The sequence below is a fragment of the Micromonospora rubida genome, assembly GCF_009908295.1.
Taxonomy (GTDB): Bacteria; Actinomycetota; Actinomycetes; order Mycobacteriales; family Micromonosporaceae; genus Micromonospora; species Micromonospora rubida.
In genome coordinates, this window is the sequence record NZ_JAAALO010000003.1 from 170,216 (window position 1) to 226,026 (window position 55,811).

Here is a 55,811-nt window from a genome sequence, read left to right on the forward strand (position 1 = left end):
ACACCGAGCTGGGCGCCGGCATGTACGTGGCGATGAAGGACCTGGAGATCCGGGGCGCGGGCAACCTGCTCGGCGGCGAGCAGTCCGGCCACATCGAGGGCGTCGGCTTCGACCTGTACGTCCGGATGGTCGGCGAGGCGGTGCAGACGTTCAAGGGCGAGCGCCCCGAGGAGGAGGCCGACGTCAAGATCGATCTCCCGGTCGACGCGCACCTGCCGCACGACTACATCTCGGTGGAACGGCTGCGCCTGGAGATGTACCGCAAGCTGGCCGAGACCCGCGACGACGAGCGGCTGCGCGAGGTGGTCGCCGAGATGACCGACCGGTACGGCGAGCCGCCCGCCCCGGTGCAGAACCTGGTCGCGGTGGCCCGGTTCCGGCTGCTGGCCCGCCGGTACGGCCTCACCGACGTCTCGATGCAGGGCAAGCACCTCCGGTTCGGCCCGCTGCCGCTGCCCGACTCGAAGCAGCTCCGGCTCAAGCGGTACCACCCCGACTCGGTCTACAAGTCCGCGCTCGACCAGGTCAGCGTGCCCCGGCCGAGCACCCGCCGGATGGGCGGCGAGCCGCTGCGGGACCAGGCGTTGCTGGAGTGGTGCGCGCAGCTCCTGTCCGACCTGCTGGGCGATCCTGCCCCCGCGTCCCGGCCGGCCGGGGCCGGCGCCCGGTGAGTCGGTGAGCCGGTGGGCGGCGTCATAGCCGGTGGGCACGCATGAGAGAGTGACGGCCATGCGTGCTCGCCGTCTCATCGCCGCCGCCAGCGTCGCGGCCCTCGGTGTCCTCTCCCTCGGTGCGTGCGGGAAGTCCGCGCCGGACGTCGCCGCGTACGTCGGCGACACGAGGTACTCCATCGACCGGGTGGACGAGATCTACGACAACGCCCAGTCGATGTATGCCGCCGCCATGAGCGCCGAGGTCGGGCAGACCGGGGCCAAGCCGTCGCCGGAGCAGCTGCGCTCCTCGGTGACCCGGCAGGACGTGCTGAACCTGCTGGTCAGCATCGATCTGGGCAAGCGGGTGGTGGCCAAGCAGGGCCTCCAGGTGCCCGACGAGGTCAAGCCGGAGGATTTGGAGCAGCAGCTCCGGATCCCGGCCGCCGCCGAGTACGCGAAGCTGTGGGGCGAGTGGGTGGACATCACCACCGTGCTGGGCGAGAAGCTGCCCGCGGTCGAGGTCAGCGACAAGTCGATCATGGCTGTCTATGGCGCCATCGAGAAGGCCGGGGCGATCCAGCCCGGGCTGAGCGTCGCCGAGGTCCGGAAGATGTTCGGTGAGACCGGCGAGGGCGGCGAGGGCGGCTTCGTGCGCGGCGCCACCGCGCTCAGCTCGGCCCTCCAGGAGGAGGCGGAGAAGGCCGGCACCTCGATCCACCCCCAGTACCGGCCGATCGGCGTGCCGTCGGTGGTCAGCACCGGTCAGTCGCTGGTCTTCTACTCGCTGCCGTACATCGGTCAGGACGGCCCGGTGACCGACATCTCCACCCCCGAGGCCCCGGCCACGGAGTCGGCTGCTCCGGCGACCCCCGGGGTATGACAGCCCGGATCGTCCTGCTGGTCACCTCGCCCCGGCTCCCGGTCGGGCTGCTGACCGCCGCCGCCTGGGACGTCGTACGCGGCAATCCGGTGCTGGCCGGGGCGGAGAGCGAGCTGACCGCCGCCGTGCGGGCGGCGGGCGGCGAGGTGACCGTGCCGGACGGCCCGGCGACGCCGGCGCTGCTGAACGCGGCGGCGGCGCACGGCGCGGTGGTCTGGCTGGCCGGCCCGGTGGGCGACGAGACGCTGGCCCGGGAGCTCGGGCTTCGGCTGGCCCGGGAGCCGGGCCTGGCCGAGCTGGAGCTGATGTACGGCTCGTGGGACCCGCCCGGGGCCCGGCTGCTCGACGCCGTCGAGGTGATGGACCGGCTGGCCTCGCCCGGCGGCGACCCGTGGAAGCGGGCGCAGACCCACCGCAGCCTCGCCGGTTTCCTGATCGAGGAGTGCTACGAGGCGTACGACGCCATCGGCGCCGACGACACCGACGCGCTCCGCGAGGAGCTGGGCGACGTGCTGCTCCAGGTGCTGCTGCACGCCCGGCTGGCCGAGGAGCTGCCCGAGGGCGAGCGGTGGAACGTCGACGACGTGGCCGGCGGCCTGGTGGACAAGATGGTCCGGCGCAACCCGCACGTCTTCGCCGACGACCAGGCCACCACCCTGGACGAGATCACCGCCAACTGGGAGCGGATCAAACGGGACGAGAAGGCCCGGGACTCGGTGCTGGAGGGCATCGCGCCGAGCCTGCCCGCGCTCGCCCTGGCCGGCAAGATCCTTGAGCGTGCCGCCCGCGCCGGCCTGGCCGTACCCCCGCCCCTGGCCGACTCCCAGGCCGACCCGGAGGCGCGACTCGGCGCGAGCCTGCTGGCCACGGTCGCGGCCGCTCGTGAGGCGGGCCTGGACCCGGAGGCGGCCCTGCGCCGCGCCGCCCTGGCGTACGCGGACGCGGTCCGCGCCGCCGAACGGGCCACCGGCACCGACTGACCCGCCGGCGCGGGACCGGCCGCGACAGGCCCCAACCGGCCAGGTCGCCGGCCTGCTGGGAGACAACCGGGCGGCGGACGGCGTGCGGCCCGGCGCGGAGGTTGGCTGGCGAAGTTCTGCGCCGCCGGAGACCCCGATCCGCCGTCTCGTGCCGGCCCGGCGGGAACCCGGGCGGGCGAGCGGACAGAACAGGGTGTGGACAGTTCATATCGCGCCCGGCTTCGTGCTGGCGACGCAGGAGCGTTCGGGCAGCTGTTCGAGGAACATGCACATGCCGTGCACCGGCACGCGTTCCGGTCGACGGGCTGCCGGAGCACCGCCGAGGACGTGGTCTCACTGACGTTCCTGGAGGCCTGGCGACTGCGCGGCAAGCTGCGGCCCGACGGCGACAGCGTGCTCCCGTGGCTGCTGGGCATCGCCACGAACGTGCTGCGCAACACGAGCCGGGCGGCCCGACGGCACCGGGCCGCGCTGGCCCGGATCCCGCGCGCCGACACCGTCCCGGACTTCGCCGAAGCGGTCACCGACCGGATGGACGACGTCGACCGGCTGGTGGCGGCCAGGGCGGCGCTGCGCGCCCTGCGGCCGGCCGAACGGGAGGTCTTCGCGCTCTGCGTCTGGTCGGGGCTGGACTACGCCACCGCGGCCGAGGCGCTCGGGGTGCCGGTCGGCACGGTCCGGTCCCGGCTGTCCCGGGCCCGGACGAAACTGCGCGCCCTGGCCGAGCGGGCACTCGACCCGGCCCCGGCGCTCTCCCCGCCCCCGGCTCGGGAACCCGCGCCGGTTCGCGGACAGGTACAGGGTGGCCGCGTATCCGTGGCCCGGTCGATCCAGGAGATGAACCGATGAACCCACGGCTTGATCCTGCGGAGCGCAGCGCCCTCGCCCGGTTGGTGCCACCACCGTCGGAGCGGGAGTTGTCCGCCGACCGTCATCGCGTCCTGAAGGAGGCCTTCATGCACGAGATCACCCAGTCTCCGGCGGCATCCCCGGCCCGGCCGTCGCCCCGGCCCCGACGTCTGCTGGCGTGGCTCGCCCCACCGGTGGCCGCCGCCGCTGTGGCCGCCGTGCTGGTCGCCACCGTTGCGCTGCCCTGGGGGGACTCCGAGCGGGGCAACCCGGCGAACCAGCCCGGCGAGGCCGCCCAGGTGGAGCTGCTGATGGAACAGGTCGCCGGGGCGGCCGCCGCGAAGCCGGCGGTGCCGGTGGCCGCCGGCCAGTTCGTCTACACCCGCAGCAAGGTCGCCTGGACGAGCACCCGGCTCGCCCGCGACGGCCGCCCGACGGTCAGCAGGCTCGACGAGGTGCACGACCGCGAGGCGTGGCGACCCCAGGTCGGCAGCGACATGCTCGTCCGCGAGCGGGGCGAGATGCAGCGGTGGAGGAATTCCACCCCGAACAGCAGGTACGCCGGCCTCCCGACCGACCCGGAGGCGCTGCTTCGACACATCTACGCCGAGGTCAAGTCGGAGGGCCCGTCCAGGGATGTCAGCGCCTTCGAATACATCGGCCGGGCGTTGCAGGAGAGCCTGCTGCCGCCACTCGTGACCGCCGCCCTCTACCGCGCGGCGGCCCGGATTCCGGGGGTGGTCCTGGTGCCGAAGTCCGTCGACGCCGCCGGGCGGACCGGGGTGGCCGTGGGCCGCGTCGACGACAGGTTCGGCACGCGCACGGAGTGGATCTTCGACCGGACCAGCCTCGAGTACCTCGGTGAGCGGTCCTACCTGGTCCGGGACACCAAGATCGGTAAGGCCGGGATGCTCACCGGCACCACCGCTGTGCTGAGCCGGGGGGTGGTGGACAAGGCGGGCAGCCGGCCCAACTGATGTCGAACGCCGGTGCCGGCTCCCCGCTAGGGTCGTCGCATGTCATCCTTCGCACCCCGTGCCGAACGGATCGTCGACGCCCTGTTGGAGAGCCGGCCCGGCCTTGCCATGTCCGCCGGCGACCACCGGTGCGACGAGCGGCTGCCGGACCTCTCCGCCGCTGCCGTCGCCGCCGACCGGGACATGCTCCGGGACGCCGCCGACGCGCTCGCCGAGCTGGACCCGGACGCCCTCGACGTCGACGAGCGGGTCGACCACGCCCTGCTCACCGCCCTGGTCGACCGGGAGCTGTTCGAGGCCGACGAGATCCGGGCACCCGAGTGGGACCCGCTGCGGCACAACCCGGGCCCGCTGCTGCACGCCCCGCTCGCCCGCCCGTACGCCCCGGCCGAGGTGCGGCTGACCAGCCTGGCCGGCCGGCTCGCGGCCGTACCGGATGCCCTGGCGACCGCGCGCGCGACGCTGCGGGACATGCCCCGGGTGCACGCCGAGACGGCGGTCGGGCAGTTCGCCGGCACGGCGGCGCTGGTCCGCGACGAGGTGCCCCGGCTGCTGGCCGAGGCGCCCGCGCTGCACGACCGGGTGGAGCCGGCGGCGACCGCGGCGATCGCGGCGCTGGAGGAGTTCGTGGCCTGGCTGCGCACCGGCCTGGCGGCCGACGCCGGCCCGGGGCGCGACCCCCGGCTCGGCCGGCGGCGGTGGGAGGCCCGGCTCTGGCACACCCTCGACACCGAGCTGGGCGCCGCTGAGGTGCAGCGCCGCGCCTGGGCCAACCTGGAGCGGGTCACCGCCGAGATCCGCGAGGCGGCCGTCGAGCTGGTCGGCGGCGCGGGCGACGACGAGACGGTACGCCGGGCGCTGGACCTGCTGGCCGCCGAGCACCCCGACGACCACACCATCGTCGACCTGGCCTCCGTCACCCTCGACGAGGCGACCGACTTCGTCCGCGCCCGCGACCTGGTCACCCTGGTCGACGACCCGTGCGTGATCCAGGAGATGCCCCAGTTCGCCCGGGGCGTGGCGGTGGCGTACTGCGACTCGCCCGGCCCGCTGGAGACGGCGGACGTGCCGACGTTCTACTGCATCGCGCCCACCCCGGCGGACTGGCCGGCGGCCCGGGTCGAGTCGTTCTACCGGGAGTACAACGACCACATGATCCGCAACCTGACCGTGCACGAGGCGATGCCGGGGCACTTCCTCCAACTCGCCCACGCCCGCCGGTACGCCGGCCCGACCCGGGTCCGGGCGCTCGCCGAGTCCGGGTCGTTCATCGAGGGCTGGGCGGTGTACGCCGAGGAGCTGATGGTCGGCCTCGGCTTCGGCGGCCTGCCGGTGCGGTTGCAGCAGCTCAAGATGCAGCTCCGGATGACCATCAACGCGCTGCTCGACCAGCTCGTGCACTGCGACGACCTGCCGGAGTCCGAGGCGATCGCGCTGATGACGGGCCGGGGCTTCCAGGAGGAGGGCGAGGCGGCCGGCAAGTGGCGGCGGGCGCTGCTCACCTCCACCCAGCTCTCCACCTACTTCGTCGGGTACAGCGAGATCGCCGAGATCGCCGCGCTGCGCCCCGCCGGGGTGTCGGCGCGCGAGTGGCACGACGCGATGCTCGCCCACGACTGCCCGCCCCCGCGCCACCTGCGCACCCTGCTCGGCGTGTGAGCAGAGGGCCGGGTCAGCCCGCCGGGCGGGCGGCGACGTGGTCGACCAGCCACCGGGAGATCGAGTACGCCGAGGGCAGCTCGGCCGGCAGCGCGTCGAGCGGGAACCAGCGGGCCTGCGTCAGCTCCTTCCCGTCGACGACCGGCTCGGCGGCCGGGTCGGCGGCGGTCGCGGTGAAGCCGGCCAGCAGCACCCCCGGCCCGGACACCGCCCAGGGTTGGCTGCCGAAGTAGGAGACCGCGCCGAGGGTCAGCCCGACCTCCTCGCCGACCTCCCGGCGGGCCGCCGCCTCCAGCGACTCGCCGGCTTCCACGTAGCCGGCGACCAACGCCCACAGCTCCGGCGGCCCGTCCGCGTGCCGCACCAGCAGCAGCTCGTCGGGGCCGCCGGCCGGCCCGGGCCGGGTGATCGCCACCAGCACGGCGGCGGAGAGCTGCATCGGCACGTACAGGTCGCAGTCGGGGCACCGCCGGGACTGCTCGCCCGGCACGTCGGCCAGCTCTGCCCGGCACGCCCCGCACCACCGGTGGGTACGCCGCCAGGTGAGCACGGCCAGCGCCCGGCCGGCCAGGTCGGCCAGGGGGGTGGGCAGCTCGGCGGCGAGCGCCCGCCAGCTCCGCCAGCGGCCCGGGAGGGCCTGCTCGTCGACGTCCTCGCCGGCCAGGTCGGCATCGACGTCCTCGCCGGCCAGGTCGGCGCCCCAGGCGGGCACCCCGGCCAGGGTGCCCAGCGGAACCCAGGCGGTGTCGGCCGGCAGCTCGGCCACCCGGGGGAAGCCCTCCGGGCCGGTCAGCAGCCTCCGCCCGGCCACCACCAGGGCGAGGTCCCCGGGCTGCGGCGGGCCGGACCGTTGCGCTCCCGGCACGAACCCGCCGCCGTCGGGGGTCGTCGGCGGGGTGGTCACGAGCCGGCGGAGCGGCGGTCGACGACGACGGCCCCGGCCGGCAGCTCGAAGCTCGCCCCGTCGACCGTGTCGCTGTAGCGGGTCAGGGCCAGCTCCGTCGGCCGGCCGTCGAGCTGGCCGGTGAAGCTGCCGAGCGCGCCCTCGGTGGTCACGCAGGCGGTGAAGTCGCCGGCCGACCGCTGCACGTCCACGCAGGTGGCGTGGTGCCCGGCGATGGTGGTGCCGCGCTGGGCGACGACCGCCTCCGAGTCCAGCGCGGCCTCGGTGAGCAGCCCCACCACCACCGGCGGGGTGACCAGGCCACGCTGCTCGGCCTCGGTGAACAGGGTCACCGAGGGCTTCGCGGTGGTCACGGGCGGGGCGAGCAGGGTGCACACGGTCCCGGCCGTGCCGGCCTCGCACCGGGTGATGGCCTCGGCGGTGACGGTCAGCCTCCCGCCCGGCCAGGCGTACGCCGAGCGGGCCGGGTCCTGGGTCTGGGCGATGGAGGCGGTCTGGCCGCCGGAGAGCTGGTAGTCGGCCGAGTAGGTCAGCTCCAGCGCCCGGTCCAGCCGGGCGACGATGTCGTTGACCAGGTCCGATCGCCCGAACGCCCGGCCGGCGTCGTCCAGGGCCTGACAGCCGGTCACGGAAAGTGACGCGATGACCGACAGGGTGAGCGCGCGGAGCGTGGTCGAGACGGCGGGCATGGCGACCAGCCTTGTCGATCGGGTCCACGTCACGCAAACCGGTTGCCGGGTTGAGGGCCGAGAATCCGGGAATGTCCGACGTCCGCCCCCGGGGCCGGCACGCCGGGCGACGCGGTGCGCTGAGCCGCCGCCCGATACGCTGCGTTCAACACCTGCCCCAGCCGCACCGTCGCGGCCCATAGCGGACCGGAACCACACATACGAGGAGCGACTCAGTGGCAACCATCGAGGGAATCGTCGCCCGGGAGATTCTCGACTCGCGGGGCAACCCGACGGTCGAGGTCGAGGTCGGGCTCGACGACGGCACGATCGCCCGCGCCGCGGTGCCGTCCGGCGCCTCCACCGGCGCCTTCGAGGCGATCGAGCTGCGCGACGGTGACGCCGGCCGCTACCAGGGCAAGGGCGTCGAGAAGGCGGTCTCGAACATCGAGGACAAGATCGTCGACCAGCTCATCGGGTACGAGGCCAGCGAGCAGCGGCTGATCGACCAGAAGATGCTGGACATCGACGGCACCGACAACAAGGGCGAGCTGGGCGCCAACGCCATCCTGGGCGTCTCCCTGGCCGTGGCCAAGGCGGCGGCCGGCAGCGCCGAGCTGAGCCTCTTCCGCTACCTGGGCGGCCCGAACGCGCACCTGCTCCCGGTGCCGATGATGAACATTCTCAACGGTGGGGCGCACGCCGACTCCAACGTCGACATCCAGGAGTTCATGATCGCGCCGATCGGCGCGCCCAGCTTCCGCGAGGCGGTGCGCTCCGGCGCGGAGGTCTACCACGCGCTGAAGTCCGTGCTGAAGAAGAAGGGCCTCTCCACCGGGCTCGGCGACGAGGGCGGCTTCGCCCCGAACCTGCCCACCAACGCCGCCGCGCTGGACCTGATCGCCGAGGCGGTCGAGAAGGCCGGGTACCGGCTGGGCACCGACATCGTCTTCGCCCTGGACGTCGCCGCCACCGAGTTCTTCGACAACGGCACGTACACCTTCGAGGGCGCGGCGAAGTCCGCCGAGGAGATGAGCAACTACTACACGAAGCTCGCGGGCGACTACCCGATCGTCTCCATCGAGGACCCGCTGGCCGAGGACGACTGGAGCGGCTGGGCCACCCTGACCGCCGCTCTGGGCGACCGGATCCAGATCGTCGGCGACGACCTGTTCGTCACCAACCCGCAGCGCATCGCCCGGGGCATCGCCGAGAAGTCCGCCAACGCCGTGCTGGTGAAGGTGAACCAGATCGGCTCGCTCACCGAGACCCTCGACGCGGTCGAGCTGGCCCACCGGGCCGGTTTCAAGTGCATGATGAGCCACCGTTCCGGCGAGACCGAGGACACCACGATCGCCGACCTGGCGGTGGCCACCGGCTGCGGCCAGATCAAGACCGGTGCCCCGGCCCGCTCCGACCGGGTGGCCAAGTACAACCAGCTCCTGCGGATCGAGGAGGAGCTGTCCGACGCGGCGCGGTACGCCGGGGCGGGCGCGTTCCCGCGTTACCGTTCCGCCTGAGACGCCCAGCTAGCCTCGGGGGAGGGGTGTGACGATGCAGCAGCGCCGCACACCGGGTGGTCAGCGTCCCGCCCGCCGGCCGGGTAGCACCGGTCGGCCGGGCGGGGCCCGCGCCCGCTCATCGGTCCGCGACGGCGTCCGCGCGGAGGCGCGTACCGCCGGCCGGGCGCCCGGCTCGGCCCGCGCCGCCGACCAGGTTCGCTCCGCGAGCCGTCCCGCCGCAGCCCGGCGCACGGCGGCCGGCGGCAGCGTGAAGCGGCTCTCCGCGCCCCACCCCCGGCGCTTCACCGGGCGGGCCACCGTGCTCTTCGCGGTGCTGATCGCCCTCGCCCTCGCCTACACCTATCCGGTCCGGGTCTACCTGGACCAGCAGGCGGACATCGAGCGGATGGAGGCGGCCCAGGCCGCCCAGCGGCAGCTCATCGCCGAGCGCTCCGTCGAGGCGGCCAAGTGGCAGGACCCCGAGTACATCCGCATCCGGGCCCGGGAGCGGTTCTACATGGTCTACCCCGGCGAGGTCCCGGTGATCGTGCTCAACGATCCGGCCGGCGCGGCCCGGGACGCGAGCGGCGGGAAGGCCCCCGCCCGGCCGCAGACCCCCGATCCCTGGTACGACACCCTGTGGTCGAGCGTGCGGGCCGCGAACGCCGACCGCCCCGGCCAGTGAACGCAGCGCCAACAGAGCACCGACGAAAGATGGGCACCGTGACTGTCGTACCCCCGCAGCACCCGGCGGCGGAATCCGTACCCCCGCCGGAGCGGGAACCGGCCACCGAGCGTGACCTGGCCGCGGTGGCCGCCCAGCTCGGACGCGCGCCGCGCGGCACCCGGGCGGTGGCCCACCGCTGCCCCTGCGGCCTGCCCGACGTGGTGGAGACGACCCCGCGCCTGACCGACGGGACGCCCTTCCCGACGCTGTTCTACCTGACCTGCCCCCGGGCGACCGCCGCGTGCAGCCGGCTGGAGTCGGCCGGGCTGATGAAGGAGATGGCCGAGCGGCTGGCCACCGACCCGGAGCTGGCCGCCCGGTACCGGGCTGCGCACGAGGACTACCTGGCCCGCCGGGCCGCGATCGGCGAGGTGCCGGAGATCGCCGGCATCTCGGCGGGCGGCATGCCCGGCCGGGTGAAGTGCCTGCACGTGCACCTCGGCCACGCCCTCGGCGCGGGTCCGGGGGTCAACCCGCTCGGCGACGAGACGCTGGAGCTGGTGGAGCAGTGGTGGGCCGCCGGCCCCTGCGTGGACGTGCCGGCGGGCGAGTGACGATGCCGGCGCCCGACGAGCTCGTGGTGCGTCGCGCCCGCACCTCCGACGTGCGCGGCATCCGGCAGCTGGTGGACACCTACACCGACGACCGGCGGCTGCTCAGCAAGGCCACCGTCACCTTGTACGAGCACGTGCAGGAGTTCCGGGTCGCGGTCGACGGCGACGGTGCGGTGCTCGGCTGCGGTGCGCTGCACGTGATGTGGGAGGACCTGGCCGAGATCCGCACGGTCGCCGTGGACCCCAGGTGCCGGGGCCGGCGGCTCGGGCACCGGATCGTCGGCGAGCTGATCGACGCCGCCCGGGAGATCGGGGTGGCCCGGATCTTCGTGCTCACCTTCGAGACCCGGTTCTTCGGCTCGTTCGGCTTCACCGAGATCGACGGCGCACCGGTGCCGCAGCCGGTCTACGAGCAGCTCCTGCGCTCGTACGACGAGGGCGTCGCCGAGTTCCTCGACCTCGAACGCGTCAAGCCCAACACCCTCGGCAACACCCGGATGCTGCTGCGCCTCTGACCGGCGCTCGGTTGCTACGAGATTCGCTCGGGTGCCGGGCTTCAGCGTGCCGAAATCCCGCCGCCGTCCCTGTAATCCGTGGCACCGATTCCGACAGGTACCCGCGCTCCAGGCGGTCGGCCCCTCGGCGCTCAGCTGTGGCGCGGGTGGGCGGTTTCGGGGCATGCTGCCCGGATGGCGATCCTGCGTCCGACGTTCCGAGTGCTCGCGGCGCTGCTGAGCGCCGTCGCACTGCTCGGTGCGGTACGCCTGCTCATGCCCGCGACCGCCGGCCCGGACGAGCAGCCACCGGGGGTGGCCCGGCAGTTGACGTTCCTCCGGTCGGCGCTGGACGACGGCGCGGGCACCGACGCACAGGCGATGTTCCCGGAGGGCTGGTTCTTCGCCCATGCTCTGTACGGGCTGGCCCGTGTGGAGCAGGGCCTGCGGTCCCCGGAGGCGGAGCGGGAGACGGCGCTGCGTGAGGCCCGGTGGGCGCTGGCCCGACTGGAATCCCCGTCCGGGCGGGAACCGTTCAGCCCCGAGTTGACCCCGGCGTACGGGGTCTTCTATCAGGGCTGGACGAACTGGCTGCGCGGCGGCGTGCTCGCCCTGCAACCGGCGGACCGGCGCGACCCGGCCGAGGCGGCCCGGTTCGCCGAGGCGTCGGCGGCCGTCGGGGCGGCGTTCGACGGGTCCGCCTCGCCGTACCTGGCCGCGTACCCGGGGCAGGCGTGGCCGGTGGATTCGACGGTGGCGATCGCCTCGCTGCGGCTGCACGACGCGCTGCTCCCGCCCCGCTTCGCCGGCACCGTGACGCGCTGGCTGGACGGGGTGCGACAGCGCCTCGACCCGGGGACCGGGCTGCTGCCGCACCGGGTGGACCTGGCCACGGGGGCCCCGGCCGAGGTGGCCCGGGCCACGTCGCAGAGCATGATCCAGCGCTTCCTGGTCGACGTCGATCCGGCGTTCGCCCGCGAGCAGTACCTGCGCTTCCGGGACCGGTTCGTGGCCACGCCGCTCGGGCTCGGCCCGGCCGTGCGGGAGTACCCGCACGGGATGGACGGGCCGGGCGACGTGGACTCCGGGCCGCTGCTGCTCGGGGTGAGCCTGTCGGCCACCGTGGTCACCCTCGGCGCGGCCCAGTCCCAGGGCGACGCCGCGCTCGCCGGGGCGCTGGCCAACTACGGCGACCTGGTGGGCCTGCCCGCCGACACCCCGTGGACCCGCCGGTACGCCCTCGGCGTCCTGCCGATCGGCGACGCGTTCCTCGCCTGGTCGAAGACCGCCCGCCCGTGGGTGGCCGACCCGCCGGATCCGCCCCCGGCCACGGTTCGCTGGTGGTGGCGGTTGCCGCTGCTGTCGGCGCTGCTGCTCGTCGGCGTCGCCCTGTGGCTGCCGGACCTGTTCCGCCTCGCGCGTCGCCGTCGATCATCGAGCGTCCGGCCGGCGGCGGGGCGGGCGGCTGAGCCGGCCGGGGTGGGACGGCTGCCGTAGGGTTGCTGCCGTGACGACGCGCGTGGCCTCCATCGACTGCGGGACCAACTCGATCCGACTGCTGGTCGCCGACCTGCCCGACCCGTCCGCCGGGCCGGAGGCGCCGCTGGTCGACCTGTCCCGCCGGATGGAGATCGTCCGGCTCGGTCAGGGCGTCGACAGGACCGGCCGGCTCGCGCCGGAGGCGATCGAGCGGACCCGGGTCGCGTTGGCCTCCTATGCCGCCGAGATCGAGAAGTTGGGCGCGGAGCGGGTCCGGATGTGCGCCACCTCGGCGTCCCGGGACGCCTCCAACGCCGGGGACTTCCGGGCCATGGTCGAGCAGACCCTCGGCGTGGCCCCCGAGGTGGTCAGCGGCGACGAGGAGGCCCGGCTCTCCTTCACCGGCGCGGTGCGCGGCCTGCCCGCCGACGCGAAGGCGCCGTACCTGGTCGTCGACATCGGCGGCGGGTCCACCGAGTTCGTGGTCGGCACCCGCTCCGGCGGCGTCGAGGCAGCGATCTCGGTGGACATCGGCTGCGTCCGGATGACCGAGCGGCACCTGCACGGCGACCCGCCCGGCGCGGCCGAGGTCGCCGCCGCGCAGGCCGACATCACGGCCGCCGTGGATCGCGCGCTGGAGGCGGTGCCGGGGCGGCAGGCCGCCACCCTGGTCGGGCTCGCCGGCTCGGTCACCACCGTCGTGGCCCTCGCCGAGGGCCTGACCGAGTACGAGCCGGAGCGCATCCACCACGCCCGGGTCTCGTACGACGAAGTGGCCCGGGTGACCGCCGACCTGCTCGGCAAGACCCGCGAGCAGCGGCTCGCCACCCCGGTCATGCACCCGGGCCGGGCCGACGTGATCGGCGCGGGCGCCCTGGTCCTCAGGGTGATCATGGAGCGCGCCGGGATGTCCTCGGTGGTCGCCTCGGAGCACGACATCCTCGACGGCATCGCCTGGAGCCTGCTGCCCGCCGCCGGCTAGCCGACCCCCGGCATCGCCGCTGCTCCGGCCCGGCGTCCGGCCGCCGTTGCCGGCGTGATCGGTCGGCCTGTTTCCGGCGTGATCGGCCGGCCCGCCGCCGGCGTGATCGGCCGGCCCGCCGCCGGCGTGATCGGCCGGCCCGCCGCCGGCGTGATCGGCCGGCCCGCCGCCGGCGTGATCGGTCGGCCCGCCGCCGGCGTGATCGGTCGGCCCGTCGCCCAAGATCATGCTCGAGCTGGGATCGAGTGGCCTCCCCGCGCGCCCGATGCCACTGCATCCGTGTTCGAGCATGATTTCGATCGGGTCAGGGTCCAGGGCTCTTCGGCTTGGCAGGTCCCCGTGGGATGCCCGCGCTGCCGACATCATCGGCGTTCGCCGGGTCGGCTCCTGCCGGGCGGCTCCTGCCGGGCCGGCCTACCTCCCGTTGGGCCCTATGGAGCTGCCCCGTTTGTGCTATCGACGCAGTGGGCGCGTGGACGGGGCAGCTTCACAGGGGCCGAAGGACAGGTCCCCGACCGGATGCGGGGCCGTATTTGTCAGTCTGTCGCCAGGTCTGGCCGGTGCTCTTTGATCCACTTCTCGACGTCGGTCTTCCGCCAGATCTGCCCCATCACCAACACCTGGTAGGGGGCGGGGAAGTCACGCCGGGAGGCAACCACGGATGCACGGGCACGCGACACGCCGCCGAGCATGCCTCGTATCTCAGCGATCCCCACGAACTCGCCCATGGGTTGACGGTAGGTATCGGCGATTGTCCGACGATCGGTAACGGCGACCGGGGTTGACGATCGCCTACATCGGTACCACGATCGGGGGATGACTACGCCGAACGCTGCCGCCGTTCATGGCCGCCAACCTCAGGCCGTCCGCCCGCACGCCCCCAAGATCGGCCACGGGGGCGTCGGCGAGGGCCGGCCGTGATGGAGGACCACCCCCCGGAGTACCCGGGTGGGCCGTGTCTCGGGTGCGGGGAGCCGTGGCCCTGCCTCCCGCGCCAAGCGGCCATGCTGAAGGAATTCGCCAAAGCTCCCAATGAGGCCATCACGTACATGGGGGCGTGGGTCCAGGCGGGCGTTCTGGAGCTGAAAAGCCGCAACCGCCCTGTCGATCCAGGCATGTCGGAACGGCATCTGGCGTGGATTGGTCTCCTGCTGGAGTCTCAAGAAATCATGACGAACCTGCTTGACCCGGACAAGTCCGATGACTGAGCCCCGGTTGCCGAAGTCGGGAGACGTCCTCCACCTCACCCGGGTGGCCAGTGTTCAGTTCGTGAAGCCGATCGTGTTCCGTGTCATTCGGGTTCACGACTGGCCCACCTACGAGGGGTGGATCTGGGCGGACGGCTACCAGCTCGACCGGCGTGGGGACGCGATTGCCCGGCGGTCTCTGTTCGTCAGTTCGCTGGGTTGCAGTGGCTGGACAAGCCGGCGGGTGAGCGGCTGGCCCAACGTCACCCTGTATCCCGGTCTCGTGCGCGGGCGGGGTGAAGCCCAGGGCCCGGGCAGAGTCGCGGAGTGTCCGGTACCGCGCATATCAAGGCCGGTGCGCGGATGTCTCCGGCAGGAATCCGGCCTCGGTAACGAGATCGCACGCGCCGACCTCAAGCGTGCGCGTCGCCACCGCGCAATCGGCCACCCGTCCCGCCGCCGCTCCCGTCCCACGGAAGCCCCGTCCCGCCGCACTGGCCCCGCCCCAACCCTGCGGATCCCACCCCAACTAACTCCACCATCCAGGAACTCCGTTCCACATCTTAGGATGATCGGAGATCTTGGAAGGAAACGGCCCCTGGAGGGGCCGTTTCCTTCCAAGATCTCCCGTGCGGTCAGTCGCGGCTTCGGCTTGGCGCCGAAAATGGCGCGCATGTTCGTGGTGCACGGCATGCGGGAGGGGCCTCGGTCTCGCCGGACCTCAGCTATCCCACAGCCTCTGCGAATGCCCCGGAAGTCGCCGCCAAGCCGTCCATGTCGTCTCCCACATTGGGTAGTCCGGCGAATGCATGCCGGTTTGGTGGGGGACATGCCTGCCGCCCCTATGGAGCTGTCCCGTCTGCGCTCCCGCTCCGTCGATAGCACAAACGGGGCAGCTCCATAGGGGCCAAAAGAGGGTAGGTCGACCCGGCAGGAGCCGATGTTTCCACTCTGAGATCGCACCGATCCACCCCGGCGTCAGGGGGCTGGGTGCCGGTTACTCAGCCCTCCGGGTCAGCGCGGACTAGGAATGCGGCTTGTCGACGTACCCGATCTCCTCCAGCTTGTCGCCAATGAGCCGGTAGGTGGCCGTCCGCTCGATCACCAACTCGACCATTGAGGCGTCGTCGGGTCGGGTCAGGTAGACCACCTGCGCCTGGCCGGCACTGATGGTGACCTTCTCGATCGGGGTGCGGTCGCCGAGATCGACCGTGCCGACATAGGCCGGGGCGCCCTTGACGTTGCGCCAGAGCACGATGCCCCAGAACTTGCCCGTCCCGCCGCCGTCGAGCATGATCGCGCGCAGCGCGTCGGCGGCGCCGTCGCCGGTCAGGTCACCGATCGCGCACGGCGGTTGCAGGGCGACAACCACGCCGTCCTCACCGGCCCAGCGCCCCTCGGTCAGCGGGATCGGGTCGGGGTAGTTGTTGTACCGCACCTTGGTGCTGCCCAACTCCGATTCGGCCACCTGGTCGCAGGTCAGCGCGGGGACCTTCGCGGGCGGCGCGGCGGGCGGCGAGACGTTGTCGTTCGCGCTGCTGCCGTCGCCGAACGGCGGGTCGGCCACCGGCGAGTCCGACGGCACGGTGGTACCGCCGGGGCCCGGCGTGGCGGCGCCGTTGACCTCGATCTTGCACCCGCCCGCCACGAGGACCAGGGCGAGCGCGGCCAGCGGCAGCAGCGTCCTGCGCATGGTTGTTCCTTTCGATGAAGTGGGCCGCAGCGTAGTGCGCCCCCGCCAGTGTCGGACTGCCACCGTGTTTGTCGCGCGGGCCGGCGTCGAGGCCCCACAACGCGGCGACCTGGTCGAGGGTGAGCGCCCGGCGGTGGCCACGGTGACGATGTCGAGCGCTCACCGTGGTGAATGAATCGCGCTGAAGGGGCGTCGATCACCTGGCCATCGTGATCAGACAACGCCGATGCGTCGCAGCCCTTTCCATCTCTGTAGCATCGCTGCGACGACGAGGGGGCGCCGAGTGAGCGACATCATCCCGACCCTGCCCGCTCTGGGGCTGGAGTTCCTCCCTCTCGAACCGGAGGATCCCCGCTCGGTTGGCGACATCCGGCTGCTCGGCCGGATAGGCGAGGGCGGCATGGGCCGCGTCTACCTCGGAGTGACCCAGGCCGGTCGGGCTATGGCGGTGAAGGTCGTCAAGGACCCCTACTCGACTGATTTCTCGTTCCGTGCCCGATTCGCGCGTGAGGCCTCGATCGCCAGGCGGGTCGGGGGCGTCTTCACCGCCCCCGTGCTCAGCCACGACTCCGAAGCCGCCCGCCCGTGGCTGGCGACCGCCTTCGTGCCGGGCCCCAATCTCGCCGTCGCCGTCGCGCGCCACGGAACGCTGCCGCTGAACGGCGTGTGGCGGCTCGCCGCCGGGGTGGCCGAAGCCCTCAACGCCATTCACGGCGCCGGCATCGTCCACCGCGACCTGAAGCCCGGCAACGTGCTGCTCGCCGCCGATGGACCCCGCGTCATCGACTTCGGGATCTCCCGGGCCGACGGCGAGCTCGACCTCACCCAGACCGGCGTACGGATGGGCACCCCGTCCTACATGTCACCGGAACAGCTGCGCGGCGAGCGATCGACACCCGCCACGGACGTCTTCGCGCTCGGCTCCGTCGTCGCCTTCGCCGCCACCGGGAAGGCTCCTTTCCGCGCCGGCAGCGACGTGGAACTCGTCTACCGCGTCACCCAGGACGAACCCACTCTCGACGGCATCACAGATCCGGGACTGCGGGAGCTGATCAGCCGGTGCCTGGCCAAGGAGCCGCGTCTGCGACCCACGCCGCAGGACGTCATCACCGCCTACATCGACCGCAGCGCGGCAGCCGCCGGCCAGGGCTGGCTGCCCGAAGGTCTTGAGGAGACCCTTCCCCAGATCGGGGCCGCTCTGACCATCCCGCTCAGGCCGCCCGGCATCGCACCGACCCTGACCACCCCCGCACCAACTCTGATCGCCCCCGCACCGACTTTGACCACCCCCGCACCGACCCTGACCACCCCCGCACCGACCCTGACCGCCACCGCGTCGATCGGCCCGGACGGGCTCACCACCCTCACTCTCGGACGGGATACCGCTCCCGAGCCGGCCGCCGCGCAGCTGACGAAGCCACCGGATCTGACGACCCAAGCCATGCCGCCGACCGACACCCGGCGCCGGAAATGGCGTCGACCGGCTATCGCCGCGGCGATCGGCGTGCTCGTGGTGATACTGGGCGGGGCCTATCTCGTCGATGGCGGCGCGCCACCCCGCGATCCTTCGGCCGACAGTTCACCGACCGCTGCTGCCGTCGTGGCCGCCTCCGCCCCACCTGCCAGCGGGGCCGCCCGCCCTTCCAACGTTCCCAACGTTCCCCACGCGCCCGGTACGACCGGCGCGCCCGGCGGTGGCCCATTGGCGGCTGGCAGCCCTTCGGCCGGCCCGACGCGGGACAAGGGCGATCCGGGCACCGCGCAACCGACCAAGGCCACTCCGCGCACCTCGGCTTTGCCCTCGGGACCGTTCAACCCCGACAGCATGGTGATCGTGAGCTCCGACGGAACCGTGCTCAGCGCCACCGGCACGAGCGACGGCTCGAAGGTGGTGACCATCGCCTGGCGGAGTCTCCCCAGCCAGCGATGGCAACTCGAGTCGTCCGACGATGCCCTGGTCGTGAAGTCCGCACCGGCCAAGCAGCTCACCGTCGGCTACGACGGGGTCGGCGTGCTGTCATCGGTCGGCGGCGGAAACGGCTTCGGGTGGGTCTACGACTCGGCGAGGCGTCAGCTCCGCAAGCGGAACACGAGCGGGTGCCTGACCTCCCAGGGCCCCGGCCAGCAGGTCACCTATGGCGTGTGCAGCAGCAACCAGAACCAGCTTTGGCGGGTGGTGTCGTGAACTTCCCCCCGCGATCCTGAAGCGGCTCTGCCCGCCCGGTGTGCTGCTGGAGTTGTCCGCCGGCGACGACCCGGAGCGCTGGCCGATCGACCTGGCGCAGGTTCGCGCGCTGGTGCACGTACTGCGGGATCTGCTGCGGGTCGCGGACGGCGCGGCGCGGCGTGCGACCTGACCCGCGCGGCGTTTCTCTTTGACGCTACTGCGCATTGCGCACTAGTGTGTAATGCGTGGACACCACACAGCTGTTGAAGGGCGTGCTGGATCTCGCGGTCCTGGCCGTGCTCCGGGAGGAGGACGGCTACGGTTACGACATCATGCGTCGCCTGCGGGAAGCCGGCCTGGACGAGGTCGGCGACGCGTCGGTCTACGGCACGCTGCGGCGGCTCTTCGCCGCAGGCCTGCTGACCACGTACGTCGTGCCGAGCGAGTCCGGCCCGCACCGCAAGTACTACTCGCTGAACGCGGCCGGCCGGGACCAGTTGACCCGCTCCGGCAAGATCTGGCGCTCGTTCGCCACCACCATGGACACGCTGCTCGACGATCGGGGGGTGACGGCATGACCGTCATGGAGCAGGAGATCGCGGACTACGTGACGCGGGTCCGGGCGGCGCTGGCCGACCTGCGGCCCGCGGTCCGGGACGAGCTGACCGAGGACCTGGCCGAGCACCTGGCCGAGGTGGCCGCCGAGGGCGACGAGCCGCTGGCCGACCGGCTGGGCACGCCCGAGGCGTACGCGGCGGAGCTGCGGGCGGCGGCCGGGGCGGGGGGCCCGGCCGCAGCCCGCAACCTGGACCAGCGGGCCGCTGCCGTCGCGGCCTCGCTGCGCGCCCGGCTGCGGGTGGCCGACCGCAATCTCGGCCCGATCCTCGGGTACGCCTCGGCGAGCGAGTACCTGCGGCTGCTCCGCCCCGCCTGGTGGGTCCTGCGCGGATACCTCGCGGCGATGCTGATCACCATGGTCACCACGGGGGCGTCGTTCGGGCTGCTGCCGAGGCTGGGCGGCAGCACGCTCGCCGCGCTGCTGCTGCTCGCCGTCTGCGTGGTGGCCTCGGTGTGGCTGGGCAGGCGCACCCCCACGCTGGGCCGCTGGCCCCGGATCGCGGTCCGTGCGGGCACCGCGGTCCTCGCCGTCTTCGCGTTCGCCGGGTTCGTCAACGCGGACGACCGGCTCGGCTGGAACGAGTCCGGCTACCAGCCCACCTCGGAACAGGTGCCGTTCGTCCGCGACGTCTTCGTCTACGACAGCGAGGGGCGGCTGGTGGAGAACGCCCGCCTGTTCGACCAGGACGGCAACCCGATCCGCCTCGGGTACCGGGAGTGCGTGCGCGAGGGGCTGCCCGAGTCGAATCAGGGAGTGCCCGCGTACCCGTACTGCCCGGAGCATGCGCCGTTCCGTTCCGGGCCGGTCGGGCCGCGCCCGTCGCCCGTTCCGCCGACCCCGGCCCCGGCCCCGACCCCGACCGACGGACCGTCCGGCGGTTCCGCGCCGACCCCGTCCGGGGGCACCACGGCCGGTCCGGCCCCGAGCTCGGCGCCGCCGCCCCTCGCGCCCCTGCCGACGGCCCTCGCCCCGACCCCGGTGCCCACTTCCTCCTGAGGCGACGACGCACCGCAATCGGGGTGTCCGGCTTGCCGGGCACCCCGATTGATCAACCTTTTGTACGGTATATCGCGCTTATCATTTGTTCTACAGGCGCAATATCCGGCACATGGGGTCGGTCATCGGAGCTCACCGGGGGAGAATCTCGTGGGTCGGCACCGGCGGGCGTCTTTGCTAGAGTTTGCCCGGTGCCGCCTGCGGGCCGTCGACGAAGGAGCGTTGATTTCGGATGACCAGCAAGCACGTCTCGTCGGAAGCGATCGAGGACATCCGGGAACACCTCCAGAAGAACGTCGTGTCCGGCCCGAATGGGATCGACGCGATCAAGGCCAGGCTCGCGGAGACCGAGATTCCCTTCCCGCACTTCGGTGTGATCGGCACTCCACTCGCCCTGGCTTACGGCGACACCCGCGAGAAGGCCGCGACGGCGCTCGACGAGGTCCGTAATACCATCGACGACTATCTGAAGGAGTTGGCCACCGCGCGGGACAACTGGATCAAAGTCGAGGACGCGAACACCGTGGTGTCGAGTTAGCCGAGTGGAAAGGGGGTGGCGAGCGTGTTCAACCCGGGTAACCTCCTGATCTTCGCGGCCGTCAAGCAGGCGGTCGAGGCGAACGCGAAGATCGCGAAGACCGCCGTCCTTGCCCTGGTCGCGGTGGGCAGCATGGCGGCCAACCCGAACGACATGTCCGATGCGGCAACGGCCTGGAAGGAGATGGCGAACGACCTCACCTCGTTCGCCGCCCACCTGGACGGTGCGCTCGGCAAGGGCGGTGACTGGAAGGCCGACGACAAGGACGCGTTCGCCGCCTCCTTCACCAACTTCAAGGGCGAGATCCTGCAGTTCAAGGGCGCGGTCAGCGACATCGCCGGCACCCTGGAGGTGATCTCCAACACCTACATGGTCTCGTACGTGGCGCTGCTCGCCTTCCTCCTAGCCTGCCTGGCCATCCTGATCGGTCTGCTGGCGCTCCTCGTCATTCCGCTCACCACAGCCCCCGCGCGGGCAGCGATCGCGCAGATCGGGCTGGCCGTGACCGCGGTCTCCACCAAGGTCGCCACACTGCTCGCCGGCCTGACAGCGGCCGTGGCAGCGATGTTCGGCGCCGTCGCCTACGGGTGGGTCAACATCGGCTCGCGGAACGACAGCATCCCCGCCGCGCTCGACTTCAAAAAGATCCAAATCGACTACGAGGCACCGTAGCGCTTCGAGGTCAAGGGCGACTGACGTATCCACCACCAGGGCAGCGGAGAGTCTGACATGAACGACCCGAACATGGTGGACCTGGAGCGCATCCTGCGCGACAGCGAGCAGCGGATGCAGCAGTTGTCGGAGGTGGAGACGCTGCTGGCCGAGGTCACCTGCCGACACGTCACCGACGGCGGGATGGTTTCCGTCGAGCTGGGCGCGGACGGCACGCTCCGGCAGTTGGACATCAACTCCCGGGCCATGCGCCTGGACTCCTACGCCCTCGCCGAGCTGATCACCGAGGCGTTCAACGGCGCGCAGCAGGGCCTGCAGGAAGCCATCGCCCGGGCCATGTCGGACACGCTCGGCACCAGCGATCTCGGCGACGTGCTCGGCGAGACTCGCGACATCCGTAAGAGCATGGACGGCGTGCTGGAGACGGTGTCGCGCTCGGTAAACGACGCCATCGTGCAGGCCAGCCGCTTCAACAGCCGGCGCTGACCGGCGGGGGAGAGGACTCCGATGGGTCTCGGTGAGATGCTGCTCGCGGTGCTGTATGTCATCTTCGGTCTGGCGCTGGTCTGGCTCGGCTGGTGGTGGTTCCACCACGACCCGAAGTCCAAAGGCAGGGGCCCGGGCGGGAAGTAGCCGTCGTCGCGGCGCCGGCCGCGCTCCGTCCACGAGGGACGGACGTCACGTCCCAGGGGACAGCGGGAACGAGTGGCTCGTCGCTATCGTGTCCGCTGTTGGAGCCCCGGAAGGACAGCACGTGAACGAGCAGCTCAGCACCCTCACGCCGGCCGAGACCGAGACCACCACCCGGGGGCCGGCCGACACCGGCTCGGCGGCGTCGACGGAGGCCCCGGCGGGCGAACACGCCGGCCCCGACGAAGGTCCCGGCGACGATCCGGAGGGCGGAGCCCGCCGGCACCCCCTGCTGCCGGTGCTGACCGTGCTCGGCGTGGTGGCCGTACTGGTGGGGACGCTGGTCGTGCTCGGGCTGCGGTACGACGTGGCCGGCCGGCTGCTCGCGCCCGACCGGGCCGCCTCCGCCCGGGTCGGCGACTGCCTGGCCCGCCTGCCCGACGTCGCCGAGAGCGGGCAGCACCGGTCCGCGACGGCGCGGGTCGTCGACTGCTCCTCACCGGAGGCCGTCTACGGCGTGGTGGGGCGGCTCGACGGGCAGAGCGCGGAGCGGGCACGCGACGGCCTCCAGTGCGAGACCTTTGTCGCCCGGGGCGGCACCTACTACACGTACAGCAGCGTCCCGCCCGGCGGCACCGGCTATCTGCTCTGCCTCGCCCCCCGGAGCTGATCCGGCCCGCCCCGGCGACCCGGTGAACGGAGGTGAATACCACTATTCGCGCGTCTTCCCCAAGCCGCCCGGCGCGTGGCAGGCTACCGGCACGTAGGCACACCCTGCGACCAGCCAGCGTTGACTGACCGCTAGGAGGACCCGATGGGCGAGATGGTGAGCTACGCCAGCAACGGGGGGACGCGCGAGGGGTATCTCGCGATACCCGCCGCTGGCGCGTCCAGTCCGGCGGTCGTGGTCATCCAGGACTGGTGGGGCCTCGTGCCCCACATCCGGTCGGTCGTGGACCGGTTCGCGGAGGCCGGCTTTGTCGCCCTCGCCCCGGACTTCCGGCACGGCCAGCCGGCCAGCCGGCCGAGTGAGCCCCGGCAGATGCTGAACAGCGCGCAGATGGACGAGGCGGCGGCGGACGTCGCCGTCGCGGCGGAGTACCTCGCCGGCCGGCCCGAGGTCGCCGGCAAGGCCGGTTGCGTCGGGTTCTGTGCCGGCGCCAGCCTGGCCCTCTGGGCGGCCACCCGGTCCGAGCGGATCGTGGCGACCGCCGCCTTCTACCCGCGACTGCCCTGGGACGGGATGAGCCCACAGTGGAACGGGTACGCGGGCAAGGCCGCCGTCATCCACTGTGCGGAGGCGGACGGCACCTCCACCGCCGACGGCGTGCAGGCCGCCCGCCGGGCCGTGGAGACGGCCGGGGGCACCTGCCAGACGTACGACTACCCGGGCACCGCACACGCCTTCTTCAACGAGGACCGGCCGGAGAGCTTCGACCAGCGGGCCGCCGCCACCGCCTGGGCCCGCACCCTCGAACAGTTCCGGGCGAAGCTTGGCTGAGCCCCGTACCCCGGTCGAGGTGGTCGCGCGCGCCGCGCGGGCGGCCGACCTGGCCGACCTCGACGGCGCGGTCAGCGACTGTTTCGCCTGCCCGCGCCTGGTCGACTGGCGGGAGGAGATCGCCCGGACGAGGCGGGCGGCGTTCCGCGACCAGGAGTACTGGGGACGGCCGGTGCCGGGCTTCGGCATCCCCGACGCGCGGATCGGCATTCTCGGCCTGGCCCCCGCCGCGCACGGCGGCAACCGCACCGGGCGGATCTTCACCGGGGACCGCTCCGGCGACGTGCTCTTCGCCGCGCTGCACCGCGCGGGCCTGGCCAACCAGCCGACCAGCGTCGCCGCCGACGACGGTCTGACCCTGCGCGACACCCGGATCTTCGCCGCCGTGCGCTGCGCTCCGCCGGACAACAAGCCCACCCCGGCGGAGCGGGACACCTGCGCGCCGTGGCTGCACCGCGAGGTCACGTTGATCAGGCCCACCCTGCGCGTCGTGGTCGCGCTCGGCGCGTTCGCCTGGGCCGCGTGGTGGCCGGTGCTGCGCGAGGTGTACGGCGTCCGTCCGCCCAGCCCTCGACCGGCGTTCGGCCATGGGGCACACTGGTCCGGCACGACCGCACCGGCGCTGCTCGGCTGTTACCACGTCAGCCAGCAGAACACCTTCACCGGGCGGTTGACGCCGGGGATGCTGGACGACGTGTTCGCCCGGGCGAAGCAGTTGGCCGGGGTGGACTGACGGCGTGGGGCGGTGGCGATGGACCTCAGCGTGCTGCGCAGATGGTGGCCCGTCGGCGCAGTGACCGCCCTGCTCGCCGTCGCCGCGCTGGCCTCCGGTCACTCGTCCCTCGGTGCCAGCCGCATCCCGCCCGCCGCAGACAACATTCCGTACGTGCCGGACTACCCGTCGACGCAGCCGCCGCCCTCGATCCCGGCCGAGCCGCGCGACGCCGGGGAGGCCACCCGCGCCCACATCCCCGAGTGGCTCGGCACCGTCGCGGTGGTGCTGCTCGGCCTGGCGATCGCCGTTGCCCTCGGCTACCTGACCTGGACCCTGGTCCGGGGGGTGGCCCGCCGCACCACCCGGGCGCTGCCGTCCAGCAGGGCCCGGCGCACCGCCGAGGGAACCGCCCGCGAGGTGGTCGCCGCGCTCGACGCCGGCCTGGTCGAGCTGGACGACGCCGACGTCGACCCGCGCACCGCCGTGATCGCCTGCTGGGTGCGCCTGGAGGAGGCCGCCGACGCGGCCGGGGTGGCCCGGCGGACCGGGGACACCTCCACCGACCTGGTGACCCGGCTGCTGCGCGGCGACCCCGAGGCCGGGATCCCGGCGATCGTCAGCGCCGATGTGCTGGCCGAGTTCGCCCACGTCTACCGCGGGGCCCGGTACGCCACCCGCCCCGTCGACGGACACACCCGCGACCAGGCCCGGGCCGCGCTGCGCCGGCTGCGCGGCGAGCTGACCGCCGTGGCCGCCGGCGCACCGGTCGAGGGGGCGTCGGCGTGAGCGCCAGCATCGAGGACCTGCTCGCCTTCGAGGAGGAGCCGCCGCCGCAGGCCCGGGCCACCGGGGGCGGCCGGGTCAGGGGCGTGCTGCGGGCCCTCGCGGTCGCCGGGGCGCTCACTGCGGTCGTGGTCGCCGGGCTGCGCACGGTCGGCCTCCAGGTCTCGCTGGCGGTCGTCGTCGCCGGGGTGGTCGCGCTGCTCGCCGTCCGCCGGGTCACCGCCGCGCTCGCCCCGCCGCCCCCGCCCCGGGTCGGGGCCCGCGCGCCCGCCGGTGAGGAGGACGGCAACTACCACTGGGCCGCCCGGGACGCGCTGCGCGCCGCGATCAACGGCTGGGAACGGCCGCTGGACTGGTCGTCGGGCCGGCCGGAGCGGTTCGCCGAGCGGCTCCTGCCCCGCCTCGGCGAGCTGGCCGACGAGCGGCTGCGTCAGCGGCACGGCTTCACCCGCGAGTCCGACCCGGCCCGCGCCCGGGCCCTGCTCGGGGACCGGCTCTCGACGTTCCTCGACACCCCGTCCCGCCGCACCCCGTCGCCGCGCGACCTCGCGGCGATCGTCGCCGAACTGGAGAAGATCTGATGAACGACGTGGACCGCACCCTGCCCACCGTCGAGGTCGGCCGCCTGGCCCGGGCGGTGCTGGACGCGGTCGGCTCGGTCGTGGTCGGCAAGCGGGAAACCCTGGAACTGGTCCTCGCCGGCATCCTGGCCGGCGGCCACGTGCTGCTGGAGGACCTGCCCGGGCTGGGCAAGACGCTGACCGCCCGCTGCTTCGCCCAGGCCCTCGGGCTGGACTTCCGCCGTCTCCAGTTCACCCCCGACCTGCTGCCCGCCGACGTCACCGGGTCGTTCCTGTACGACCAGCGCAGCGGCGACTTCTCCTTCCGCGCCGGCCCGGTCTTCACCAACCTGCTGCTCGCCGACGAGATCAACCGGACGCCGCCGAAGACCCAGTCGGCGCTGCTGGAGGCCATGCAGGAGAAGCAGGTCTCCGTGGAGGGCGTCACCTACCGGCTGGACGAGCCGTTCCACGTCCTGGCCACCGCCAACCCGATCGAGTACGAGGGGACGTACCCGCTGCCGGAGGCGCAGCTCGACCGGTTCCTGCTGCGGGTGTCGTTCGGCTACCCGGACCGGGAGGAGGAGTGGGACGTGCTGCGCCGGCGGATCGCCCGCCGCCGCGAGGAGGCCGAGATCAAGCCGGTCGTCGACGCCGCCACCCTGCGGGCCATGCAGGCCGCGCTGGAGGACGTGGTGGTGGAGGACTCCATCGGCCGGTACATCGTGCAGTTGACCGCGGCCACCCGGGAGCACCCGTCGGTGCTGGTCGGGGCGTCTCCGCGCGGCTCGCTGGCGCTGCTGCTGCTGGCCCGCGCCAGGGCGGTCTTCGCCGGCCGGGACTACGTGGTGCCGGAGGACGTCAAGGAGGTGGCCGCGCCGGCCCTGGCGCACCGGATCACGCTGCGCCCGGAGATGTGGCTGCGCCGGGTCGACCCGTCGTTCGTGGTCGGTGAGGTGCTCGACCAGACCCCGGCCCCGGCCAGCGGCGCGCTCCCGAGCTACGCCGCCGGCCGGCCGGGGCGCTGACGGCCGTGCCCACCGACGAGGGGCAGCAGCCGGCGGCGGGCTGGGCGCCGACCCGGGCGCTCGGCCGGGCGGTGCTGCTCACCGGCCTGCTGCTGATCGCCGGGGTGCTGCTCGGCCGGGTCGACCTGGTCGTGCTGGCCGCGCCGTTCGCGCTCGGCACCGCGTACGCGCTGCGTCGCCGGCCGAGCGCCGGGCCGCAGGTGTGGGTCGCCGCCGACGAGGGGCACCTGGTCGAGGGCGGCGAGTTCACCGGCACGGTTACCGTCGGCAACCCGGACACCGTCGGGTACGACGTCGTCGTGGTGCGCACCCGCGTCTCGCCCTGGCTGCTGGTCGAGCGCGCCCAGGTCGGCGGGGCGCGGGTCGACCTGTCCCGCAGCGGGGTGGACCGGCCCTTCGTCACCGTCGTGGACACCGGCACCGCCGTCGACCTGGAGCTGACCGGGAAGGCGCGGCGGTGGGGCCGGCACCTCGTCGGCCCGGCCGGTGCCCGGGTGGCCGCCGCGGGCGGGCTGCTGGTCTCCCGGGCGGCGGTCACCGAGCCGGCCCGGGTGCGGGTGTACCCGAGGACGGAGCCGTTCGAGGCGGTGGAGGCGATGCCCCGGGCTGCGGGCCTGGTCGGCGCGCACCACTCCCGCCGCCCGGGCGAGGGCGGTGAGCTGGCCGGCGTGCGGGTCTTCGGCCCTGGCGACCGGCTGCGCCGCATCGACTGGCGGGTCTCGCTGCGGGCCCGGCAGCTGCACGTGGCGGCCACCCTGTCGGACCGGGACGCCGAGGTGGTGGTCCTGCTGGACGTGCTCGCCGAGGCGGGCCGCTCCGGGGGCGTCGGCGGGGCCGCCTCGGTGCTCGACACCACGGTCCGGGCCGCCGCCGCGATCGGCGAGCACTATCTGCACCGGGGCGACCGGGTGGCGATGCTGGAGTACGGGCCGGCCGCCCGCCGGCTGCGCGCCGCCGCCGGCCGCCGGCAGTACCTGACGGTGCTGGAGTGGCTGCTCGACGTGCGGGCCGAGTCGTCCCCGCACGAGCCGTACGACCAGGTCTTCGGCCCGCAACTGCTCTCCTCGGACGCGCTGGTGGTGGTGCTCACCCCACTGCTGGACGAGCGGTCCGCTCAGATGCTCGCCCAGCTGGCCCGGTCCGGGCGGTTCGTGGTGGCCGTGGACACGCTCCCGGCCGACCTCGCTCCGCCGGGCCGGCAGGGCTGGGCCGAGGTGGCCTTCCGGCTGTGGCGGCTGGACCGGGACACCATGATCGGCCAGCTCCGCGAGCACGGGGTTCCGGTGGTCCGCTGGGCCGGCGCGGGCAGCCTGGACCAGGTGCTGCGGGACGTGGCCCGGCTCGCCACCGCCCCCCGGGTGGGTGCCCGGTGACGGCCGCGAGGACGAGGGGACGGAACCGGTGAAACCGGTCGAAGTGGTGATGGAACGGGCCAAAGCCGCGCGCTCGGCGGTCTACCGGGTGAGCCTGGCGCCGCTGCTGGTCCGCGCCGGGATCTTCGGCATGGTGCTGGCGGGCCTGCTGCTGGCGTACCCGGTGCAGGTCCTCACCGGGCGGCCGCTGGCTGCCCTCGCGGTGGTGGCGCTGCTGCCGGCGGTCGGGCCGCGCCGGGTCTGGTCGACCTTCGCCGCCCTGGTCACGGTGGGCGGATGGCTGCTGGCCACCGAGGGATACGGCCGGCCGGTCGCGCTGTGGCGGCTGCTCGCCGTGGCGACGGCGCTCTACCTGGCCCACTCGCTGTGCGCGCTGGCAGCCCTGCTGCCGTACGACGCGGTGGTGGACCCGGAACTGATCGTGCGCTGGCTCACCCGGGCCGGCGGGGTGCTGCTCGCCTCGGCCGTGCTCGGGGTGCTCCTGGTCGAGGTGTCGGGCGTCGGCGGGAACCGTGGCTTCCTCGCCGCGACCGTGGTGGGACTGCTGGTCGCGGTGGCGCTCAGTGCGCTGCTGGGGTGGCTGTTGCGTCGCAGATAGCGGGACGGCGGGGGGACGTCGCGCAGCTCACAGGTGTTGTGCTCCGTCACAGAACGGGGTCTCGGGCGGGATTAGCCGAGTCGCCCGGGGAAAGATAGATGACGTGAACCCGAAGCGGATCCTTGTCGTCGGTGCCGGGCACGTCGGTCTCTACGCCGCCCTGCGTCTGTCGAAGAAGCTCTCCTCAAGTGAGGCGGAGGTCGTCGTCGTCGACCCGCAGCCCCACATGACCTACCAGCCGTTCCTCCCGGAGGCGGCGGCGGGCAACATCTCCCCCCGGCACTCCGTGGTGCCACTGCGGCGGGCGTTGCGCGGGTGCAAGGTGATGGCGGGTACGGTCACGCGGATCGAGCACGACCGCAAGGTGGCCACGGTGCAGCCGATCAGCGGCCCGACCACGGAGATCGCCTACGACCACGTGATCGTGGCCCCCGGCGCGGTCTCCCGGACGCTGCCGATTCCCGGCCTGCACGAGCACGGCATCGGCTTCAAGACCATCGGCGAGGCCATCTTCCTGCGCAACCACGTGCTGGACCGGCTCGACGTGGCGGCCGCCACGCCGGATCCGGACGTCCGGCGCAGCGCGCTGACGTTCACCTTTGTCGGCGGCGGGTACGCGGGCATCGAGGCGCTGGCCGAGATGGAGGACATGGCCCGGGACGCCCTGCGCTACTACCCGGAGCTGAAGCCGGAGGACATGCGCTGGGTGCTGGTCGAGGCGACCCAGCGGGTGCTGCCCGAGGTCGACCGGGACATGGGCGCCTACACGGTGCAGCAGCTGCTGAAGCGGAACATGGACATCCGGCTGGACACCCGCCTGGAGTCCTGCGTCGACGGGGTGGTGAAGCTCTCCGACGGTGACAGCTTCCGCTCCGACACGATCGTCTGGACGGCCGGCGTCAAGCCGTCGCCGATGCTCGACGCGACCGACTTCCCGCGCGACGAGCGCCGCCGGGTCACCTGCCTGCCGACCCTCCAGGTCGTCGACGGCGACCGGGTGGTCGAGGGCGCGTGGAGCGCCGGCGACTGCGCGGCGGTGCCGGACCTGACCAAGGAGCCGGGTAACTTCTGCTCGCCGAGCGCCCAGCACGCGGTGCGCCAGGCCGCCCGGATGGCCGACAACATCGCGAACGTGGTCCGCGGGCGCGAGCCGGTGAACTACGCGCACAAGCACGCGGGCAGCGTGGCGAGCCTCGGCCTGTACAAGGGCGTGGCCCAGGTGTACGGCATCAAGATGACCGGCCTGCCGGCGTGGTTCATGCACCGGACGTACCACATGAGCCGGATCCCGTCGTTCAACCGCAAGATCCGGGTCGTGGTCGACTGGTCGCTGGCGTTCTTCCTCAAGCGCGAGGTGGTCGCCCTGGGCCAGCTGCACGATCCGCGCGAGGAGTTCGTCGAGGCGTCCCAGCCGGTCGCCCCCCGCGTTTAGTAGTCGCACGAAGAAAGCCCCCTCGCCGACGAGGGGGCTTTCTTCGTCGGGCCGCTCAGACCCGCCAGATCCAGGCGTCGGCGATCCGGGTGGACGGGCCGTAGAGCTGGTCCAGGACGGCCCGCAGCTCGTCGGCGCGCGGCGTGCCCTCGGCCAGCGCGAAGCAGGACGCGCCCCAGCGGTCGGCGTCCCGGGCGGCCTGCTGGCGCTCCGCGTCGCCGATCACGGGCCGGCCGCCCTGCTGCGCCACGTCCGTGAGCAGGGCCGACGTGGGCCGCTTCCAGGTGCCCATGGCGGCCGTGTCGCCGCGGCCGTACGGGCCGATGAAGAAGCCCTCCGGCAGGCCGAAGGCCGCGTCCGCCGCGGTCGCCCAGCGCATCGGCCACGGATCCTTCGGGGTGGGCAGCGGCACCGGCACCAGCACCCCGCCGGGCCGGACGCACTCCCGCCAGTGGCCGCCGGTGACGAACTCGGGCAGCGCCGGCCGCTCGGCGGTGGGCAGCGGCGCCGGCAGGACCGGCAGCAGCGCGATCCCGACCGCCGCCGGGATCAGCCGGCGGTTCGTCCCGGCGTCGCGCAGCGCCCGGTCCACGGCCAGCACCAGCAGCGTCGCGGTCAACGGCAGCACCCCCAGGGCGAACCGCATCGGCAGCGCGCCGTCGACCACCGGCAGGCCGCCGAGCAGGGCGTACGGGCCGGGGACGGAGGTCCGGTCGCCGCCGAGGACCACGTCCGGGCCGAGCGAGAGCGCGCCCATCGTCAGCGCCCCCGCCGCGCAGGCGATCACCAGCGGACGGCGGCCCAGCCAGATCGCGCACCCGAAGGTGACCACCAGCAGCGGCCAGCCGAGGAAGGCGTTGTACTCCGCCGGCCCGGTGGTGAGGCGGGCCGCCTCGTCGCTGCCCACCACCGACAGCGGGGAGACGGTCCACCAGCTGCTCAGGTCGGCCGAGAAGTAGTGCGGGCTGAACATTCCGTCCGAGACGCCCAGCGGGCCGGCGAACTGGAACCACAGCGGGTACGCCAGCACGAGCAGGGCCAGCCCGGCGGCGAGCAGCATCCCGCCGGCGAAGCCGGGCAGCGCCCGGCGCAGCAGCGCCCGGTCGGCCAGCGCGTACGCGACGGCCATCACCAGCAGCGTCACCGCGCAGAGGAAGAGCACCTCCTCGCCGACGAAGACCTGGACGCTGACGGCGGCGGCCAGGCCGACGGCGGAGGTGAGCATCCGGCGCCGGTCCGGGCCGACCCGGGCCGGTCCCGTCCCGCCCGCGTCGGGCACGTCGCCCGCCCGGCCCCGGGGGCGGCCGGCCCGGCCCAGCGGGTCGGCGGCGCGCAGCAGCCGGACCACCAGCCAGACGATCACCGGGACCAGCCACTGCGCGGTCATGTGCAGGTGACTGTTGGTCTGCGAGATCATCCCCGGGCCGAAGCCGCACAGCCCGGCGCCGAGCGCGGCGGCCAACCGGCGGGCCCCCAGGACCCGGGTGAAGAGCAGGTGCCAGGCGAGCGCGGTGCCGGCCAGGTTGAGCGCCGCGAGCAGGGCGAAGGTGACCGGCGCGCCGAGCAGCAGGGTCACCGGGGCGAAGAGCACGCCGAGCGCGATGACCGTGGTGTTGGCCATCAGGTTCACCCCGTCCGGGGCGTTGAGCCGGTCGGTGAGCAGACCGAAGTCGCCGAGCAGGGCGCGCGAGTCGACGGCCAGGAACCATTCGTACAGGGCCTGGTCCTCCGGGTTGAGCGCCAGGACCCGGCCGGCGGGGTCCGGCCACAGGCCGTGGGTGAGCCAGACCGCGAGGGCCGCGAAGAGCAGCCCGACGAGCAGGTCCGCCCGGTTTCGGGCGGCGGCGGACCGGAGCCTGGCCCACCGGGAACCGGCCGGAGCAGGGGCGTCGGTAGGGAGGGCTTGTTCGGGGGCGGCGTCGGGGGCCGTGGGGGCTGCGCTGCTCACGCCCCGACCCTAGTGCGGCGGCGGCGACGGGGTACGCCCGGTCGACGTGGACCCGCTACGGTGACACTGAACCGGCGCGTGTCGACGCGTCGGCGTGGCCCGCCCGGGTGGTGGAACGGCAGACACGGCCGCCTTAAAAGCGGCTGCCGCAAGGCGTGCGGGTTCGACCCCCGCCCCGGGCACCCGCCTCTCAGCTTCTTCACAGCTCCTGCCTCGCTCGGTGATCTCCACGGCGTCGATCGCGGCGTTTACCCTTGAAGGGCACGTTCACGTGCGACGACCCCCTGAGGGAGGCCAGACAGTGAAGACTTCGAACCCGGTGCTCGCCCGACTAGGCCAGGCGGCCGAGCGGGAGCGCGCCACCGGGTACGCCCCGAACGGGCCCTACGGGCAGCCCGGATATCCCCCACAGCAGTACCCGGGCGCGACCGGCTACCCGGCCGCGCCGCCCACCGTGACGCCGATGTCCATCGACGACGTGGTGGTCAAGACCGTCACGCTCCTCGGCATCCTCGGCGTGTCCGCCGCGGCGGCCTGGGTGCTCGTGCCGGACTCGCTGCTCAGCGTCGCCTGGATCGGCGCCGCAGTGGTCGGCCTGGTGCTCGGCCTGATCATCTCGTTCTCCCGGATGGCGAACCCGGCGCTGGTCGTCGCGTACTCCGTCGTCGAGGGCGTCTTCGTCGGCATGGTGAGCAAGGCCTTCAACTCGCTCTACGACGGCATCGTGCTCCAGGCCGTGGTGGCCAGCTTCGGCGTGTTCTTCCTGATGGCCATGCTCTACAAGGCGCGGGTCATCCGGGCGACGCCCAAGTTCGTCCGGGGCATGGCCGCGGCGATGGTCGGCCTCTTCGCGGTGATGATGATCAACCTGGTGCTGGCGCTGTTCGGCGTCAACACGGGCCTGCGCGACGGCAGCCCGCTGGCGATCGGCTTCAGCCTGGTCTGCATCGTGGTCGCGTCGCTGAGCTTCGTGCTCAGCTTCGACGAGATCGAGCAGGGCGTCCGGATGGGCCTGCCCCAGCGCTACTCCTGGACGGCCGCGTTCGGCATCCTGGTCAGCCTGGTCTGGCTCTACATCGAGATCCTGCGCCTGCTGAGCTTCTTCCAGGGCGACGACTGACCCGCGTCGCCGACGGCGCCCGCCCCCGCGACCCGCGGCGGCGGGCGCCGTCGTCTGCGGGCCCGCCGCCGCCCGCCGCCGCCGGGAGCCGGGCCCGGCGTTTGCCCGCCGCCGCCGACCCCGCCGGGGCAGAGTGACTGCGAGGGGTACGTCGGCCAGGAGGTGACGGTGCGCAGTTCCAACCCGGTGTTGGACCGGCTGGACGACACCCGCCGACGGGAGCGCGAGGTGCTCGGGCTCGGCGGTGCCGAGGCGATGACCGTCGACGACGTGGTGGCGCGCACCGTCGGGCTGCTGCTGCTCACCGTCGCCACGGCGGCGGTCGCCTGGTTCGTCGTCCCGCAGGCGGTGTGGATCTCCGCCGCGCTCGCCGGCTCCGCGCTGGCGGCGATCGCGTTGGCGCTGGTCATCTCGCTGCGCGGGAGCACCAACCCGGCGCTGATCGCCGGGTACGCGGTGCTCCAGGGGCTGCTGCTCGGGGTGGCCAGCCGGGCGTTCGAGCTGGTCTACCCGGGGATCGTGGTGCAGGCCGTGGTGGGCACGTCCGGCGTCTTCCTCGGCATGTCGCTGCTGTACCGGGCCCGGGTGGTCCGGGCCACCCCGCGGCTGGCCCGGCTGGTGGCCGGCACGCTGCTCGGGATCGTCGCGATCGGCGTGGTCAACCTGGTCGCGTACCTGCTGACCGGCCGGCAGGGGCTGGAGGTGTACAGCCTGACCTCCGGGGTCGGCTGGCTGTCGTACCTGTTCTCGGTGGTGGCGATCATCGCCGGCGCGTTCAGCTTCATCCTCGACTTCGACCTGGTCGAACGGTCGGTCCGCGCGGGCCTGCCCCGCCGGTACGCGTGGTACTGCGCGTTCGGGCTGCTCTCCGGCCTGGTCTTCCTCTACTGGCAGCTGCTGCGACTGCTCAGCTACCTGCGCCGCTGACCGGCCGGCCGGCGGCCTTTCGTAGACTCGGCGGGGTGAGCGCAGCGGAACTGGACCGGGCGGTGGGACTGCTGGCCCGTCAGGTCGGGCACTGGCAGCAACCGCGCTGGGCGGCGTCCGCCGGGGACGGCAACGTCTCCCGGGCCGACCTGGTGCACCGGCTGGTGCAGGAGCTCGCGAACCTCGCCGCCGACGCCGAGGGGCAGCCACGGCGGGCGGTGCCCCGGCTCGGCAACGACCTCGCCCTGCCCGACCAGCTCCGGGTGGTCAGCGCCGACCTGCTGGCCGCCGCCCCGGCCGCCGACCTGCTGGCCCGGGCCGCCGCCGAGGTGACGGCGACCCGTACCGCGCTCTGAGCGGTGCCAGGCCGGGCCGGTGTCCGCCCGACCCGCCAGTGTCAGCCGAGGCGTTCGAGGACCATGGCCATGCCCTGGCCGCCGCCGACGCACATGGTCTCCAGGCCGACCGACCCGTCGTGCCAGTCCAGGGCGTTGAGCAGGGTGCCGGTGATCCGGGCGCCGGTCATGCCGAACGGGTGGCCGACGGCGATCGCCCCGCCCATCACGTTCAGCTTCTCCTCGGGGATGCCGAGCTGCCGGTAGGAGGGGATCACCTGAGCGGCGAACGCCTCGTTGATCTCGACCAGGTCGACGTCGTCGATGGTCATCCCGGCCCGCGCGAGGGCCTGCCGCGACGCCTCGACCGGGCCGAGACCCATGATCTCGGGGGACAGGGCGGTGACCCCGGTGGAGACGATCCGGGCCAGCGGGGTGATGCCCAGGTCCCGGGCCCGCTGGGCGCTCATGATCACCACGGCGGCCGCGCCGTCGTTGAGCGGGCAGCAGTTGCCGGCGGTGATCCGGCCGTCGGGGCGGAACACCGGCTTCAGCCCGGCGACCCCCTCCAGGGTGACCCCGGCCCGAGGCCCGTCGTCGGCGCTGACCACGGTGCCGTCCGGGGTCGTTACAGGGGTGATCTCGCGGGCCCAGAAGCCGTCGGCGATCGCCTTCTCGGCCAGGTTCTGGCTGCGCACGCCGAAGGCGTCCATGTCGGCGCGGGTCACGTCGTGCACCTGGGCCAGGTTCTCGGCGGTCTGCCCCATGGTCAGGTAGATGTCGGGCAGCTCGCCGGACTCGCGCGGGTCCGTCCAGACCTCCGCGCCGCCCTGGGCGCGCTGCGTCGACCGGTCCCGCGCCGCCGCGAAGCGGGGGTTCTCCCAGCCGCCACCCACCAACGCCTGCGCCTCGGGCGGCAGCCCGTCGGAGTTGCCCCGGGCGTACCGGGAGACCATCTCGACCCCGGCGGAGACGAACACGTCGCCCTCGCCGGCCCGGATCGCGTGCATCGCCATCCGGGTGGTCTGCAGCGAGGAGGCGCAGTACCGGGTGAGGGTGGCGCCCGGCAGGCCGTCCAGGCCCATCAGGGTGGCGACCACCCGGGCCATGTTGAAGCCCTGCTCGCCACCGGGCAGGCCGCAGCCCAGGTAGAGGTCGTCGATCTCGGTGGGGTCGAGCTGGGGGACCTTGTCCAGGGCGGCCCGGACGATGGTGGCGGCGAGGTCGTCGGGGCGGACGTCGCGCAGGGAACCCTTGTGCGCCCGGCCGATGGGGGAACGGGCGGTGGCGACGATGACGGCGTCGCGGGACGACTCGGTCGGCATGAACCAACGTTAACTCGCCGGTAACATGCCGGGGAAGCGTCCCACCCAGCGGGAAATGTCACCCCGGAGCCCGGAGCCCGGACGCGGCTGCCGTGCCGCCGGGCTCGGCGGCGGTCAGTGGCTGTCAGTGGCGGGAGGCCACGTTCGCCGCGGCGGCGACCGCCGGGATCAGCGCGTGGGCCCAGATCCGGTACCCGTCGGCGGAGGGGTGGAATCCGTCGTGGCAGAAGGTGCCGGCGTCGGCCCGGAACACCGGGCCGGTCTCGGTGCCCAGGTCGACCACGGACCCCCCGGCGTCGAGCACGGCGACGGTCTGCGCCCGGGCCACCCGCCGGCCGGCCCAGCCGACCACCTGCCGCAGCGGTGGGGCGATCGCGTGGACCGCCCCCAGGTCGGGGCAGGTGCCGACGACGACCTCGACGTGCGCCTCGCGCAACCGCCGCACGGCCGCCCCGAGGTAGGCCCCGGCCTCCGCCGGCCGGCGCAGCGCGGTGGCGTCGTTGGCGCCGATCAGGATCACCGCCACGTCGGGGCGCGGGCCGAGCAGTGCCCGGGCCACCTGGGTGGCCAGGTCGGTGGAGCGGGAGCCGGACACCCCGACGCTGGACAGGTGCACCTGGCGGCCCGCCGGCCCCTCGGCGAGCAGGTGGGCGAGCTGCCCGCCGATGGTGTCGCCCAGCCGCCCCACGCCGACCCCGAGGGCGGACGAGTCGCCGAGCAGGACCAGCCGCAGCGGCGGCGCGCCCGGCCGCCCCACCGTGGCGCGCAGGGCCAGCCCCAGCTCCGGCTGGGCGTACGGGCGGTTGCGGGCGACGAACGCCTCGCCGGCGAGGACGGCCGCGCCGCCGATCGTCCCGGCGATCAGGGACAGGGCCGCAGCCCGGGCCAGCCGGAGGGCGAGTTCCGCACCCGGGCCCCGGTCCCCGGCGCCGTGGCTGCCGCTGTGCTCGGTCATGGCCGTCCCTCCAGTGTGGGTGAGCCGGCGGCCGGGCCGGGTTGCGGCACCGCGCCGACGCCGAAGAAGGCCCGCCGGCGCAGCTGCGCCCACCGCCCGGCCGGCCCCCGGTCGCGCCCGTGGACCTGGACGGCGCTGACCTCCGTGCCCGCGTGCCGGGCCGCCTCCTGGGCGGCCTCCGGCAGCGACCGTACGCCCTCCCCGCGCGCGAGGCCAGGGCGACGCTCCTGCCCGGTGCCGAGCGCCGAGAGCACGGTCGGCAGCAGCGCGGCGGCGGCCACCGCGTACCCCTCGGCGGAGGGATGGAACCGGTCCCAGGCGAACATCCGGGTCGGCTCGGCGACGAACCGGGGACCGAGCAGGTCGCCGAGGGAGACCGTCCAGCCGCCCGCCTCCACCACCGCCATCGTCTGGGCGGCGGCGAGCTGCCGGCTCCAGCGTCGGGCCAGCCAGCGCAGCGGCGGCTGGATCGGCTGGATCGCCCCGAGGTCGGGGCAGGTGCCGACCACCACCTCGCACCCGCCCTCGCGCAGCGCGTGGACCGCGTCGAACAGGTAGCGCACGGCCAGGCTCGCCGGGGCGCGGTTGGTGACGTCGTTGCCGCCGATCAGGATCACCGCGACGTCCGGCTGGTGCTCCAGCGCGGACTCCACCTGCGGCTTGAGCCCCGACGAGATGGCGCCCACCACGGCGAACCGGTGCAGCCGCACCGGGCGGTGCAGGCGGCGGGACAGCCCGGTGGCCAGCAGTGACCCGGGGGTCTCCCGGCGGCGGTGCACCCCGTAGCCGGCGGCGGTGGAATCGCCGAGGATCACCACGGTCAGCGGCGGGCCGGGGAGCTTCGCGCCGTAGACGCCGTCGCAGCGGGGCGGGGGCGCCTCGGCCATCGGAATGGTGCGGCGGGCCTGCCGGGCCTGGCCGATCAGCACCCCGCCCGCGGCGGCGGCGGCAGCGGCGGTGGCGCCCGTGCCGAGCGCCGCCAGGCGGGCCACCCGCCGGGCGCGGCGCCAGCGCGGACCAATTGGTACGGCAGAACCAGCGACCCCCATACCGCGACATTATCGCGCCGGCACGACAAGTCGCTGTCGTCGTGCTGCCCTCTGCGATGGCTGGGATCCGACGGTTGCGGGTATTCCTTGCACCGACACCGCACGATGTCGGACGGAGAGGGGTGCGGAGATGGGTAAGACACTGAAGCGTGGCGCGGCGTTCACGGCGCTGGCCAGGGCGCTGTCCTCCGGGGCGCGGGGCGGCCCGTCGCTGGGCGCCCGGCTGGGGGCGCTGCCCCGGATGATCCGGGCCACCACCCGGGGCGAGTACGACGGCGGCCTCCGGCTGGCCCTGATGACCGCGGCGACGGCGTACATCGTCTCGCCGATCGACCTGCTCCCGGAGATCCCGCTGGCAATCTTCGGGCTGGCCGACGACGCGGTCATGGTCACCTGGTTGGCCGGCGCCGTGCTGGCGGAGACCGAGCGGTTCCTGGAGTGGGAGACCCGCCGCAGCTCGGTCATCCCGGGGCATGTGACGCCCTGACGGCACGTACCCTGGGCGTCGAATCAACGTCTGCCCGGCCGCCGTCGCCGGCGCCGCAACGGAGGGCACAACGAGGTGCAGTACTACGACAACGTCGTCGAGATGATCGGCAACACCCCGCTGGTACGGCTGCGCAACGTCACCGAGGGCATCCGGGCGACCGTGCTCGCGAAGGTGGAGTACCTCAACCCGGGCGGTTCGGTGAAGGACCGGATCGCGCTGCGGATGGTCGAGGACGCCGAGGCCGCCGGGATCCTGGGGCCGGGCGGCACCATCGTCGAGCCGACCAGCGGCAACACCGGCGTCGGGCTGGCCCTGGTGGCCCAGCTCAAGGGCTACCGGTGCGTGTTCGTCTGCCCCGACAAGGTCAGCCAGGACAAGCAGGACGTGCTGCGGGCGTACGGCGCGGAGGTGGTGGTCTGCCCGACCGCCGTCGCGCCGGAGGACCCGCGCTCCTACTACAACGTCTCCGACCGGCTGGCCCGGGAGATCCCCGGCGCGTGGAAGCCCGACCAGTACAGCAACCCGGCCAACCCGCGCTCGCACTACGAGACCACCGGGCCCGAGCTGTGGAAGCAGACCGGCGGCGGGCTGACCCACTTCGTGGCCGGGGTGGGCACCGGTGGCACCATCTCCGGCATCGGCCGGTACCTGAAGGAGGCCTCCGACGGGCGGGTGCGGATCGTCGGCGCGGACCCGGAGGGCTCGGTCTACTCCGGCGGCACCGGCCGGCCGTACCTGGTCGAGGGGGTCGGCGAGGACTTCTGGCCCGAGACGTACGACCGGAGCATCACCGACGAGATCGTGGAGGTCTCCGACAAGGCGTCCTTCGAGATGACCCGGCGGCTGGCCCGCGAGGAGGGGCTGCTGGTCGGCGGCTCCTGCGGGATGGCCGTGGTCGCCGCCCTGGAGGTGGCGCGCGCCGCCGGCCCGGACGACGTGATCGTGGTGCTGCTGCCCGACAGTGGCAAGGGATACCTGTCGAAGATCTTCAACGACGCCTGGATGGCCCGGTACGGCTTCCTGGACAACTCGGGCAACGAGCCGACCGTCGCCGACGCCCTCGCCAGCAAGCCGGGCGGGCTGCCCGAGCTGGTGCACGTGCACCCGACCGAGACGGTCCGTGACGCCATCGACTACATGCGCGAGTACGGCGTCTCCCAGCTCCCCGTGCTCAAGGCCGAGCCGCCCGTGGTGACCGGCGAGGTGGCCGGCTCGATCGCGGAGCGGGACCTGCTCGACGCCCTGTTCACCGGCCAGGCGCACCTGCACGACACGATCGAGCGGCACATGGCCGACCCGCTGCCGATGATCGGCGGCGGCCAGCCGGTGAGCGAGGCGGTCGCGCTGCTGGAGAAGTCCGACGCGGCGCTGGTGCTGGTGGACGGCAAGCCCAAGGGCGTGCTGACCCGGCAGGACCTGCTCGCCCACCTCGGCGCCCACTGACCCGACCGCGTCTCGGCACCTCCTGATGTGGTGGCGTGCCGCAGGGCCCCTTCCCCGACCGGGAAGGGGCCCTGACCCGTTACACAGCAGGCGCACAAGTTCGGCACAGGGTCCGCCCAACCCCTCGGCCTAGCGTCGGTGCCGGATCGGTTGATCCGTCGTCGAGCCACCCGGGAGGACCCATGCGTCACGACCTCGATCACCACGAAGGGCAGCGGGTCAGCCGTCGTCGGCTGATCGCCGGCGTCGGATCGATCGGGCTGGCCGGCCTGCTGGCCGCCTGCGGGCGGGGCGACGGGGCCGTCACCACGTCGACCGGTGAGGCCGTGACGCCGCAGGCCACCGCCGGCACGTCGGGCGACCTGGCCGCGCTCTTCGCCGACGCGAACACCTGCAAACTGACCGCGAGCACCACCCAGGGCCCGTACTACTTCGACGCCGACAAGATCCGTCGTGACATTCGGGAGGACCGGCCGGGCACCCGGCTGCGGGTGGCCATCCGGGTGCAGGACAGCGAGAAGTGCGCTCCGCTGCCGAACGCCGTCGTGGAGATCTGGCACTGCGACGCGGCGGGGCTGTACTCGGGCGCCGAGTCGCTGTCGACCGGCGGCGGCGCCCCCGGCGGCCCTCCGCCGAGCGGCGCTCCCGGTGGTGGACCGGGTGGCACTCCGCCCAGTGGTGCCCCCGGTGGTGGGCCGGGTGGTACTCCGCCGAGTGGCGCTCCCGGTGGTGGGCCGGGTGGGACTCCGCCCAGTGGTGCCCCCGGTGGTGGGCCGGGTGGGACTCCGCCGAGTGGTGCCCCGGGCGGTGGGGCGCCGGGCGGCGGCTCCGAGGGGCAGGCGGCCGACCTCAGGCCGACCGACGACAAGCGTTACCTGCGCGGTGCCCAGGTCACCAACGCCGACGGGATCGTCGAGTTCGTCACCGTCTGGCCGGGCTGGTACCGGGGCCGCACCGTGCACATCCACGCCATGGTGCACGTGAACAACAACAGGGTGCTCACCACCCAGGTGATGTTCGACGAGGCGCTCAACACGAAGGTCTTCGCCGCAGCGCCGTACGCCACGCACACCGGGCGGGACACCTTCAACGACAAGGACAACATCTACGCCGACAGCATGCTGATGAAGGTCGTCGAGGACGGCGACGGCTACCTCGGCGTGATCAACTTCTCGGCGGACTCGGACCGCGACGGCGCCTGACCCCCGCCGGGGGTGCCCCTACGCGGTCCACCGAGCGGCGATCGGTGTGGCAACCCCCGATCGCCGCTGCGCTCCACCGTCGGCGGCACCGCGCCTGGACCTTGGACCGTTGTCGTTAAGGGCGAACAAGAACTGTCCAAGAATCGCGATTCGGTGCCGCGCAAGGGCTTCGGAGGTGGTCGGCGGCTGGCGGGGCGCTGCCGGTGTCCGGGATGGCGCGGCCGGCGTTCTCGGGGTGGGGTTCAGCCATCGCAGTCCCGCCGGTTGGACGTAGATCGAGCGGCGGGCCACGGCGTCGCCCTTGGCGTCGATCTCGTAGCCGTCCAGCCACAGCCACCCGTGGTAGGTGTGCCAGTCGTCGTGGACTCGGATGACGCGGAAGACGATGGGCCGGACGAACTGGACGCTGGCGGCCCGGGTGACGTGCAGGAGATCCCCGCCCTGCGGCTTCCTGGACGTCGGCTTCCTGGGCGGCCCAGCCTCAGGCATCGCCGCTGCGCTGCTCGCCCTGCGCAGGCAGGACCATGTCGAGCCACCCCAGGTGCCGCAGCTCCATGTCCGGGTCGGGCGACAGGCCGCGCCGCTCACGTTCTTCAACCCCCAGGCGGTACCAGTCGCCCATGTACGCCACGAGCAGATCCCCCTGGCCGGCGAACTCGACGAGACTCGCCAACTGCCGCTCGAAGCACGGCCACGGCTTGCTGCAGACGAAGCACGGGCCGCCCGCGTACCTCGGTGGATGCTGGCCCATCACCGGTCCCGCGCCCCGGGCTCCAGCCGGGCCGGCGGGTCGTCGATGATCGCCTGCACCCGGACCATGACGACGCGCTCGCGCCACGGCGTGCCGTCGGGGCGCAGCTCCAGCCCTTCCAGCCGCACCCACCGCGACGCCAGGAAGTTCGCGTACCGAGGGACGTACGTGACCTTCAACCACAGCACCGTCTGCCCGATGCAGTAGTCGCACGGCTGAAGGGTCAGCACGTCGCCCGTGGTAACCAGCGGGTTCACTCCCGACACCGGGGCCAACCTCCGGGGTGTCCGCTCATCCTCTTCCCCTCCTCGCGGCGTAGGTGGGGGTCGCCAGCTCGTGGAAGGACCGGGCGACCCCCCGGCGCAGAACCCGCCCCCGCCGTAGGGCCAGAAACGGGTCCGCGTAGTGACAGTCTGGTGAGGACGCCGCTACTCTCGATACGCGCTCGCCCGGTTCGCGCAGGTCAGAGGGCTGGTCGAGCGAGCAAGCGAGACACACCCGACGAGGCTGAGCAAAAATTGGGGGACCGATGGGTACGGCCACAAACTATGTGCTCGGAGAGCTGCGACTGTTCCGAGCCTCGCTCGGGGCCAGCCAGGACGAATTCGGCCGAGCCATCGGCTACTCCGGCTCACATGTCAGCTCGGTCGAGACGGGCGGTCGCCCGCCGACGAAGGAGTACATGAAGGCGATCGACAGCCAGTATCACCTCGATGACCGTTTCGGTCGGATGCTCCGCGAGCTGGCCAAGCTGGACGCCGACCCGGTCTGGCTGCGCGAATGGATCGAGTTCGAGCGCGAGGTGACGACGCTGCGGTGGTTCGAGCTGTCGTACCTCCCGGGCCTGCTCCAGACCGAGCGGTACGCGCGGGCGACGCTGGCGGGCGGCCGGTTCACCCCCGACGAGGTCGAGCGGATCGTGGCGTCCAGGCTGGGCCGGCAGGAGATCCTGGAGCGCGATCGCCCGCCGCAGTTCATCGCCGTCGTGGACGAGAGCGTGCTGCGCCGGCCGGTGCTCGATCAGCCGGGGCTCATGGCGGAACAGCTCGACCACCTCGTCGCGCAGGCGATGCGGGAACACATCCAGGTGCACGTCGTGCCCGTGGACGCCGGGATGTACCTGGGGCTGGCCGGTCAGTTCATCATCGCCGAGCTGCCCGACGGCACCCGGGTGGCTCACGCCGACAACCAGCTCAGCGCGCAGATCGTCGATGCGCCCGTGGACGTTGCTAAAATCGCGAGAACCTGGGAGATCGTGCGGAACGAGGCGCTTCCCCGCCGGCAGTCCAGCGAGCTGATCAAGGAGGTGGCGAAGTCATGGAGTCGATGACCCCACAGTGGCGGAAGTCGAGCAGGTCCGGCGGCAACGGCGGGTCCTGCGTCGAGGTCGCGGACAACATGCCGGGCGTCGTGCTGGTACGCGACACCAAGGACCGCGACGGCGGCACCCTCCACCTCAACCCCGGCGCCTGGCAGTCCTTCGTGGACCTGGCGAAGAAGATCGGCCCGGTGGGCTGAAGTCTCCAGAACGCGATAGAGGTCCCCAGCACGAAGCTGGGGGCCATCTTCGCTCTGGGCTCAGTGGGGAAGCATCCGGCCATCAGTCGTTGGATGGGTGCCATGAACGTGCGGTCCGCACGGCGGCTTCCCCGCCTACTAGGGCTAGCAGGGTCGCCAAGGCCACTACTGCGACGACCCCTGCGACGAGGAGGTTCATCGAGAGCTCACCCGCATCGCGGATCACAAGTCCGAGCCATCCGAGGAAGCCAGCAACGATCGCGCCGATCACGCCGGCGACGACGAGCGGTAGCGCCATATTCCAACCGGCGATGCCGATGTAGAGGCGGCGACCTGCATTGTAGGCTGCGAGGACGCCGAGCGAGCTGGCCTGGCTGAGGAAGATACTGACGGCGGCGAAAGCCCCGGCGAGCACCAGCACAGCGACTCCCACCAATCCGAATGCCAGCACCCAGTTGAAAGCGGCGGCGCCTTCCAAGCCACCAGCGATCCAGTCTTGTCCCGGTGTCGAGACGTAGGGCTTGGCCAGGGTCGCGTAGGCAGCTTGCTGGATCTGCTGTACTCCGATCTTGCTCGCGTCGTTGAGCACGAAGAAGCCGGTGATCTCGCCGGTTGTCACCGGCGCTGCGGTCACCGCGAACTCTGGATCGGAAATCTCGGTGTCAAAGAGCAGCGCCCGCCCCCTCGCGCTGGCGCTGCTATAGGCGTCTTCGATGCGCACCGGCGACTGAGGGCATTGCGCTAGACGCCCGAGGGCGCGCAGTGCGGCGCAGGTACCTACGACTGTGGGTTGATCGGCGGTATCGACGACACGCAAGACACTGTCTGGGCCGAGTGCCTCGGCGAAATGGTCCGCGTCCGCAGCCGTCGCCTTGGTGCGGACGGACACGAGTTTGTCACCAACGGAGAGGGCTGAGCTAGAGGCGCCGTTGGCTAGTCCGCGGGTCCGCTCGATGACCCACTCCTGCTGCACCTGCACCTGCACGAGCAGGCCCAGGCCGATCACGAATGCCGCGCACAGTCGGGCGACGAGAGCGGGACGAGCACCAAGCCACCGCCCTCCCACGACCGCCGACGGCCAGCTGCGGCGACCACCGAGAATGGCGATCCAGCGCCCACCGGTGACAGCGAGGCTGGCCAGCACCGACGGCAGGGTCGCAAACGTTGCCGCCATGCCGACGAGGAAGACGACAAGGCCAACGGGAAAGCCGGGGCTGATACCGCCGTCGGAGTTGGCAGCGCCCCAGATAGCCGTGCCCAGCGCCAACGGGAAGATGGTCTGGGGTGCCCCCCGCAAACGCGTGCGCAGCTTCCAGGGCCTCGTCTGTCCCTGGACCCTGCTACGCAGCTGAGCGATCACTACGAGCGCGAGGACGCCAGTCACGACAATGAGTGTGAGGGGGGCGAGCAGCGCCCGCGTGCTGGCAAGATCATCGCCGCCGATGATGTAATCGGTGAGAGGAAGGCGCAGGTCGACCAGCGTCGCTAGCAGAGCGATCAAGCCACCCAACAGGGCTCCGGCGGCCACCGGCATGATGGCCTCGCCGATCAACACCCATGCCCGAGACCGGGTTGAGGCGCCGAGCGCGTCGAGCATCGCAAGGCGGCGGTCTCGCCGCTCGGCGTTGCTGCGCACGGCGAGCAGCACGAGCACGGCGGTCGGTATCGCCACGGCGCCTAGGACCAGGACCGCGACGTCGGTGGCTGTCCAGCTGCTGCCTGAGACAAAGACGGTGCTCGGTGAGAGGGCGCCCACCATGCGTTCAGGGTCGATCCCGAATCCGCTGATCGCCACTCGTCCCTCGCGCTGGTCGAAGGCCAGGTCGGTGGGAGGGCGATAGTAGGCGAGTCGCTCCGCCGGACCCGTCAGGCCGTGTCGAGCGATCGTGCCGCCGTATCGGCCGTAGCGTTGCTTCAGTGCTTGCGGGTCGGAGCTGTCGAGTAGCGCCGGTGAGAGGAACACCTCGCCTGGTGCGGGCCATCGAGGCAGGCCGGGCGGCGGCGGCGCGTCGGGGCGAAGTGGCGCCACGTAGAAGACGTCGAACTGCTTGTTGTCGTCGTAGTCGGAGTGGAGGATCCACCGGGCGGTCGCCGACGACTCCGTGCCGCTGGCGACGAAAACTGGCTCTCGGGCCGCGATGCGTTCGGTGCGTTCGGCAGCAACAGCGTCGATCGCGAGGAAGATCCAGCAGGTGAGCAGGACTGTCGCCGTCGCGGCGACGAGCGCCCAGCGGTGGACGGCGCTGCTGGCTCCACCACGCCGCCCCGCGCGACGACCGAGCGTGACGAGGATCAGAGCCCTGCTCATGGGGTGCCTGCGACGACGGTGGTGAGGTGCCCGGAGTCGAGGGATAGGCGGTGTTCCGCCCGGTCGGCTATGCGGTCGTTGTGGGTCACGACGATCAACGCGCAGCCATACTGTTCGGGTAGTCCGAAGAGCAGGTCCGCGACGATATCCGCCGAGGCGCGGTCCAGTGATCCAGTCGGCTCATCTGCCAACATCACCGCAGGCTCCGTGATAAGCGCTCGAGCCACCGCGACGCGCTGCCGCTCGCCGCCTGACAGCGTGGCGGTCGGCGCGTCGGCCAGGTCGCCGACGCCGAGATCCCGGAGCAGGTCGGCGGCACGGGAGTGAGCACGTCGCCGTCCCACAGCGGCCAGCAGCGCGGGAAGGGCGACGTTCTCCAGCGGTGTCAACTCGGGAAGCAGCTCGCCGAACTGATACACGACACCGACAGATTTAAGGCGGAGAGCCGCCCGTGCCTTCGGGGTGAGGGTGGTCAACTCCGTGCCGCCGATCCGCACCTGCCCGGCGGACAATGGTAGGACTCCGGCGAGGCACATCAGCAGAGTTGTCTTTCCAGAGCCACTCGGGCCCATAACCGCCATCGACCCGCCCGAACTGACCTCTAGATCCACCTCATCGAAGACTACTCTGTCGGCGATCGAGTAGCGCAGCCCTCGCGCATGCACCGCCAACGCGTTCCTAATTGCCGACACGTGCCCCCCTAACGCAGAAGTCTGGTGCGGGCCGGGTCGACCTTCTGCCCGCACCAGACTCACCCTGGAACTGTCATACCACGTGGTTAGCGAGTTGCGTCGGTACTGCAGGTGTTGCTTCCCGCGTCGTCAACACATGAGTTGAAGCGCTGGATCAGGTTCGAGGACGACTTGTCGCTGGTCTCGGTGGTGCCGCAGCCCTGGGAGTTGCGGAACACCTGCGCCAACCCGGAATCGCGCTTGTAGTCCGAGTACACGTCATTGGCGTCGCAGGCCGTGTCCTCGACCGAGATGCCCTGCCAGTTGTCGACATCTCTGGTGACGGACCCGTTGGTGCTCTTGGTGGCTGCGATAGCGAGGCTGGGCAGCGACCAAGCTACCAGGCCGATTGAGACAGCAAGGGCCAATTTGACCGGTGGCCTACTCAAGGGACCACTCCTTTCCGCTGAATCGAAGGTGCGCGCGGGGCTCCTTTGCGGATGCGAGATGTGAAGGCCGCTAGCAGACACTGCACACCCAGGCGAATCGACATTATTTCATGTTGGTGGTCAACAACAAGGAGCCACCACACCCAATCCGATGGCTATCGCCAATCTTCATGAGTCTCGTCAGAGATCACATCGCTCGTCCGGTCCGGCCGCACCCCGTCGCAGGCCGAAGCCTGGGCCGATCAGATCCCAGCCTGGAAGCAGGCCGCGCCGCACGCGGTCAACGCCTTCACCCTCTGGGAGCAGCGACTTCAGGAGAACCCGACCCACACCGTGGACCGCTCACGGTAGCCGCCCGCACCTGGGCCACCCACCGCCAGCCACTGATACAACGAAGGTGAGTCGGTACGACGCCTTACAGCTCGCGGGCGTAGCGGAGCTGGGGGGTTCGGACGGTGCCGATCTGCTCCTCGCGGCGCTCGCCGGTGGGCAGCCAGCCGCCGCGCTCGTAGAACCGGCGGGCGTGGGCGTTGGGCTCCAGCACCCACAGCACTCCCCGACGCCAGCCCCGGCCGCGCATGGTGGCCAGCGCGTCGGCCATCAGCGCCCGGCCGGTGCCCCGGCCCTGCTCGGCCGGGTCGAGGTGGATGGCGTTGAGCAGGCCGGTCGCCGGATCCTCCTGGTCGTCCGGGCCGACATAGCTGAAGCCGACCAGCCGGCCGTCCCGCTCGACGACGGTCATCAGGTGCTCGTCGCGCTCCCAGCTCCACCGCTCGGCCCAGTAGGCCCCCATCGCCTCCGGCGTCGGATCGGCCAGCGACGCCGCCGGCAGGAACGACGAGTACGCCGCCACCCGGGATTGGTGGTGCAGCGCCCCCACCGTATGCAGGTCGTCGGCGGTCGCGCGGCGGAGGAGGATCGTCACCCGGGCGAGGCTACCCGCCGGGGCGGGACCGGAACGGTCATCAGGTCCTCGGCGATCACCAGCTCACCGGCGAAGTGCTCCCGGGCCTCGTCGGCGAAGCGCCGGGCGTCGGCGTACCGCTGGGAGAAGTGGGTGAGCACCAGCGTGCGTACCCCCGACTCGGCCGCCACCCGCGCGGCCTGGCCCGCCGTGAGGTGCCCGACCTCGGCGGCGAGCGCGGCCTCGGACTCCAGGAACGTCGACTCGATGACCAGCAGGTCGGCGTGCTCGGCGAGGGCGTACACCCCGTCGCAGAGCCCGGTGTCCATCACGAAGGCGAACCGCTGCCCCGGCCGGGTCACGCTCACCTCGTCGCGGGTCACGCGGCGTCCGCCGACGTCCAGGTGGCCGACGCGGAGCAGCTCCCCGACGGCCGGCCCGGCGATGCCGTACGCGGCCAGCCGCTCCGGCAGCATCCGGCAGCCGTCCGGCTCGACCAGCCGATAGCCGTACGTCTCGATCGGGTGCCGCAGCCGGCGGGCCTCCAGCGTGCCGGCGCGCAGGGCGAACCGCTGCCCGTCGGCGGTGATCGGCTCGACGACCAGCTCGGCGGTCTCGTGGAAGCTCGACGCGTGCCGCAGCCGGTCGAAGTACTCGGCGCCGCCGGCCGGGAAGTGCACCGCCACCGGGCGGGGCACCCGGTCCAGGGAGAGCCGCTGGATGGTGCCGGGCAGGCCGAGGCAGTGGTCGCCGTGGAAGTGGGTGACGCAGATCCGGGTCAGGTCGGTGGCGGTGACGCCGGTGTGCAGAAGTTGCCGCTGGCTGCCCTCGCCCGGGTCGAAGAGGATCACCTCGTCGTCCCAGCGCAGCACGTACCCGTTGTGGTTGCGTTGCCGGGTCGGCGCCTGGCTGGCCGTCCCGAGCACCACCAGTTCGCGCATCGACACATTGCCCCCGGTGAGCATGGAGCGACCCCCGGGGTTTTCCGCGCTTGTGCGCGGGCCGGCTGGACTGGGCCGGCGCCCCGGGGGTCGGGTGGCTGTCTGGTTTTCGCCGCACCGCTGCCACACGGTCTCGACGATGGTGCATTGCCCGCCTCGCGGCGGACGAGTTTTCACTGTCGAGGACAGCGGCTAGCGGACAGCCACCTCACGAGTCCGATTGCTATACAAGTCTGGACCACCTCCTTTCACGTGTACGACCACGCTATCCACTACCCGGGGCGTCGGCAACGGATTTTGGATCACAGGGCCGGCGGGAACAGACGCGGGCGGGGGCGTGGCGGCCCGGCCCGGCTCAGTCGGCGAGGCCGATCGGGCCCTCTCGGGGGCCCTCCTCGCTGGCCGGCTGCACCGCCAGCGACGGGAAGTCGGCCAGGTCGCCCTCCGGCTCGGCGTCCCACTCGGGGAAGACCAGGTCGCTCTGGAGGTAGAGGCAGAGCAGTTGGGTCAGGTGGCTCAGCCCGTCGAGGTGGGTGCGCTCGTGGCCGTGGGTGGCGTCCACCCCGAAGCCGAGCAGCGCCACCCGGGCGTGCGCGCCCGCCTCGACCGCCGCCGCCACGTCCGAGCGGTAGTACTCGAAGACGTCCCGGACCAGGTCCACCCCGTGCTCGCGGGCGATCGTCGCCAGGTTGCGGGTGAGGTGGTAGTCGAACGGGCCGACGCCGTCGCCCATCGCCAGGGTGGCCGCGTTCTCCCGGGACTGCTGCCCGGGGGCGACCACCGCGGCGTCCACGGAGACGATCTCCGCGACGTCCGGGTCCAGGCCGTGGCTGGCCCCGTGCCCGATCTCCTCGGTGACCGTGACCAGCAGGTGTGCGGTCACCGCCGGGGTCACACCCGCGTCGACCATCGCCTTGAACGCGGTCAGCACCGCCGCCACCCCGGCCTTGTCGTCCAGGTGCCGGGACTTGACGTACCCGCTGGGGGTGACCGTCGGGTTGGGCAGGAACGCCACGAAGTCCCCGGCGTCGATGCCGAGGGCGCGCAGCCCGGCCTCGTCGTCCACCGGCTCGTCGACCCGGACCTCGACCTGCTCCCAGCCGACCCCCTGGAAGTCGACGGCCTCGTTGTAGCGGTGCCCGCTGGCCTTGAGCGGCAGGACCTGGCCGGTGACCACCCGGTCCAGGTCGTCGGTGAAGATCCGCACGTGCGCGCCCTCGGCGAACCGGGCGCTGTGCGTGCCGATCTGCATCAGCTCCAGCCGGCCGTTCTCCTTGAGCCGCTTCACCATGCCGCCGATGGTGTCGGTGTGCACCACGATCGCCCGGTCCGCGCCGGTCTGCCGGGGGCCCGGCAGGCAGGCGCCCAGCGCGCCGCGCCGGGTCAGGGTGGAGGAGATCCCGAACGCGGAGAGGCGCTCGCCGACGTACTGCTGCACGTGGTCTGTGCGCCCGGACGGGCTCGGGATCTCCAGCAGCTCCAGCAGCACCTGGCGGAGGTAGTCCAGGTCGATCTTCAGCGGAACGGGCTTGCGTGCGGTCATGCCTGAGAGCTTGCCGCACCGGCCGGTGACCAGAGGCGTTGCGGTGCCCGCGTGCCGGGGAAGAGCAGGTCGACGAAGCGCTCGGCGGTCGGCTGCGGCTCGTGGTTGGCCAGGCCGGGCCGCTCGTTCGCCTCGATGAACACGTGCTCCGGTCGGTCGGGGGCGGGAACCAGCAGGTCGACCCCCGTGACCGGGATGTCCAGCGCCCGGCTGGCGGCCACGCACGCCTCGGCGATCTCCGGGTGCAGCTCGCCGGTGACGTCGTGGATCGTCCCGCCGGTGTGCAGGTTCGCGGTCCGGCGGACGGCCAGCACCGTGCCCTCGGGCAGCACGTCGTGCAGCTCGTACCCGGCCTCGGCGAGCACGTCCCGGGTCATGTCGTCCACCGGGATGCGGGACTCTCCGCCGGTGGCGGCGGCCCGGCGGCGGCTCTGCCGCTCGATCAGCTCGGCGATGTCGTGCACCCCGTCGCCGGTCACCTGAGCGGGCCGGCGGACGGCCGCGGCGACCACCTCGTGGTCGATGACGATCACCCGCAGGTCCTCGCCGTCGTGCAGCTCCTCGACGAGCACGTCCGGGCAGAAGCCCCGGGCCAGCGCGACGGCGGTGGCCAGCGCCTCCGGGGTGCGCACCCCGACGGTGATGCCGTTGCCCTGCTCGCCGCGCGCCGGCTTAACCACCACCCGGCCCACCTCGGCCAGGAACGCGGCGTCGGCGTCGTCCCCGGTGGCGGTCCGGCCACGCGGCACCGACAGGCCCGCCTCGGTGAGGATCCGCCGGGTGACCCGCTTGTCGTCGCACCGGCTCATCGCCACCGCCGAGGTCAGCTCCGACAGCGACTCGCGGGTGACGATCGTCCGGCCGCCGTTGCTCAGCCGCAGCTCACCCCACTCGGGGTCGGTGACCTCCACCCGGATGCCCCGGCGCATCGCCTCGTCCGCGACGATCCTCGCGTACGGGTTGAGCCGGTCGTACCCCGGCGGGGTGGCGGGCAGGAAGAGCGGCGCGTTGATCGGGTTCTTCCGCTTCACGCAGAGCGTGGCGGTGCGGTAGAAGCCGAGCCGCTCGTACAGCCGGATCGCCCCGGTGTTCTCGGCCAGCACCGACAGGTCGACGAACGACCGGCCGCGCTCGGTGAGCCGGGCGGCCAGTTCGGTGAGCAGGGCCTGGCCGGTGCCGGGCGGGGCGGTGTTGAAGTCCACGGTGAGGCACCACAGGCTGGCGCCGTTGTCCGGGTCGGCGAAGACCGCCACGTGGTCCACGCCGGTGATCGTGCCGACCACGTCCCCGGTGGCGTCCTCGGCCACCAGGTGCAGGAACCGGTCCGTGCGGGCGTTGTCGACCAGCACGTCGACCGGTGCGGTGACCATGCCGTTGCGGGCGTAGATCCGGTTCACCGCGTCCGCGTCGTCGGCGTCGCGCAGCGTCCGGATCCGCAGCCCGGGCAGGTCGTCGGCCTCACGGGTGGCCGGGCTGTCGGCCGGGCCGGCGGGCAGCCGCAGCCGGTACGTCAGCGACGGGTCGATGAACAGCTCGTCGGGCAGTCGGGACACCAGCACGTGCGGGTCGCGCAGGTAGATGCAGATGTCCCGGGCGCCGGCGGCCTCCGAGCGCAGCACCGCGGCCACGGCGGCCTGGTCGGTGAAGGTCTGGCCGAAGACCAGCCGCCCCCAGCCGCAGTCGAGCACCACGCCGTCGCCTCCGGTCGGCCGGTCCGCCTCGGCCGGGGCTGGGGCCACGGGGTCCCCGCCCGGCCCGACCCGCTCGCGTCGCCGGCCGAGCACGCGTTCCCGGTCGGTGGGTGCCGTCCCGGTCGCCAGTGTGTCGCTCACCGTCAGTCGATTCCGTGGCTCTGGAGCCACATTTCCAGGAGTCCCAGCTGCCACAGCTTGTTTCCGTTCAACGGGGTGAGTTCGGCGTTCGGGTCGGACAGCAGCGCGTCGACGTACTCGGCGCGGAACAGGCCGCGCTGGCGGGCCTGCGGCGCGTGCAGCGCGTCGCGTACCCGGTCGAGGAGCTTGCCCTCCAGGTGGGTGAGGCCCGGCACGGGGAAGTAGCCCTTCGGCCGGTCGATGACCTCGTGCGGCAGGACCCGGCGGCCGATCTCCTTCAGCACGCCCTTGCCGCCCTGGGCCAGCTTCAGCTCCGGCGGGCAGCTCGCGGCCAGCTCCACGAACTCGTGGTCGAGGAACGGCACCCGGGCCTCCAGCCCGTGCGCCATGGTCATGTTGTCGACCCGCTTCACCGGGTCGTCGGTGAGCATGACCTGGGTGTCGATCCGCAGGCCGGCGTCGACCGCCGTCTGCGCGCCGGGCCGGGCCAGGTGGGCGGCCACGAACTCCCGCGCCGGGTCGCCGTCGGCCAGCCACGCCGGGTCGAGGACCCGGGCCAGCCCGGCCGCGTCCCGGTCGAAGAACGCCTTCGCGTACGTCTCGACGGCCCGCTCCCGGTCGACGCCGGCCAGCGGCGGGTACCAGTGGTAGCCGCCGAGGATCTCGTCCGCGCCCTGGCCGGACTGGACCACCTTGACGTGCTTCGACACCTCCTGGCTGAGCAGGTAGAACGCCACGCAGTCGTGGCTGACCATCGGCTCGCTCATGGCCGCCACGGCCGCCTCCAGGGGCGGCAGCAGGTCGCGGGCGGCCACCCGGATCTGGTGGTGGTCGGTGCCGAACGTCTTCGCCACCAGGTCGGAGTAGACGAACTCGTCGCCGGACCGCCCGCCGACGGCGTCGAAGCCGATGGAGAACGTGGACAGGCCGCGCTGGCCCTCGCCGGCCAGCAGGGCCACCACCAGGCTGGAGTCCAGCCCGCCGGAGAGCAGCACGCCGACCGGGACGTCGGCGACCATCCGGCGGCGCACCGCCGTGGTCAGCGACTCCAGCAGGGCGTCCTCCCAGTCGCGGGCGGACCAGCCGGCCCGCTCCTCGTGCCGGGTGAAGGACGGGTCCCAGTAGACCCGCTCGCGGCTGGTGCCGTCCGCCTCGTACACCCGGACGGTGGCCGGGGGCAGCTTGGCGACCCCGCGCAGGATCGTGCGCGGCGGCGGCACGATGCTGTGGAAGCTCAGGTAGTGGGCGAGCGCCACCGGGTCGATCGTGGTGTCCACGCCGCCGCCGGCCAGCAGGGCCGGCAGGGTGCTGGCGAAGCGCACCACGCCCGGGGTCTCGGCCAGGTAGAGCGGCTTGATGCCGAGCCGGTCCCGGGCCAGCACCAGCCGGCCGGTGTCCCGCTCGCTGATCGCCACGGCGAACATGCCGACCAGGTGGTCGACGAAGTCCGGCCCCCACTCGGCGTACGCCTTGACGACCACTTCGCTGTCGCCGGAGGAGAAGAACCGGTGGCCCTTGGCCTGGAGCTCCTCGCGCAGCTCACGGTAGTTGTAGACGCAGCCGTTGAAGACCCCGGTCAGCCCGGACGCCGGGTCGACCAGCGGCTGCCCGCTGGCGGCCGACAGGTCGATGATCTTCAGGCGGCGGTGGCCGAGGGCGGTCGGCCCCTGGGACCACACCCCGCTGTCGTCGGGGCCCCGGTCGCTCATCGTGGCCGCCATGCGCTCCACCGCCGCGACGTCGGCCCGTGAGCCGTCGCGGCGAAATTCCCCAGCCAGTCCGCACATGCCAGACAATGCTGCCAGAGGTGAGCGCGATTCGCCTGTTGAGATGATGCGGCCGTCGCCACCTGCTTGCTAAAATGCGCGCCGCCGTACCCGGGATGGCTTCCGCGCGGGCATTCGCGCCCGGCCCCGGCGGCCTGCTCGGCTACTCCTCGCGACCTGCCCGGTTCGCCCGGCCGACCGGGTGTGACAAACGCCGCACCGGTGGAACGCCGCCGTCCGCCCGTCGCCCGTACCCGCCGATCGGCCCCGCCCCGCCAGCACCGCCGTGTCGGGTTTCCATCCCGGCGGGGCATGGAGTCCAGTTCGTTCCCGTGCCACGCTCACCGGTGAGCCACGAGGAGGCGATGCTGATGCGCGCGACGACGCGACGACGGGTTGTCAGTACGGTCGGCCGGCTCGCCGTGGCCACCACGCTGGCCGCCGCCGGGGTGCTGGTCGGGGCGTCCCCGGCGCAGGCGGTCGCCACCCGGACGGTGGCCTTCTGGAGCATGGACGAGCCGGCGGGCGCCGCGGTCCTCGCCGACAGCAGCGGCAACGGCCGGCACGGGACCGTCGGCGCCGAGGTGGCCGCCGGGGTGCGCTACGCGGGCGCGACCGCCCACCGGTTCGCGTACCACAACCCCGTCGACCACGAGTACGTGCCGGGACACGTCGACCTGGTGCCGGCGAGCAACGAGTTCAACCCCGAGGCCGGGGACTTCTCGTTCACGATTCGGTACCGCACCACACGCTCCTTCGGCAACATCCTGCAGAAGGGGCAGGGCAACACGGCCGGCGGCTACTGGAAGTTCGAGGCGCCGGCCGGCAAGCCCCGGTGCATGTTCCGCGGCGGCGACGGCGCGACGCGCACCGGCTACACGGGCACGTCGATCGCCGACGGGCAGTGGCACACGGTGACCTGCAACCGCACCTCGACGTACGTCGAGATGTACGTCGACGGCGTGCGCACCAGCCGGCTCACCGGCCCCACCGGGACGATCGCCAACAACTGGCAGCTCTCCGTCGGCGGTAAGAGCGCCTGCGACGGGGTGGACGTCACCTGCGACTACTTCGCCGGCGACATCGACTGGATCAGGCTGCTCAAGGGCCCCGGCGGGGCGGCCAACACCCCGCCCGTGGCCCACCTCGCGCCGTCCTGCGCCGGGCTGGTGTGCGCGTTCTCGGCCGCCGGCTCCACCGACGCCGACGGGGCGATCCAGGACCACGCCTGGGCCTTCGGCGACGGATCGACCGCCGACACGGACAGCGTCCCGAGCGCCACCCACACGTACGCCGAGGCGGGCACCTACCCGGTCACGCTCACCGTCACCGACGACCGGGGTGCCACCGGCACCGTCACCCGGGACGTCACGGTCGCGCCCCTGCCGGAGCTGATCTCGTACGTCGGGCAGGCCACCGCCAACGCGAACGTCACGACCCACTCCGTCGCGGTGCCCCCGGGTGTCCGGGCGGGCGACGCGCTGCTGCTGTTCCTCAGCCAGAACACCCACGCCACCACCGGCGAGCCGACCGGGGTGACCGGGTGGACCCGGCTGGACCGCCTCGACGGCGGCTACGCCACCAGCACGGCCTGGTGGAAGGTCGCCGGCGACGGTGACGCGGGGTCGACCGTGCGGGTCACCCTCGGCGCGCAGTCGAAGGGCAACCTGGTGCTCGCCGCGTACCGGGGGACCGACCCGGCCGGCCCGGTCGCCGGGCACGCCCGGGCCACCGACCCGGCCAGCTCCGCCGTCCGGGTCACCCCGACCGCCCCGGTCACCGCCGCGCGGGGCTGGGCCGTGTCGTACTGGATGCACGGCGACGCCACGTCTACCGCGCTGACCGCCCCGCCCGGCGTCCAGTCGCGCAGCAACGGCTCGCAGACCGGAGGCGGCCGGGTCACCGGGCTGCTCGCCGACTCCGGGGCCTCGATCCCGACCGGCACGTACGGCGGCCTGAGCGCGACGGGCGCGGCGGCCAGCACCACCGCGACCACCTGGACCGTCGTCCTACGGGCGGGCTGACACCGTCAGCCGCCGGTGCGGGCCACGCCGACCGGGCAGCTCAGCCCGTTCGGGCCGTGGTTGCAGTAGCCGTTCGGGTTCTTCGTGGGCGCCAGGTACTGCTGGTGGTGGTCCTCGGCGAAGTAGTAGTCGCCGAGCCGGTCGATCTCCGTGGTGATCTCGCCCTTGCCGGCCCGCGCCACGATCGGCGCGAACGCGTCCCGGGACGCCTGCGCGGCGGCGAGCTGGTCGTCGCCGGTGACGTAGATCGCCGACCGGTACTGGGTGCCCACGTCGTTGCCCTGGCGCATGCCCTGGGTCGGGTCGTGGTTCTCCCAGAAGACCTTGAGCAGGTCCTCGTAGCTGATCCTCGCGGGGTCGTAGACCACCTGGACAACCTCGGCGTGCCCGGTCCGGCCCGAGCAGACCTCCTCGTACGTCGGGTTCTGCGTGACGCCGCCCGCGTAGCCGACGGAGGTGGTGAGCACGCCCGGCAGGACCCAGAACAGGCGCTCGGCGCCCCAGAAGCAG

Annotated in this window: 58 protein-coding genes, 1 tRNA gene and 2 pseudogenes (2 of these 61 running past the window's edge); 41 read left to right on the forward strand and 20 right to left on the reverse strand. The window is 72.9% G+C overall.

Annotated features, from left to right (window positions below; translation table 11 throughout):
• From mfd to GVV04_RS10510, 6 genes are all read left to right on the forward strand, one after another.
• Positions 1-671, forward strand: the final stretch of a protein-coding gene (gene mfd / locus GVV04_RS10485; protein WP_161687088.1) for a transcription-repair coupling factor. The gene continues 3,076 nt to the left of window position 1, outside the view; the window shows 671 of its 3,747 coding nt (coding positions 3,077-3,747); the start codon falls outside the window, past its left edge; its stop codon occupies positions 669-671.
• A 58-nt stretch (positions 672-729) separates the two neighbouring features.
• Positions 730-1,533: a SurA N-terminal domain-containing protein gene (locus tag GVV04_RS10490; protein ID WP_161687090.1), complete on the forward strand. Its 804-nt coding sequence runs from the start codon at positions 730-732 to the stop codon at positions 1,531-1,533.
• Positions 1,530-2,513: a nucleoside triphosphate pyrophosphohydrolase gene (locus GVV04_RS10495; RefSeq protein WP_161687092.1), complete on the forward strand. Its 984-nt coding sequence runs from the start codon at positions 1,530-1,532 to the stop codon at positions 2,511-2,513. The genes GVV04_RS10490 and GVV04_RS10495 overlap by 4 nt, the downstream gene beginning before the upstream one ends.
• Before the next feature lie 195 nt (positions 2,514-2,708).
• Positions 2,709-3,362 carry an RNA polymerase sigma factor gene (locus tag GVV04_RS10500; protein ID WP_161687093.1) on the forward strand — a complete coding sequence of 218 codons (654 nt, stop codon included), beginning with the start codon at positions 2,709-2,711 and terminating at the stop codon, positions 3,360-3,362.
• Complete coding sequence (locus tag GVV04_RS10505; RefSeq protein WP_161687095.1) at positions 3,359-4,339, forward strand: CU044_5270 family protein; 981 nt, start codon at positions 3,359-3,361, stop codon at positions 4,337-4,339. Before GVV04_RS10500 ends, GVV04_RS10505 begins: the two co-directional genes overlap by 4 nt.
• A gap of 39 nt (positions 4,340-4,378) precedes the next feature.
• Positions 4,379-5,998, forward strand: coding sequence for a DUF885 domain-containing protein (locus tag GVV04_RS10510; RefSeq protein ID WP_161687097.1), 1,620 nt, complete (start codon positions 4,379-4,381; stop codon positions 5,996-5,998).
• A 13-nt stretch (positions 5,999-6,011) separates the two neighbouring features.
• Here the strand turns inward: GVV04_RS10510 and GVV04_RS34355 are convergent, their stop codons facing one another.
• Both GVV04_RS34355 and GVV04_RS10520 read right to left on the reverse strand, forming a co-directional pair.
• Complete coding sequence (locus GVV04_RS34355) at positions 6,012-6,902, reverse strand: NAD(+) diphosphatase (protein WP_161687098.1); 891 nt, start codon at positions 6,900-6,902, stop codon at positions 6,012-6,014.
• Positions 6,899-7,591 (reverse strand): hypothetical protein, encoded by a 693-nt coding sequence (locus GVV04_RS10520; protein WP_161687099.1) that lies wholly within the window; start codon positions 7,589-7,591, stop codon positions 6,899-6,901. The genes GVV04_RS34355 and GVV04_RS10520 overlap by 4 nt, the downstream gene beginning before the upstream one ends.
• Positions 7,592-7,806: 215 nt before the next feature.
• Between GVV04_RS10520 and eno the strand changes: the two genes are divergently transcribed.
• From eno to GVV04_RS10550, 6 genes are all read left to right on the forward strand, one after another.
• A complete protein-coding gene (gene eno / locus GVV04_RS10525) occupies positions 7,807-9,090 on the forward strand; it encodes a phosphopyruvate hydratase (RefSeq protein ID WP_161687100.1) in 1,284 nt (427 codons plus the stop codon).
• Positions 9,091-9,124: 34 nt separating this feature from the next.
• Positions 9,125-9,757, forward strand: a complete 633-nt coding sequence (locus GVV04_RS10530) for an FtsB family cell division protein (protein ID WP_161688323.1) — start codon at positions 9,125-9,127, stop codon at positions 9,755-9,757.
• A 38-nt stretch (positions 9,758-9,795) separates the two neighbouring features.
• Positions 9,796-10,353, forward strand: coding sequence for a DUF501 domain-containing protein (locus GVV04_RS10535; RefSeq protein ID WP_161687101.1), 558 nt, complete (start codon positions 9,796-9,798; stop codon positions 10,351-10,353).
• A gap of 2 nt (positions 10,354-10,355) precedes the next feature.
• The gene (locus GVV04_RS10540; protein ID WP_161687102.1) at positions 10,356-10,868 is read left to right on the forward strand and encodes an amino-acid N-acetyltransferase; all 513 of its coding nucleotides are present in this window, start codon (positions 10,356-10,358) and stop codon (positions 10,866-10,868) included.
• A gap of 174 nt (positions 10,869-11,042) precedes the next feature.
• Positions 11,043-12,344 carry a hypothetical protein gene (locus GVV04_RS10545; protein ID WP_201753283.1) on the forward strand — a complete coding sequence of 434 codons (1,302 nt, stop codon included), beginning with the start codon at positions 11,043-11,045 and terminating at the stop codon, positions 12,342-12,344.
• A gap of 22 nt (positions 12,345-12,366) precedes the next feature.
• Complete coding sequence (locus GVV04_RS10550; RefSeq protein ID WP_161688325.1) at positions 12,367-13,308, forward strand: Ppx/GppA phosphatase family protein; 942 nt, start codon at positions 12,367-12,369, stop codon at positions 13,306-13,308.
• Positions 13,309-13,844: 536 nt separating this feature from the next.
• Here the strand turns inward: GVV04_RS10550 and GVV04_RS10555 are convergent.
• The gene (locus tag GVV04_RS10555; protein ID WP_201753284.1) at positions 13,845-14,036 is read right to left on the reverse strand and encodes a hypothetical protein; all 192 of its coding nucleotides are present in this window, start codon (positions 14,034-14,036) and stop codon (positions 13,845-13,847) included.
• A 276-nt stretch (positions 14,037-14,312) separates the two neighbouring features.
• On the opposite strand from GVV04_RS10555, the gene GVV04_RS10560 reads away from it, so the two are divergent.
• Both GVV04_RS10560 and GVV04_RS33005 read left to right on the forward strand, forming a co-directional pair.
• The gene (locus GVV04_RS10560) at positions 14,313-14,516 is read left to right on the forward strand and encodes a hypothetical protein (RefSeq protein ID WP_161687103.1); all 204 of its coding nucleotides are present in this window, start codon (positions 14,313-14,315) and stop codon (positions 14,514-14,516) included.
• Positions 14,509-14,795: pseudogene (locus GVV04_RS33005) on the forward strand (hypothetical protein). The gene GVV04_RS10560 and the pseudogene GVV04_RS33005 overlap by 8 nt, the downstream one beginning before the upstream one ends.
• Positions 14,796-15,519: 724 nt before the next feature.
• Here GVV04_RS33005 and GVV04_RS10570 read toward each other — a convergent pair.
• Complete coding sequence (locus tag GVV04_RS10570) at positions 15,520-16,188, reverse strand: hypothetical protein (RefSeq protein WP_161687104.1); 669 nt, start codon at positions 16,186-16,188, stop codon at positions 15,520-15,522.
• 283 nt (positions 16,189-16,471) lie between these two features.
• On the opposite strand from GVV04_RS10570, the gene GVV04_RS10575 reads away from it, so the two are divergent.
• The 17 genes from GVV04_RS10575 (at position 16,472) to GVV04_RS10645 (ending at position 29,800) form a co-directional block, all read left to right on the forward strand.
• Positions 16,472-18,373 (forward strand): protein kinase domain-containing protein, encoded by a 1,902-nt coding sequence (locus GVV04_RS10575; protein WP_161687106.1) that lies wholly within the window; start codon positions 16,472-16,474, stop codon positions 18,371-18,373.
• A 40-nt stretch (positions 18,374-18,413) separates the two neighbouring features.
• Positions 18,414-18,545: a hypothetical protein gene (locus GVV04_RS33930; RefSeq protein ID WP_268926256.1), complete on the forward strand. Its 132-nt coding sequence runs from the start codon at positions 18,414-18,416 to the stop codon at positions 18,543-18,545.
• A 55-nt stretch (positions 18,546-18,600) separates the two neighbouring features.
• Positions 18,601-18,933, forward strand: coding sequence for a PadR family transcriptional regulator (locus GVV04_RS10580; RefSeq protein WP_161687107.1), 333 nt, complete (start codon positions 18,601-18,603; stop codon positions 18,931-18,933).
• A complete protein-coding gene (locus GVV04_RS10585; RefSeq protein WP_201753285.1) occupies positions 18,930-19,970 on the forward strand; it encodes an HAAS signaling domain-containing protein in 1,041 nt (346 codons plus the stop codon). The genes GVV04_RS10580 and GVV04_RS10585 overlap by 4 nt, the downstream gene beginning before the upstream one ends.
• Before the next feature lie 232 nt (positions 19,971-20,202).
• Positions 20,203-20,508, forward strand: coding sequence for a hypothetical protein (locus tag GVV04_RS10590; RefSeq protein WP_161687108.1), 306 nt, complete (start codon positions 20,203-20,205; stop codon positions 20,506-20,508).
• Between the two features lie 24 nt (positions 20,509-20,532).
• Entirely contained in the window at positions 20,533-21,180 is a 648-nt protein-coding gene (locus GVV04_RS10595; RefSeq protein WP_161687109.1) for a WXG100 family type VII secretion target, read from the forward strand.
• Positions 21,181-21,237: 57 nt separating this feature from the next.
• On the forward strand, positions 21,238-21,666 hold the full coding sequence (locus GVV04_RS10600) for a YbaB/EbfC family nucleoid-associated protein (RefSeq protein WP_161687110.1): 429 nt from the start codon (positions 21,238-21,240) through the stop codon (positions 21,664-21,666).
• A 21-nt stretch (positions 21,667-21,687) separates the two neighbouring features.
• Positions 21,688-21,813 carry a hypothetical protein gene (locus GVV04_RS33935; RefSeq protein ID WP_268926257.1) on the forward strand — a complete coding sequence of 42 codons (126 nt, stop codon included), beginning with the start codon at positions 21,688-21,690 and terminating at the stop codon, positions 21,811-21,813.
• Positions 21,814-21,934: 121 nt separating this feature from the next.
• Positions 21,935-22,480, forward strand: a complete 546-nt coding sequence (locus tag GVV04_RS10605; protein ID WP_161687111.1) for an LppU/SCO3897 family protein — start codon at positions 21,935-21,937, stop codon at positions 22,478-22,480.
• Between the two features lie 144 nt (positions 22,481-22,624).
• Positions 22,625-23,311 (forward strand): dienelactone hydrolase family protein, encoded by a 687-nt coding sequence (locus tag GVV04_RS10610; RefSeq protein WP_161687112.1) that lies wholly within the window; start codon positions 22,625-22,627, stop codon positions 23,309-23,311.
• 19 nt (positions 23,312-23,330) lie between these two features.
• A complete protein-coding gene (locus GVV04_RS10615) occupies positions 23,331-24,044 on the forward strand; it encodes a uracil-DNA glycosylase (RefSeq protein ID WP_161688327.1) in 714 nt (237 codons plus the stop codon).
• 18 nt (positions 24,045-24,062) lie between these two features.
• The gene (locus tag GVV04_RS10620) at positions 24,063-24,812 is read left to right on the forward strand and encodes a DUF4129 domain-containing protein (protein WP_161688329.1); all 750 of its coding nucleotides are present in this window, start codon (positions 24,063-24,065) and stop codon (positions 24,810-24,812) included.
• Positions 24,809-25,390, forward strand: a complete 582-nt coding sequence (locus GVV04_RS10625; RefSeq protein ID WP_161687113.1) for a hypothetical protein — start codon at positions 24,809-24,811, stop codon at positions 25,388-25,390. The genes GVV04_RS10620 and GVV04_RS10625 overlap by 4 nt, the downstream gene beginning before the upstream one ends.
• Positions 25,390-26,397, forward strand: coding sequence for an AAA family ATPase (locus tag GVV04_RS10630; protein WP_161687115.1), 1,008 nt, complete (start codon positions 25,390-25,392; stop codon positions 26,395-26,397). Before GVV04_RS10625 ends, GVV04_RS10630 begins: the two co-directional genes overlap by 1 nt.
• Complete coding sequence (locus GVV04_RS10635) at positions 26,394-27,770, forward strand: DUF58 domain-containing protein (RefSeq protein ID WP_161688331.1); 1,377 nt, start codon at positions 26,394-26,396, stop codon at positions 27,768-27,770. The genes GVV04_RS10630 and GVV04_RS10635 overlap by 4 nt, the downstream gene beginning before the upstream one ends.
• A 49-nt stretch (positions 27,771-27,819) precedes the next feature.
• On the forward strand, positions 27,820-28,368 hold the full coding sequence (locus GVV04_RS10640; RefSeq protein ID WP_161688333.1) for a hypothetical protein: 549 nt from the start codon (positions 27,820-27,822) through the stop codon (positions 28,366-28,368).
• A 103-nt stretch (positions 28,369-28,471) separates the two neighbouring features.
• Positions 28,472-29,800, forward strand: coding sequence for an NAD(P)/FAD-dependent oxidoreductase (locus tag GVV04_RS10645; protein ID WP_161687117.1), 1,329 nt, complete (start codon positions 28,472-28,474; stop codon positions 29,798-29,800).
• Positions 29,801-29,855: 55 nt separating this feature from the next.
• Here GVV04_RS10645 and GVV04_RS10650 read toward each other — a convergent pair whose 3' ends face one another.
• The gene (locus tag GVV04_RS10650) at positions 29,856-31,748 is read right to left on the reverse strand and encodes a hypothetical protein (protein WP_161687119.1); all 1,893 of its coding nucleotides are present in this window, start codon (positions 31,746-31,748) and stop codon (positions 29,856-29,858) included.
• Positions 31,749-31,849: 101 nt separating this feature from the next.
• Between GVV04_RS10650 and GVV04_RS10655 the strand changes: the two genes are divergently transcribed.
• From GVV04_RS10655 to GVV04_RS10670, 4 genes are all read left to right on the forward strand, one after another.
• Positions 31,850-31,930: transfer RNA gene (locus tag GVV04_RS10655), tRNA-Leu, on the forward strand.
• 119 nt (positions 31,931-32,049) lie between these two features.
• Positions 32,050-32,868: a Bax inhibitor-1/YccA family protein gene (locus tag GVV04_RS10660; RefSeq protein WP_161687121.1), complete on the forward strand. Its 819-nt coding sequence runs from the start codon at positions 32,050-32,052 to the stop codon at positions 32,866-32,868.
• Between the two features lie 168 nt (positions 32,869-33,036).
• Positions 33,037-33,795, forward strand: coding sequence for a Bax inhibitor-1/YccA family protein (locus GVV04_RS10665; RefSeq protein WP_161687123.1), 759 nt, complete (start codon positions 33,037-33,039; stop codon positions 33,793-33,795).
• Positions 33,796-33,830: 35 nt separating this feature from the next.
• Positions 33,831-34,151, forward strand: a complete 321-nt coding sequence (locus GVV04_RS10670) for a hypothetical protein (RefSeq protein WP_161687125.1) — start codon at positions 33,831-33,833, stop codon at positions 34,149-34,151.
• A gap of 41 nt (positions 34,152-34,192) precedes the next feature.
• Here the strand turns inward: GVV04_RS10670 and GVV04_RS10675 are convergent, their stop codons facing one another.
• From GVV04_RS10675 to GVV04_RS10685, 3 genes are all read right to left on the reverse strand, one after another.
• A complete protein-coding gene (locus GVV04_RS10675; protein ID WP_161687127.1) occupies positions 34,193-35,455 on the reverse strand; it encodes an acetyl-CoA C-acetyltransferase in 1,263 nt (420 codons plus the stop codon).
• A 124-nt stretch (positions 35,456-35,579) separates the two neighbouring features.
• Positions 35,580-36,410 carry an SGNH/GDSL hydrolase family protein gene (locus GVV04_RS10680; RefSeq protein ID WP_161687129.1) on the reverse strand — a complete coding sequence of 277 codons (831 nt, stop codon included), beginning with the start codon at positions 36,408-36,410 and terminating at the stop codon, positions 35,580-35,582.
• A complete protein-coding gene (locus GVV04_RS10685) occupies positions 36,407-37,459 on the reverse strand; it encodes an SGNH/GDSL hydrolase family protein (protein ID WP_161687131.1) in 1,053 nt (350 codons plus the stop codon). The genes GVV04_RS10680 and GVV04_RS10685 overlap by 4 nt, the downstream gene beginning before the upstream one ends.
• A 130-nt stretch (positions 37,460-37,589) precedes the next feature.
• On the opposite strand from GVV04_RS10685, the gene GVV04_RS10690 reads away from it, so the two are divergent.
• From GVV04_RS10690 to GVV04_RS10700, 3 genes are all read left to right on the forward strand, one after another.
• Positions 37,590-37,946, forward strand: a complete 357-nt coding sequence (locus tag GVV04_RS10690) for a YkvA family protein (protein ID WP_161687133.1) — start codon at positions 37,590-37,592, stop codon at positions 37,944-37,946.
• A 75-nt stretch (positions 37,947-38,021) separates the two neighbouring features.
• Entirely contained in the window at positions 38,022-39,392 is a 1,371-nt protein-coding gene (locus GVV04_RS10695) for a cystathionine beta-synthase (protein WP_161687135.1), read from the forward strand.
• A gap of 182 nt (positions 39,393-39,574) precedes the next feature.
• Positions 39,575-40,594 (forward strand): dioxygenase family protein, encoded by a 1,020-nt coding sequence (locus tag GVV04_RS10700; RefSeq protein WP_161687136.1) that lies wholly within the window; start codon positions 39,575-39,577, stop codon positions 40,592-40,594.
• Between the two features lie 201 nt (positions 40,595-40,795).
• On the opposite strand, the pseudogene GVV04_RS10705 reads toward GVV04_RS10700, so the two are convergent.
• The 3 genes and pseudogenes from GVV04_RS10705 to GVV04_RS10715 form a co-directional block, all read right to left on the reverse strand.
• Positions 40,796-41,083 (reverse strand): annotated as a pseudogene (locus GVV04_RS10705) (hypothetical protein); the annotation flags it as partial.
• Entirely contained in the window at positions 41,076-41,345 is a 270-nt protein-coding gene (locus GVV04_RS10710) for a hypothetical protein (protein WP_161687138.1), read from the reverse strand. The pseudogene GVV04_RS10705 and the gene GVV04_RS10710, both read right to left, overlap by 8 nt.
• Positions 41,345-41,611: a hypothetical protein gene (locus GVV04_RS10715; RefSeq protein WP_161687140.1), complete on the reverse strand. Its 267-nt coding sequence runs from the start codon at positions 41,609-41,611 to the stop codon at positions 41,345-41,347. Before GVV04_RS10715 ends, GVV04_RS10710 begins: the two co-directional genes overlap by 1 nt.
• 263 nt (positions 41,612-41,874) lie before the next feature.
• Between GVV04_RS10715 and GVV04_RS10720 the strand changes: the two genes are divergently transcribed.
• Complete coding sequence (locus tag GVV04_RS10720; RefSeq protein WP_161687142.1) at positions 41,875-42,675, forward strand: helix-turn-helix domain-containing protein; 801 nt, start codon at positions 41,875-41,877, stop codon at positions 42,673-42,675.
• Complete coding sequence (locus tag GVV04_RS10725) at positions 42,672-42,863, forward strand: DUF397 domain-containing protein (RefSeq protein ID WP_161688335.1); 192 nt, start codon at positions 42,672-42,674, stop codon at positions 42,861-42,863. Before GVV04_RS10720 ends, GVV04_RS10725 begins: the two co-directional genes overlap by 4 nt.
• An 82-nt stretch (positions 42,864-42,945) precedes the next feature.
• Here GVV04_RS10725 and GVV04_RS10730 read toward each other — a convergent pair whose 3' ends face one another.
• From GVV04_RS10730 to GVV04_RS10765, 8 genes are all read right to left on the reverse strand, one after another.
• On the reverse strand, positions 42,946-45,171 hold the full coding sequence (locus GVV04_RS10730; RefSeq protein ID WP_161687144.1) for an FtsX-like permease family protein: 2,226 nt from the start codon (positions 45,169-45,171) through the stop codon (positions 42,946-42,948).
• On the reverse strand, positions 45,168-45,863 hold the full coding sequence (locus tag GVV04_RS10735) for an ABC transporter ATP-binding protein (RefSeq protein WP_328822302.1): 696 nt from the start codon (positions 45,861-45,863) through the stop codon (positions 45,168-45,170). Before GVV04_RS10735 ends, GVV04_RS10730 begins: the two co-directional genes overlap by 4 nt.
• A gap of 86 nt (positions 45,864-45,949) precedes the next feature.
• Positions 45,950-46,291 (reverse strand): hypothetical protein, encoded by a 342-nt coding sequence (locus GVV04_RS10740; protein ID WP_161687146.1) that lies wholly within the window; start codon positions 46,289-46,291, stop codon positions 45,950-45,952.
• 415 nt (positions 46,292-46,706) lie between these two features.
• Positions 46,707-47,216: a GNAT family N-acetyltransferase gene (locus tag GVV04_RS10745; RefSeq protein ID WP_161687148.1), complete on the reverse strand. Its 510-nt coding sequence runs from the start codon at positions 47,214-47,216 to the stop codon at positions 46,707-46,709.
• The gene (locus GVV04_RS10750; protein ID WP_161688339.1) at positions 47,213-48,142 is read right to left on the reverse strand and encodes a ribonuclease Z; all 930 of its coding nucleotides are present in this window, start codon (positions 48,140-48,142) and stop codon (positions 47,213-47,215) included. Before GVV04_RS10750 ends, GVV04_RS10745 begins: the two co-directional genes overlap by 4 nt.
• Positions 48,143-48,491: 349 nt before the next feature.
• On the reverse strand, positions 48,492-49,679 hold the full coding sequence (locus GVV04_RS10755) for an osmoprotectant NAGGN system M42 family peptidase (protein WP_161687150.1): 1,188 nt from the start codon (positions 49,677-49,679) through the stop codon (positions 48,492-48,494).
• Positions 49,676-51,511 carry an N-acetylglutaminylglutamine synthetase gene (ngg, locus tag GVV04_RS10760; protein WP_161687152.1) on the reverse strand — a complete coding sequence of 612 codons (1,836 nt, stop codon included), beginning with the start codon at positions 51,509-51,511 and terminating at the stop codon, positions 49,676-49,678. The genes GVV04_RS10755 and ngg overlap by 4 nt, the downstream gene beginning before the upstream one ends.
• A 2-nt stretch (positions 51,512-51,513) precedes the next feature.
• Positions 51,514-53,298, reverse strand: coding sequence for an N-acetylglutaminylglutamine amidotransferase (locus GVV04_RS10765; RefSeq protein WP_161687154.1), 1,785 nt, complete (start codon positions 53,296-53,298; stop codon positions 51,514-51,516).
• 326 nt (positions 53,299-53,624) lie between these two features.
• Here GVV04_RS10765 and GVV04_RS10770 point away from each other — a divergent pair, with 326 nt between their 5' ends.
• Complete coding sequence (locus GVV04_RS10770; protein ID WP_328822303.1) at positions 53,625-55,301, forward strand: PKD domain-containing protein; 1,677 nt, start codon at positions 53,625-53,627, stop codon at positions 55,299-55,301.
• Between the two features lie 5 nt (positions 55,302-55,306).
• On the opposite strand, the gene msrA is transcribed toward GVV04_RS10770, so the two are convergent.
• A protein-coding gene (msrA, locus tag GVV04_RS10775) for a peptide-methionine (S)-S-oxide reductase MsrA (RefSeq protein WP_161687156.1) crosses the window boundary here: on the reverse strand, positions 55,307-55,811 show its 3' portion. The gene runs 158 nt beyond the window's last position; only the last 505 of its 663 coding nucleotides appear in the window; its start codon lies off the right edge, out of view; it ends in the stop codon at positions 55,307-55,309.

Coding starts and splice junctions, on each gene's coding strand:
- GVV04_RS10490 (WP_161687090.1), top strand. CDS start 730: ATGCGTGCTCGCCGTCTCATCGCCGCCGCCAGCGTCGCGGCCCTCGGT.
- GVV04_RS10495 (WP_161687092.1), top strand. CDS start 1,530: ATGACAGCCCGGATCGTCCTGCTGGTCACCTCGCCCCGGCTCCCGGTC.
- GVV04_RS10505 (WP_161687095.1), top strand. CDS start 3,359: ATGAACCCACGGCTTGATCCTGCGGAGCGCAGCGCCCTCGCCCGGTTG.
- GVV04_RS10510 (WP_161687097.1), top strand. CDS start 4,379: ATGTCATCCTTCGCACCCCGTGCCGAACGGATCGTCGACGCCCTGTTG.
- GVV04_RS10520 (WP_161687099.1), bottom strand. CDS start 7,591: ATGCCCGCCGTCTCGACCACGCTCCGCGCGCTCACCCTGTCGGTCATC.
- GVV04_RS10530 (WP_161688323.1), top strand. CDS start 9,125: ATGCAGCAGCGCCGCACACCGGGTGGTCAGCGTCCCGCCCGCCGGCCG.
- GVV04_RS10540 (WP_161687102.1), top strand. CDS start 10,356: ATGCCGGCGCCCGACGAGCTCGTGGTGCGTCGCGCCCGCACCTCCGAC.
- GVV04_RS10545 (WP_201753283.1), top strand. CDS start 11,043: ATGGCGATCCTGCGTCCGACGTTCCGAGTGCTCGCGGCGCTGCTGAGC.
- GVV04_RS10555 (WP_201753284.1), bottom strand. CDS start 14,036: ATGGGCGAGTTCGTGGGGATCGCTGAGATACGAGGCATGCTCGGCGGC.
- GVV04_RS10560 (WP_161687103.1), top strand. CDS start 14,313: ATGCTGAAGGAATTCGCCAAAGCTCCCAATGAGGCCATCACGTACATG.
- GVV04_RS10570 (WP_161687104.1), bottom strand. CDS start 16,188: ATGCGCAGGACGCTGCTGCCGCTGGCCGCGCTCGCCCTGGTCCTCGTG.
- GVV04_RS10585 (WP_201753285.1), top strand. CDS start 18,930: ATGACCGTCATGGAGCAGGAGATCGCGGACTACGTGACGCGGGTCCGG.
- GVV04_RS10590 (WP_161687108.1), top strand. CDS start 20,203: ATGACCAGCAAGCACGTCTCGTCGGAAGCGATCGAGGACATCCGGGAA.
- GVV04_RS10600 (WP_161687110.1), top strand. CDS start 21,238: ATGAACGACCCGAACATGGTGGACCTGGAGCGCATCCTGCGCGACAGC.
- GVV04_RS33935 (WP_268926257.1), top strand. CDS start 21,688: ATGGGTCTCGGTGAGATGCTGCTCGCGGTGCTGTATGTCATCTTCGGT.
- GVV04_RS10610 (WP_161687112.1), top strand. CDS start 22,625: ATGGGCGAGATGGTGAGCTACGCCAGCAACGGGGGGACGCGCGAGGGG.
- GVV04_RS10620 (WP_161688329.1), top strand. CDS start 24,063: ATGGACCTCAGCGTGCTGCGCAGATGGTGGCCCGTCGGCGCAGTGACC.
- GVV04_RS10630 (WP_161687115.1), top strand. CDS start 25,390: ATGAACGACGTGGACCGCACCCTGCCCACCGTCGAGGTCGGCCGCCTG.
- GVV04_RS10640 (WP_161688333.1), top strand. CDS start 27,820: ATGGAACGGGCCAAAGCCGCGCGCTCGGCGGTCTACCGGGTGAGCCTG.
- GVV04_RS10675 (WP_161687127.1), bottom strand. CDS start 35,455: ATGCCGACCGAGTCGTCCCGCGACGCCGTCATCGTCGCCACCGCCCGT.
- GVV04_RS10680 (WP_161687129.1), bottom strand. CDS start 36,410: ATGACCGAGCACAGCGGCAGCCACGGCGCCGGGGACCGGGGCCCGGGT.
- GVV04_RS10685 (WP_161687131.1), bottom strand. CDS start 37,459: ATGGGGGTCGCTGGTTCTGCCGTACCAATTGGTCCGCGCTGGCGCCGC.
- GVV04_RS10690 (WP_161687133.1), top strand. CDS start 37,590: ATGGGTAAGACACTGAAGCGTGGCGCGGCGTTCACGGCGCTGGCCAGG.
- GVV04_RS10700 (WP_161687136.1), top strand. CDS start 39,575: ATGCGTCACGACCTCGATCACCACGAAGGGCAGCGGGTCAGCCGTCGT.
- GVV04_RS10710 (WP_161687138.1), bottom strand. CDS start 41,345: ATGGGCCAGCATCCACCGAGGTACGCGGGCGGCCCGTGCTTCGTCTGC.
- GVV04_RS10720 (WP_161687142.1), top strand. CDS start 41,875: ATGGGTACGGCCACAAACTATGTGCTCGGAGAGCTGCGACTGTTCCGA.
- GVV04_RS10725 (WP_161688335.1), top strand. CDS start 42,672: ATGACCCCACAGTGGCGGAAGTCGAGCAGGTCCGGCGGCAACGGCGGG.
- GVV04_RS10730 (WP_161687144.1), bottom strand. CDS start 45,171: ATGAGCAGGGCTCTGATCCTCGTCACGCTCGGTCGTCGCGCGGGGCGG.
- GVV04_RS10755 (WP_161687150.1), bottom strand. CDS start 49,679: ATGACCGCACGCAAGCCCGTTCCGCTGAAGATCGACCTGGACTACCTC.
- GVV04_RS10765 (WP_161687154.1), bottom strand. CDS start 53,298: ATGTGCGGACTGGCTGGGGAATTTCGCCGCGACGGCTCACGGGCCGAC.